Annotated in this window: 55 protein-coding genes and 1 tRNA gene (2 of these 56 running past the window's edge); 47 read left to right on the forward strand and 9 right to left on the reverse strand. The window is 62.3% G+C overall.

The annotated features are described in order from the left end of the window. The 40 genes from KVP70_RS21810 to ispF form a co-directional block, all read left to right on the forward strand. Positions 1-395, forward strand: partial view of a sugar MFS transporter gene (locus tag KVP70_RS21810; protein WP_217944305.1) — the end only. It extends 880 nt beyond the left edge of the window; 395 of the gene's 1,275 nt are visible here — the last part of the coding sequence; its start codon lies off the left edge, out of view; the stop codon is at positions 393-395. Positions 396-398: 3 nt separating this feature from the next. Continuing rightward, a complete protein-coding gene (locus tag KVP70_RS21815) occupies positions 399-1,757 on the forward strand; it encodes a glycoside hydrolase 5 family protein (protein WP_229225006.1) in 1,359 nt (452 codons plus the stop codon). A 232-nt stretch (positions 1,758-1,989) separates the two neighbouring features. After that, a complete protein-coding gene (locus KVP70_RS21820) occupies positions 1,990-3,246 on the forward strand; it encodes an ABC transporter substrate-binding protein (protein WP_217944306.1) in 1,257 nt (418 codons plus the stop codon). Positions 3,247-3,381: 135 nt separating this feature from the next. Further along, a complete protein-coding gene (locus KVP70_RS21825; protein ID WP_217944470.1) occupies positions 3,382-4,266 on the forward strand; it encodes a carbohydrate ABC transporter permease in 885 nt (294 codons plus the stop codon). A gap of 25 nt (positions 4,267-4,291) precedes the next feature. Then, positions 4,292-5,143, forward strand: coding sequence for a carbohydrate ABC transporter permease (locus KVP70_RS21830; protein WP_020702121.1), 852 nt, complete (start codon positions 4,292-4,294; stop codon positions 5,141-5,143). A gap of 24 nt (positions 5,144-5,167) precedes the next feature. Then, positions 5,168-6,307: an ABC transporter ATP-binding protein gene (locus KVP70_RS21835; protein ID WP_217944308.1), complete on the forward strand. Its 1,140-nt coding sequence runs from the start codon at positions 5,168-5,170 to the stop codon at positions 6,305-6,307. Between the two features lie 39 nt (positions 6,308-6,346). Next, positions 6,347-8,977: a TonB-dependent receptor gene (locus tag KVP70_RS21840; protein WP_217944309.1), complete on the forward strand. Its 2,631-nt coding sequence runs from the start codon at positions 6,347-6,349 to the stop codon at positions 8,975-8,977. 92 nt (positions 8,978-9,069) lie between these two features. Further along, positions 9,070-11,703 (forward strand): TonB-dependent receptor, encoded by a 2,634-nt coding sequence (locus tag KVP70_RS21845; RefSeq protein WP_229225007.1) that lies wholly within the window; start codon positions 9,070-9,072, stop codon positions 11,701-11,703. Positions 11,704-11,718: 15 nt separating this feature from the next. Then, positions 11,719-14,292, forward strand: coding sequence for a family 20 glycosylhydrolase (locus KVP70_RS21850; RefSeq protein ID WP_217944311.1), 2,574 nt, complete (start codon positions 11,719-11,721; stop codon positions 14,290-14,292). Between the two features lie 95 nt (positions 14,293-14,387). Further along, positions 14,388-15,749, forward strand: a complete 1,362-nt coding sequence (locus tag KVP70_RS21855) for an ABC transporter substrate-binding protein (RefSeq protein WP_262311736.1) — start codon at positions 14,388-14,390, stop codon at positions 15,747-15,749. After that, positions 15,721-16,428, forward strand: a complete 708-nt coding sequence (locus tag KVP70_RS21860; RefSeq protein WP_217944313.1) for a response regulator — start codon at positions 15,721-15,723, stop codon at positions 16,426-16,428. The genes KVP70_RS21855 and KVP70_RS21860 overlap by 29 nt, the downstream gene beginning before the upstream one ends. Next, positions 16,421-17,896: an ATP-binding protein gene (locus KVP70_RS21865; protein WP_217944314.1), complete on the forward strand. Its 1,476-nt coding sequence runs from the start codon at positions 16,421-16,423 to the stop codon at positions 17,894-17,896. Before KVP70_RS21860 ends, KVP70_RS21865 begins: the two co-directional genes overlap by 8 nt. A 219-nt stretch (positions 17,897-18,115) precedes the next feature. Further along, positions 18,116-19,228, forward strand: a complete 1,113-nt coding sequence (locus KVP70_RS21870; protein ID WP_217944315.1) for an acyltransferase family protein — start codon at positions 18,116-18,118, stop codon at positions 19,226-19,228. 15 nt (positions 19,229-19,243) lie between these two features. Beyond that, positions 19,244-20,407, forward strand: a complete 1,164-nt coding sequence (locus KVP70_RS21875) for a glycosyl hydrolase family 18 protein (RefSeq protein WP_217944316.1) — start codon at positions 19,244-19,246, stop codon at positions 20,405-20,407. A 161-nt stretch (positions 20,408-20,568) separates the two neighbouring features. Next, a complete protein-coding gene (locus tag KVP70_RS21880; protein WP_217944317.1) occupies positions 20,569-20,769 on the forward strand; it encodes a hypothetical protein in 201 nt (66 codons plus the stop codon). 99 nt (positions 20,770-20,868) lie between these two features. Then, the gene (locus KVP70_RS21885; RefSeq protein ID WP_217944318.1) at positions 20,869-21,636 is read left to right on the forward strand and encodes a GIN domain-containing protein; all 768 of its coding nucleotides are present in this window, start codon (positions 20,869-20,871) and stop codon (positions 21,634-21,636) included. A 20-nt stretch (positions 21,637-21,656) separates the two neighbouring features. After that, positions 21,657-22,265, forward strand: a complete 609-nt coding sequence (locus KVP70_RS21890) for a tetratricopeptide repeat protein (protein WP_217944319.1) — start codon at positions 21,657-21,659, stop codon at positions 22,263-22,265. Between the two features lie 46 nt (positions 22,266-22,311). Further along, positions 22,312-23,292, forward strand: coding sequence for an NAD(P)H-quinone oxidoreductase (locus tag KVP70_RS21895; protein WP_217944321.1), 981 nt, complete (start codon positions 22,312-22,314; stop codon positions 23,290-23,292). Between the two features lie 131 nt (positions 23,293-23,423). Beyond that, a complete protein-coding gene (gene tpiA, locus KVP70_RS21900; RefSeq protein WP_217944323.1) occupies positions 23,424-24,170 on the forward strand; it encodes a triose-phosphate isomerase in 747 nt (248 codons plus the stop codon). 49 nt (positions 24,171-24,219) lie between these two features. After that, complete coding sequence (secG, locus tag KVP70_RS21905) at positions 24,220-24,633, forward strand: preprotein translocase subunit SecG (RefSeq protein ID WP_217944325.1); 414 nt, start codon at positions 24,220-24,222, stop codon at positions 24,631-24,633. Between the two features lie 204 nt (positions 24,634-24,837). Beyond that, positions 24,838-24,922, forward strand: a tRNA-Leu gene (locus KVP70_RS21910). A 172-nt stretch (positions 24,923-25,094) separates the two neighbouring features. Continuing rightward, positions 25,095-25,454, forward strand: coding sequence for an NADH-quinone oxidoreductase subunit A (locus KVP70_RS21915; protein WP_116988038.1), 360 nt, complete (start codon positions 25,095-25,097; stop codon positions 25,452-25,454). A gap of 3 nt (positions 25,455-25,457) precedes the next feature. Beyond that, positions 25,458-25,934 (forward strand): NuoB/complex I 20 kDa subunit family protein, encoded by a 477-nt coding sequence (locus KVP70_RS21920; protein ID WP_008450353.1) that lies wholly within the window; start codon positions 25,458-25,460, stop codon positions 25,932-25,934. 18 nt (positions 25,935-25,952) lie between these two features. After that, the gene (locus tag KVP70_RS21925) at positions 25,953-26,543 is read left to right on the forward strand and encodes an NADH-quinone oxidoreductase subunit C (protein WP_116988039.1); all 591 of its coding nucleotides are present in this window, start codon (positions 25,953-25,955) and stop codon (positions 26,541-26,543) included. A gap of 4 nt (positions 26,544-26,547) precedes the next feature. Then, a complete protein-coding gene (locus KVP70_RS21930) occupies positions 26,548-27,801 on the forward strand; it encodes an NADH-quinone oxidoreductase subunit D (RefSeq protein WP_217944327.1) in 1,254 nt (417 codons plus the stop codon). 9 nt (positions 27,802-27,810) lie between these two features. Beyond that, the gene (gene nuoE, locus KVP70_RS21935) at positions 27,811-28,290 is read left to right on the forward strand and encodes an NADH-quinone oxidoreductase subunit NuoE (protein ID WP_217944328.1); all 480 of its coding nucleotides are present in this window, start codon (positions 27,811-27,813) and stop codon (positions 28,288-28,290) included. Continuing rightward, positions 28,287-29,582, forward strand: a complete 1,296-nt coding sequence (nuoF, locus tag KVP70_RS21940) for an NADH-quinone oxidoreductase subunit NuoF (RefSeq protein WP_217944330.1) — start codon at positions 28,287-28,289, stop codon at positions 29,580-29,582. The genes nuoE and nuoF overlap by 4 nt, the downstream gene beginning before the upstream one ends. A gap of 22 nt (positions 29,583-29,604) precedes the next feature. Continuing rightward, a complete protein-coding gene (gene nuoG / locus KVP70_RS21945) occupies positions 29,605-31,938 on the forward strand; it encodes an NADH-quinone oxidoreductase subunit NuoG (protein WP_217944332.1) in 2,334 nt (777 codons plus the stop codon). Continuing rightward, the gene (nuoH, locus tag KVP70_RS21950) at positions 31,938-33,020 is read left to right on the forward strand and encodes an NADH-quinone oxidoreductase subunit NuoH (protein WP_217944334.1); all 1,083 of its coding nucleotides are present in this window, start codon (positions 31,938-31,940) and stop codon (positions 33,018-33,020) included. Before nuoG ends, nuoH begins: the two co-directional genes overlap by 1 nt. Before the next feature lie 12 nt (positions 33,021-33,032). Next, complete coding sequence (gene nuoI, locus KVP70_RS21955) at positions 33,033-33,521, forward strand: NADH-quinone oxidoreductase subunit NuoI (RefSeq protein WP_020702142.1); 489 nt, start codon at positions 33,033-33,035, stop codon at positions 33,519-33,521. A 72-nt stretch (positions 33,522-33,593) separates the two neighbouring features. Then, complete coding sequence (locus KVP70_RS21960; protein WP_217944335.1) at positions 33,594-34,220, forward strand: NADH-quinone oxidoreductase subunit J; 627 nt, start codon at positions 33,594-33,596, stop codon at positions 34,218-34,220. Beyond that, positions 34,217-34,525, forward strand: a complete 309-nt coding sequence (gene nuoK, locus KVP70_RS21965) for an NADH-quinone oxidoreductase subunit NuoK (protein ID WP_008450334.1) — start codon at positions 34,217-34,219, stop codon at positions 34,523-34,525. Before KVP70_RS21960 ends, nuoK begins: the two co-directional genes overlap by 4 nt. Positions 34,526-34,573: 48 nt before the next feature. Beyond that, positions 34,574-36,652 (forward strand): NADH-quinone oxidoreductase subunit L, encoded by a 2,079-nt coding sequence (nuoL, locus tag KVP70_RS21970; RefSeq protein WP_217944337.1) that lies wholly within the window; start codon positions 34,574-34,576, stop codon positions 36,650-36,652. 31 nt (positions 36,653-36,683) lie between these two features. Next, entirely contained in the window at positions 36,684-38,186 is a 1,503-nt protein-coding gene (locus KVP70_RS21975) for an NADH-quinone oxidoreductase subunit M (protein ID WP_217944340.1), read from the forward strand. 16 nt (positions 38,187-38,202) lie between these two features. Beyond that, entirely contained in the window at positions 38,203-39,708 is a 1,506-nt protein-coding gene (nuoN, locus tag KVP70_RS21980) for an NADH-quinone oxidoreductase subunit NuoN (protein ID WP_217944341.1), read from the forward strand. Beyond that, positions 39,708-40,013 (forward strand): DUF2818 family protein, encoded by a 306-nt coding sequence (locus KVP70_RS21985; RefSeq protein WP_217944343.1) that lies wholly within the window; start codon positions 39,708-39,710, stop codon positions 40,011-40,013. The genes nuoN and KVP70_RS21985 overlap by 1 nt, the downstream gene beginning before the upstream one ends. 33 nt (positions 40,014-40,046) lie before the next feature. Beyond that, positions 40,047-40,601: an NUDIX domain-containing protein gene (locus KVP70_RS21990; RefSeq protein ID WP_217944344.1), complete on the forward strand. Its 555-nt coding sequence runs from the start codon at positions 40,047-40,049 to the stop codon at positions 40,599-40,601. Then, positions 40,598-41,290: a hypothetical protein gene (locus KVP70_RS21995; protein ID WP_217944345.1), complete on the forward strand. Its 693-nt coding sequence runs from the start codon at positions 40,598-40,600 to the stop codon at positions 41,288-41,290. Before KVP70_RS21990 ends, KVP70_RS21995 begins: the two co-directional genes overlap by 4 nt. A 9-nt stretch (positions 41,291-41,299) precedes the next feature. Then, on the forward strand, positions 41,300-42,013 hold the full coding sequence (gene ispD, locus KVP70_RS22000; RefSeq protein WP_217944346.1) for a 2-C-methyl-D-erythritol 4-phosphate cytidylyltransferase: 714 nt from the start codon (positions 41,300-41,302) through the stop codon (positions 42,011-42,013). 14 nt (positions 42,014-42,027) lie between these two features. After that, positions 42,028-42,516: a 2-C-methyl-D-erythritol 2,4-cyclodiphosphate synthase gene (ispF, locus tag KVP70_RS22005; protein WP_070268912.1), complete on the forward strand. Its 489-nt coding sequence runs from the start codon at positions 42,028-42,030 to the stop codon at positions 42,514-42,516. Here the strand turns inward: ispF and KVP70_RS22010 are convergent. The 3 genes from KVP70_RS22010 to KVP70_RS22020 all read right to left on the reverse strand — a co-directional run bounded on the left by KVP70_RS22010 (position 42,456) and on the right by KVP70_RS22020 (position 44,003). Then, positions 42,456-42,956: a DUF433 domain-containing protein gene (locus tag KVP70_RS22010; RefSeq protein ID WP_229225008.1), complete on the reverse strand. Its 501-nt coding sequence runs from the start codon at positions 42,954-42,956 to the stop codon at positions 42,456-42,458. The genes ispF and KVP70_RS22010 overlap by 61 nt on opposite strands. Then, positions 42,883-43,158, reverse strand: coding sequence for a BrnT family toxin (locus KVP70_RS35415; RefSeq protein ID WP_217944348.1), 276 nt, complete (start codon positions 43,156-43,158; stop codon positions 42,883-42,885). The genes KVP70_RS22010 and KVP70_RS35415 overlap by 74 nt, the downstream gene beginning before the upstream one ends. A gap of 107 nt (positions 43,159-43,265) precedes the next feature. After that, complete coding sequence (locus tag KVP70_RS22020; RefSeq protein ID WP_229225009.1) at positions 43,266-44,003, reverse strand: SDR family oxidoreductase; 738 nt, start codon at positions 44,001-44,003, stop codon at positions 43,266-43,268. A 108-nt stretch (positions 44,004-44,111) separates the two neighbouring features. Here KVP70_RS22020 and KVP70_RS22025 point away from each other — a divergent pair, with 108 nt between their 5' ends. Both KVP70_RS22025 and KVP70_RS22030 read left to right on the forward strand, forming a co-directional pair. Beyond that, positions 44,112-45,017 carry a LysR family transcriptional regulator gene (locus KVP70_RS22025; protein ID WP_217944349.1) on the forward strand — a complete coding sequence of 302 codons (906 nt, stop codon included), beginning with the start codon at positions 44,112-44,114 and terminating at the stop codon, positions 45,015-45,017. A 55-nt stretch (positions 45,018-45,072) separates the two neighbouring features. Next, positions 45,073-45,369, forward strand: coding sequence for a hypothetical protein (locus tag KVP70_RS22030; protein WP_217944350.1), 297 nt, complete (start codon positions 45,073-45,075; stop codon positions 45,367-45,369). Here the strand turns inward: KVP70_RS22030 and KVP70_RS22035 are convergent, their stop codons facing one another. Beyond that, positions 45,370-46,611, reverse strand: a complete 1,242-nt coding sequence (locus KVP70_RS22035; protein ID WP_217944352.1) for an MFS transporter — start codon at positions 46,609-46,611, stop codon at positions 45,370-45,372. A 103-nt stretch (positions 46,612-46,714) separates the two neighbouring features. On the opposite strand from KVP70_RS22035, the gene KVP70_RS22040 reads away from it, so the two are divergent. Then, a complete protein-coding gene (locus KVP70_RS22040) occupies positions 46,715-47,326 on the forward strand; it encodes a TetR/AcrR family transcriptional regulator (RefSeq protein ID WP_217944354.1) in 612 nt (203 codons plus the stop codon). A 124-nt stretch (positions 47,327-47,450) separates the two neighbouring features. After that, positions 47,451-48,059: a choice-of-anchor C family PEP-CTERM protein gene (locus KVP70_RS22045; RefSeq protein WP_217944356.1), complete on the forward strand. Its 609-nt coding sequence runs from the start codon at positions 47,451-47,453 to the stop codon at positions 48,057-48,059. Positions 48,060-48,650: 591 nt separating this feature from the next. Here the strand turns inward: KVP70_RS22045 and KVP70_RS22050 are convergent. The 5 genes from KVP70_RS22050 to KVP70_RS22070 form a co-directional block, all read right to left on the reverse strand. After that, complete coding sequence (locus KVP70_RS22050) at positions 48,651-49,304, reverse strand: glutathione S-transferase family protein (RefSeq protein WP_217944358.1); 654 nt, start codon at positions 49,302-49,304, stop codon at positions 48,651-48,653. A 121-nt stretch (positions 49,305-49,425) separates the two neighbouring features. Continuing rightward, complete coding sequence (locus tag KVP70_RS22055) at positions 49,426-50,415, reverse strand: FHA domain-containing protein (RefSeq protein ID WP_217944359.1); 990 nt, start codon at positions 50,413-50,415, stop codon at positions 49,426-49,428. After that, entirely contained in the window at positions 50,412-51,845 is a 1,434-nt protein-coding gene (locus tag KVP70_RS22060; RefSeq protein ID WP_217944361.1) for a S1 family peptidase, read from the reverse strand. The genes KVP70_RS22055 and KVP70_RS22060 overlap by 4 nt, the downstream gene beginning before the upstream one ends. Positions 51,846-51,879: 34 nt before the next feature. Further along, entirely contained in the window at positions 51,880-52,533 is a 654-nt protein-coding gene (gene ribA / locus KVP70_RS22065) for a GTP cyclohydrolase II (RefSeq protein WP_217944363.1), read from the reverse strand. Between the two features lie 125 nt (positions 52,534-52,658). Further along, a complete protein-coding gene (locus tag KVP70_RS22070) occupies positions 52,659-53,360 on the reverse strand; it encodes a pirin family protein (protein WP_217944365.1) in 702 nt (233 codons plus the stop codon). A 142-nt stretch (positions 53,361-53,502) separates the two neighbouring features. Here KVP70_RS22070 and KVP70_RS22075 point away from each other — a divergent pair, with 142 nt between their 5' ends. The 3 genes from KVP70_RS22075 to KVP70_RS22085 form a co-directional block, all read left to right on the forward strand. After that, positions 53,503-54,447, forward strand: a complete 945-nt coding sequence (locus KVP70_RS22075; RefSeq protein WP_217944367.1) for a LysR substrate-binding domain-containing protein — start codon at positions 53,503-53,505, stop codon at positions 54,445-54,447. Between the two features lie 69 nt (positions 54,448-54,516). Beyond that, positions 54,517-55,515 (forward strand): EAL and HDOD domain-containing protein, encoded by a 999-nt coding sequence (locus KVP70_RS22080; RefSeq protein ID WP_217944369.1) that lies wholly within the window; start codon positions 54,517-54,519, stop codon positions 55,513-55,515. Further along, positions 55,508-57,375, forward strand: the 5' portion of a protein-coding gene (locus KVP70_RS22085; protein ID WP_217944371.1) for a putative bifunctional diguanylate cyclase/phosphodiesterase. It continues 295 nt past the right edge of the window; the window shows 1,868 of its 2,163 coding nt (coding positions 1-1,868); the start codon lies at positions 55,508-55,510; its stop codon lies beyond the right edge, outside the window. The genes KVP70_RS22080 and KVP70_RS22085 overlap by 8 nt, the downstream gene beginning before the upstream one ends.

The following is a 57,375-nucleotide window of genomic DNA, read 5'->3' on the forward strand; positions in this document are numbered from 1 at the left end:
CCATGATCGGCCGCTTCATCGGTTTCGGCGTGATGCGTTATGTCAGTCCAGGCAAGGCGCTGGCCTTCAACTCGGCGGCGTCGATCGCGCTGATCTTGACCGCCATCTTCGGCAGCGGCGCGGTCGCCATGTGGAGCATCATCGCGGTTGGCCTGTTCAACTCCATCATGTTCCCGACCATCTTCAGCATGGCGCTGCACAAGCTGGGCAAGCAGACCGGCCAGGGCTCCGGCATCCTGTGCATGGCCATCGTCGGCGGCGCGGTCGTGCCGTTCGCGCAAGGCCTGCTGGCGGACTCCATCGGCCTGCAATGGTCGTTCTTCGTGCCGGCTGCCTGCTACACCTTTATTCTCTACTTCGGCGTGAAGTATGCCGGCATGTACTCGACAAAATAGATCATGAAAATACTATTCAAGTTCTGCGCCGCCGCCCTGATGTTGAGCGCCTGCGGCATGGTGGGCGCGGCCGATGCACGCGGCGATTTTGTCAGCGCCAAGAAGACGCACTTCAGCCGCAAGGGCCAGGCTTGCTACATCGTCGGCGCCAATTTCTGGTACGGCGGCTATCTTGGCGCGGCCAGTGGCGTGGGCGAGCGCGCCCGCCTGCTGAAGGAGTTGGACAATATGCGCGCGCTGGGCATCAACAACCTGCGCGTGTTGGCCGTGTCGGAAAAGACGGACATCAAGAGCGCGGTCAGCCCCGCATCGACGGCGGCGCCGGGTCAGTACGACGAGGAGCTGCTGGTCGGCCTGGACTTCCTGATGGCGGAAGTCGCCAAGCGCGATATGACGGTGGTGCTCTACCTGAACAATTTCTGGCAATGGTCCGGTGGCATGACGCAGTACCTGAACTGGTTCGAAGGCACGCCGGCGCTGGACCCCAATGTCACCAAGGACTTCGATGGCTTCCTGACCAGTACCGCCGCCTTCTATCGCAGCGCCGCCTCGCAAGCCGAGTATCGCAACGTGATCGCCAGGATCGTCAAGCGCGTCAACACCGTCACCGGCAAGCCATACTCCGAGGATGCCAGCATCATGGCGTGGCAGCTGGCGAACGAGCCGCGTCCGGGCACCAGCCAGGTCACGCCGAAGGAGCGGGCGCTCTACGTCAAATGGATAGACGAAACGGCGGGCTACATCCATAGCCTGGACAAGAACCACATGGTCAGCAGCGGCAGCGAAGGCGTGGTCGGTTCCGCACAGGACGCGCAGCTCTACCTGGACGCCCACCGCACCAGCAATATCGACTACCTGACCTATCACCTGTGGCCCAAGAACTGGGGCTGGTTCGATTCGAAGAACCCCACCGGCAGCTGGGACGGCGCCATTGCCAAGAGCCGCGACTACCTGAACACGCACATCGAACTGGCGAAGAAGCTGAACAAGCCTATCGTGCTGGAAGAGTTTGGGCTGGATCGCGATGGTCCATCGTTCAGCATCAAGGCCACCACCAAGATCCGCGACCGCTATTATCGCGAAGTCTTCGACGTGATTTACCAGCGCGCCAGCAAAGGCGATCCGATCGCTGGCTTCAATTTCTGGGCGTGGGGCGGCGCCGGCCGCGCCGCCAACGCGGAATATTGGTGGAAGCCGGGGAACGACTTCGTCGGCGATCCTCCGCAGGAAGAGCAGGGCCTGTACTCGGTCTTCGATTCCGACGTCGGCTCGCTGCTGCTCATTAAGGAGTACGCCGACCGTTTGCACAGCATCTGCCGCATTCCAACAACAAGCGCGCAGGCTTTTTGTAAAGTTATGTAAGCATTTCTTACGAAGTCTTGCAGGGCGGGGGCGCTGTCCCCGCCATATCCCCTTCGCATCCCCATCGGCAGTAAGGAAATGTAATGCGGTGATCCCTCGGTGAAAATTTATATCAATGAATTCAACGGCTTAGCTGGTTGGTTCTGTAAGGCAACTCACTCGCCTGTCACAGAAAAGCCGGTGCTAGAATAAATTCATCGTTGTAAATAAAGCCATGCAAAGGGACTCAACCATGCAAGTACGCCGGATTGTTCGCCACGCTCTGTTGATCGCCATGTTCTCCGCCCAGGCCTCCCAGGCCGGCACCCTGGTGATCGAAAGCTGGCGCGTCGACGATAAGACGCTGTGGGAAAAAGTACTGCTGCCGGCCTTCGAAAAGAGCAATCCCGGTATCGAGGTCAAATTCGCGCCGACCGCACCCACCGAATACGACTCCAGCCTGGCCGCGCGCCTGGCCGGCGGCACCGCCGGCGACCTGATAGCCTGCCGTCCGTTCGATGTCTCGCTGTCGCTTTACAAGAAGGGCCATCTGGAGAAGCTGGACGGCAAGCCGGGCATGCAGAACTTCGCGCCCACGTCGACGGTGGCCTGGCAGACCGACGACGGCAAGGACACCTTCTGCATGCCGGTGGCCTCGGTGATCCACGGCTTCTTATACAACAAGAAGATCTTCAAAAAACTCAACCTGCAACCGCCGAAGACCGTCGACGAATTCTTCGCCGTGCTGGAGGCGGTGAAGAAGGGCGGTGCGGGCATTGCGCCGCTGGCGTTGGGCACGGCCGACCAGTGGGAATCGAGCCAAATGGTTTATACCAATATCGGCCCGAACTTCTGGCGCGGCGAGGAAGGCCGCAAGGCGCTCATCTCAGGCAAAGCCAAGCTGACCGACGCACCGTTCGTCGAGGCCTTGCAGTTCGAGCAGAAGATGGGCACTTACCTCAGCAAGGGCGCCAGCGCCCAAACCTACGGCGACAGCCAGAACCAGTTCGCGCTGGGCCGCGCGGCGATCTATCCGACCGGCTCCTGGGATATCTCGTACTTCGGCCAGACGCCGGGCCTGGAGCTGGGCGCCTTTGCGCCGCCGGTGCGCAAGGCGGGCGACCCGTGCTTCATCTCCGACCACATGGACATCGGCCTTGGCGTCAACAAAAAATCCAGAAACAAGGAAGACGCCTACAAATTCCTGGCCTGGGTGGGCTCGCAGGAATTCGCCGACATCTATACCAACCGCGTGACCGGCTTCTTCTCGCTGTCCAATCACCTGATCGCGGTGCGCGATCCGGTGGCCAAGCAGATGGCGGAATGGCGCGGCAGCTGCGCTTCGACCATACGCTTCAACGCCCAGGTGCTCAATCGCGGGCAGCCCAGCATGGAAAGCGAGTTGTGGAACGTGAACGCGCAGGTATTGAACGGCAAGCTGGCGCCCAAGGATGCCGCGGCCAAGCTGCAAAACGGTTTTGCGAAGTGGTACAAGCCACAGCAAAAGTAGTATCACACCAATCCCTCCCCCTGATTGTGTGATTCCTTTGGCCGGCGCCGGGCGCGGCGCCGGCGCTTTTTTGCCCGAATTCTGGAGGCTTACTTGAAACACGTGGTTAATACGGTGCGGCCCTGGCAGTTGCTGATGTTCCTGGCGCCGGCGGTGATCGTCTACTCCCTGTTTAGCGCGCTGCCGCTGGTGCAGACGCTTGCGCAGGGCTTCTTCAGCGCCGACGACATTGGCACGACGGTCTTCGTCGGCCTGGATAACTTCCGCACCATCCTGCTCGATCCGGATTGGTCGGCGGGGTTCTGGAACGCGATGGCCAACAACGCCAAATTCTTCTGCATCCACATGCTGTTGCAGAATCCAATCGGCCTGCTGCTGGCGACGTTGTTTAGCCTGAAAGGGCTGCGCGGCGCCCGTACCTACCGCACGCTGATCTTCTTGCCGACGTTGCTGTCGGTGGTGATCATCGGCTTTATCTGGCAGTTGATTTTGTCGCCGCTGTGGGGCGTGGGCGAAAAGCTGCTGGGTTTTGCCGGCCTGGCCGAATGGTTCGCGCCGTGGATGGGGCAGGAGGAAACCGCGCTGGCGACGCTGTCGATGATCTCGGTGTGGCAGTACATCGGCATGCCGATGATGTTGATCTACGCCGCGCTGCTGGCGGTGCCTGAGGAAATCGTCGAAGCGGCCCACGTGGAAGGGGCCAGTGCGCTGCGCATCTTCTGGCAGATCAAGCTGCCGTTGATTTATCCGACGCTTGGCCTGGTGACCATATTGACCTTCGTCGCCAACTTCAACGCCTTCGATCTGATTTACTCGATCAAGGGGGCGCTGGCCGGACCGAATTATTCGACCGATATCCTGGGCACGCTGTTCTATCGTACCTTCTTCGGCTACCAGGCGCAGGTCGGCAACGCCTACCTGGGTTCCGCCGTCGCCACGCTGATGTTCCTGGTGATCCTGGCCGGCGTGGGCGTCTATTTTATCGGTGTCCAGCGCAGGCTGACCCGCTTTGCACTGTGAGGGCCGCGTCATGACCGCTATCGCCATGAATCCACCCGTACCATTGGCCAGCCGCTTCGACCTGGGGCGCCTGATGGTGCATGCGACCTTGATCGCTTACACCGTGCTGGCGCTGTTCCCGATCGCGCTGATCCTGATTAACTCGGTCAAGAGCCGCGCCGCCATCTTCGACGATCCGCTGGCGCTGCCGACGATGGAGTCGCTGACCTTCATCGGCTTCCAGAAGGTCCTGGCCAGCACCAACTTCCTGCTCTACTTCGGCAACAGCCTGTATGTGACGCTGGTGGCGTTATTGTGCATCGTGCTGTTTGGCGCGATGGCGGCGTGGGCGCTGTCGGAATACAGCTTCATGGGCAACCGTGTGCTGACGCTGTTCCTCGCCCTCGGCATCATGATCCCGATCCGACTCGGCACGGTGTCGATACTGGAGCTGATGGTCAAGCTGGACCTGGTCAACACGCTGGCCGCACTGATCCTGGTGTACACGGCGCAGGGCCTGCCGCTGGCGATCATGATCTTGTCCGAATTCATGCGCCAGGTGCCGTCGGAGTTGAAGGACGCGGCCCGCTGTGACGGCGTTGGCGAAGTCCGCATCTTCTTCCAGGTGGTGCTGCCGCTGATACGGCCGGCGATTGCGACAGTGGCGGTGTTCACCATGATCCCGGCCTGGAACGATTTGTGGTTCCCGCTGATTCTGGCGCCGTCCGACCGCACCAAGACCGTCACGCTGGGCGTGCAGCAGTTCATCGGCCAGTACGTCACCGACTGGAACTCCGTGCTGGCGGCGCTGTCGCTGGCGGTGATTCCGATGCTGATTTTGTACGCGGTCTTTTCGCGTCAATTGATCCGCGGCCTGACGGCCGGCGCGGTCAAGTAACCCAACAACAGAAGGAGGAATGTAATGGCAAGTGTCAGCCTGAAGCAGCTGCGTAAATCCTACGATGGCAAGACCGATGTCCTGGCCGGCATCGACCTGGATATCGCGCACGGCGAGTTCGTGGTGCTGGTCGGTCCCTCCGGCTGCGGCAAATCGACGCTGCTGCGGATGTTGTGCGGCCTGGAGAGCATCACCGGCGGCAGCATGTCGATCGGCGACGAGGTGGTCAACCACCTGCCGCCGGCCGAACGCGGCATCGCCATGGTGTTCCAGAGCTATGCGCTGTATCCGCACATGACGGTGTACCAGAACATGGCCTTCGGCCTGAAGGTGGCGGGGCAGGGCAAGGCGGCGATCAAGGAACGCATCACCCGCGCCGCCGCCACGCTGAAGATCGAGCACCTGCTGGAGCGCTTGCCGCGCGAGCTGTCCGGCGGCCAGCGGCAGCGGGTGGCCATCGGCCGCGCCATCGTGCGCGAACCGCGCCTGTTTCTGTTCGACGAGCCGCTATCCAACCTGGACGCCGCGCTGCGCGTGCAGACCCGCCTGGAGATCGCCAAGCTGCACCGCCAGCTGGACGCCACCATCGTCTACGTCACGCACGACCAGGTCGAGGCGATGACCCTGGGCGACAAGATCGTCGTCATGCATGAAGGGCAGATCCAGCAGGCCGGCACGCCGCTGGACTTGTACCAGCAGCCGCGCAACCTGTTCGTTGCCAGCTTTATCGGTTCGCCGAAGATGAACCTGATGGCCGGCACCGTGGCCGAAGCGGGCGCCGGCGGCGTGCTGGTGTTGCTGCCCAGCGGAGAAGCGGTGCGCGCCTATGTCGACGGCAGCGGCCTGCGCACCGGCATGAAGGTCACGCTCGGCCTGCGCGCTGAACATATCAACGAATCGCGCGCCGGTTCGGAAGTTTTCAAAGGCGAGGTCAGTGTGGTCGAACACCTGGGTGAAGCCAATTACATCTACGTCAGTCGTGAAGGTGCAGAAGACGTGGTGATACGCGGAGACGGCGAACGTCACGTCGAGATCGGACAGCCCATCGTCTTCTCGGCCGACAGCACCGCCTTCCACGTGTTTGACGAAGGGGGACAGGCGCTACGCCGCCTGCGTCCGGGGAATATGGTGTCGGCCGCGCGCAGCATGATGCGCAGCGTCTGAGATCAATGCGGTTCACATTTTTCAAACAAGGAGAATTGAATGACTAAGCCGGTACTTAAGAAAAAACTACTACCTCACTTGATCGCACTGGCGCTGAGCGGCGGCTTTGCGCACCAGGTCTATGCAGCGGACCCCGTTGCGGCCGAAGCGGCTCAAACCAGCGAGGCGGCACCCGTTGGCGACACCGCGACCGTCGAAGTGCGCGGCATCCGCGAACGCCTGAAGCGCAACCTGGCTGAGAAGCGCGATTCCGGCAACGTCATCGATACCGTCACCGCCGAGGAAGTCGGCAAATTCCCGGACAAGAACGTGGCCGACTCGCTGCAACGCGTGCCGGGCATCTCCGTCGACCGTACCTGGGGCGAGGGCCGCGACATCTTCGTGCGCGGCACCGACAAGAACCTGAACCTGACCCAGTTGAACGGCCAGGCCGTCGCTTCCGGCTACTGGTGGAAGAACGATTCGCAAAGCCGTGGCTTCAACTACGATATCCTGGCCTCCGAACTGGTGGCCAGCATCGACGTGTACAAAAGTCCGTCGGCGGACCTGGACGAGGGCAGCATCGGCGGCCTGGTGATCGTCAAGACCCGCAAGCCCCTGCAACTGAAGCCGCTGGTGGCGCAGGTGTCGGTCGAGGAGACCTACAGCAAGCTGCCGAAGAAAACCGATCCGCAGATCTCCGGTTTGCTGAGCTGGACCAATGAGCAGAAAACCTTCGGCGCGCTGGTCGCGGTCAGCCGCCAGCAGCGCACCATGCGCCGCGACGGCCTGGAAAACTTCACCGACTCGACCAAGTACAACATCGTCGACCAGAACGGCGTCGTCACGCCGGGCGCCTATGCATCGTGGGGCGGCGGCTCGGCTATCTTCCGCCAGGACCGCAAACGCACCACTGGCGACATTACCCTGCAGGCCCGCCCGAACGCGAACACCGATATCTCGCTGAACTACATGAACTCTGATATGAGCATGGACAACAGCAACCAGAACTACCTGTGGGAAGCGGGCGGCCTGGCGGACAAGAATGGCAATATCACTGTCACCAATCCAAAGTTCATCACCACCTCCAACGGCACCAAGGCGCTGGTTGGCGGCACCGTCGGCCCGACGGGCGGCGTGTCGTTCGAGCCGATCTTCCGTCAGTCCTACATCAAGTCGGAAGTGCTGGACCTGGAAGGCACCTATGACGCCGATAACTGGAAATTCCACGGCCAGGCCGGCACCACCAAGGGCTCGGGCGGCAGCGATCATGACCGCAATTTCTGGTTCGTCGGGAATACCCGTACCACCTTCAACATCGCGCCGGACACGTATGAGGTCAAGTACCAGGACATCAATCCTCTCGATCCGAGCAAGCTGACGCTGCAAAGCTCACGCGATTGGATCCGCCGCATGGAGACCAAGGAAAACTATGCGCAGGGCGACCTGACGCTGGACGTGAACAATGGCTTCTTCAAGTCGTTCAAGGTTGGCGCCAAGCTCCGTGACACCACGGTGCAGAACCACCGCACCATCGGCACCGACGGTCCTGGTAATCCTGGCTGGCAGTCGTTCTCGCTGGCCGACTTGTCGACTGGCGCTTCGCCGCTGCTGAGCCAAAAGGCCGCCAACCCAGGCTCGCTGACGCAGTACGCATGGGTGGATGACGGTCTGGCCTACTCCAAGGGCTTCCCGATGTACGACAAGGGCATGGTCTATGCGGAAGCGAAGGGCGAGTACTACAAGATCAAGGAAAAGATCTACGCCACTTATGCGCGCGCGGACTTCGCCACCGGCCAATGGCGCGGCGACTTCGGCGCCCGCATCGTCAAGACCGACCAGACCTCCGAGGCCTACCAGGACTTGACCGGCACCGGCAACTACACGCTCGCCAACGTCAGCCGCAGCTATACCGACGTGCTGCCCAACCTGAATGCGGTCTACACCGTCAACAAAGAGCTGCTGGTGCGCGGCGCCGTGGCGCGGGTAATGGCGCGTAACACCTACAGCGACTTGAGTGCCAGTACGGAAGTCAGCGGCACCACCAACGCGGCCACCTCCGGCAATCCGCTGCTCAAGCCTTACCACGCCAACCAGGCGGAACTCGGCGCGGAATGGTACTACGCCGATGCATCGCTGCTGTCGGCCACCGTGTTCGCTAAAAAGCTGGATACCTTCATCTACACGCAGACGGCGACAGAGAACGTAGGGGGCGTGATGCGTCCGGTGACCCGTCCGTACAACGCCAACAACGGCGAAACGGTCAACGGCCTGGAACTGCAATGGCAGCAAGCGTTCAGCAGCGGCTTCGGCGCCATCGTCAACTACACCTACACCGACGCCAAGACCGGCGCCAATGCGGGTGGCCTGAAGCTGAACGTGGTCGGCAACTCGCGCAACCAGGCCAATATCACCGGCTTCTTTGAAAAGGATGGTTACAGTGCGCGGCTGTCGTACAACTACCGCTCGAAGGCCTATGGCGCGCTGGATGAAGGCGGCCAGGACGTGACCAGTGCCTACGGCCAGTGGGATGCGTCGGCCAGTTGGGATATCACGCCGAAGATTAGCCTGTACCTGACGGCGGTGAACATCACCAATGAAGTTATCCGTACCAACACGACCGACGGCTTGCCGGTGGGAGTGTACGAAAACGGCGCGCGTTACAGCATCGGCTTGAAAGCCAAGTTCTAAAAAAGCTGGACGTAACACCTTGCTGGTGGCGAGATAAATAACGTTTGATCGGGAGAGCAATGATGTCGCATCATAGTATCAAGAGAAAATTTATGAGTCTCGCCATCGGCAGCATTTGTGCCGGCGCGGCCTACGCACAGCAGGAGTCCGATACGTCGGCCATCGCCACCAAGGACCAGGTGGCGGAGGTCAAGGTCACGGCGACCCGCCATTCCACCTCGCTGCTCAAGACGCCGGTGGCGGTAACGGCGGTGACGCAGGAAGCGCTCAGCCGCGATGGCATCACCGACGTGCGCGGATTGAGCGGCCAGATCCCCAATCTACAACTGGGCACCTCCAACGACGGCAGCGGCGGCGTGCAGATCGCGATTCGGGGCGTGAGCAGTTCCGACTTCACAGAGATTGGCAATCCGGCCGTCGGCCTGCATGTGGCCGGCCTTTACCAGCCGCGTCCCCAGGCCGCGCTGGCGTTGATGTTCGATCTCGATCAGGTCGAGGTGCTGCGCGGCCCGCAGGGGACGCTGTTCGGCCGTAACTCGACCGGCGGTAGCATCAACATCATTCCGGCCAAGCCGGAATTCGGCAGCAGCTACGGCACTGCCGAAGCGGATTTGAGCAATTACCGTGGACGCCAGATCTCGGCGGTACAGAACATCCCGGTCAACGACAATTTCGCGATGCGCGTCACGGCGATGAAGATCAAGCGTGACGGCTACATCAACCAGCAGCAGGACTTCTACGCGGCGAACTTCCCAGCGCTGGGCATCGTGCCGGCACGCGACGCCGCCGGCAACGTCATCCCGGACGTTGACCAGCGCTTCAACCAGAAGGTCGGCGCCGACAAGTTCTACACCAACAAAGATGAATACGCGGCGCGCTTGCAGGCGCGCTGGAAGATCCGTCCTGATCTCGACTGGCGGCTGACCTACGAGAAGTACCAGAACAACGGCGCCGGCGACTTGCCGATCAAGGACTGCGAGCAGGCGGCCGGCACGCCGTATGCCTGCACCGGCGGCCAGTGGGATGTGAAGGTCAACGTGCCCGGCGTGATGGACATGACCATCGACACCGTGCGCAGCGGCCTGGTATGGGATCTGAATCCCTCGACCACCATCGAGTACAACGCCTCATGGTCCAGCCAGAAACGGCGCGAGATCCAGGATAGCGATAGCGGCTACCAGCCTATCGAGAGCGAGCTGGCGACGCGGCCCGGCACGTCGCCGTTCAACGACTACGCCACCTACACCACGGCATCCAAATACGTCTCCACCGTCCACGAACTGCAACTGCGCGGCAAGTACGACCGCCTGCGCTATGTGGCGGGCCTGTTCTGGATGCATGAGAAGAACAGCATCGACTACGCGCAGGACTACCTGGGCGCGTCGTGGGGCACATACGGCTTCCCGGCAGAGTCGTACTTCTATCACCAGGCTGACCGTCAATCGGATTCCAAGGCCATCTTCGCGCAGGCCGACTGGGAGTTCGCGCCGAGCTGGAACCTGACCGTGGGCGGACGCATGACCCGCGACACCCGCAAGGACGTCGGTGGTCAATATTGGGACACGGCGTTCTCGGACGATCCGGCGATCTACTTCAAGGGACTGCATAATCCCGGCACACCGGGCACGCCGGGTTTCGTGCCGTTCAACAGCTCCGACCTGAAGCCGGGCATGGGCGGCTACTACGGCGCCGCCGGTTTCGATTCATCGATCCATCCGGTGATCAGCGACGATTCTGCCTCGTGGAAGAAGTTCACCTGGCGCCTGGGCCTGAGCCGTCAGCTGACGCCGCGCGACATGGTCTACACCTCTCTGTCGACCGGCTACAAGGCCGGGGGCTTTAGCGACAAGGAAGATATCTGCCGCACCGGCTTGAACGGCAATTGCGCCGGCCTGTCGCCGGGGCCGCACTACACCAACATGCCGTGGAATCCTGAAACGCTGACCAACTTTGAATTGGGCTACAAGGGCCGTCTGCTGAACAACAAGCTGAGTTTCTCGGCCACCGCGTTCTACAGCCGCTACAAGGACATGCAGCTGACTGGCGGTGTCACCGTCGGCAAGATTATTCCGAAGGTGCCGTGCACCGCCACCAACCCGTATTGCGACAGCGTGGTCATTTACGGCACGCAGAATGCGGCGCAGGCGAATATCTCCGGTCTGGAAATCGAGGGCGAGTACAAGCCGTGGCCTGGTTCGCACATCGGCTATTCGTATTCGCACCTGAAGGCGGTCATCAAGTCCTATCCGACCTACAGCGAGGATAGTTCGATCAGCTGCAACATCCGCGACAAGTACGGCGCGCCGCCTTGCGTGGCATATGAAGGAACAGATCCCCTGTTCGCCGGAAAATTCCCGTTGAATATCGCGGGTAACCGCCTGCCATATGCACCGGCCAATACGCTGAACCTGAACGTTTCGCAGGACTTCGAACTGGGCGACTACACGCTGACGCCGTGGATTTCCGCCCGCTGGCAGGACAAGATGTACTTCTCGCTGCGGAATCTGGATAATCCCCACATCTCCGATGCGCAGAAGGCCTACACCACGGTCGACGCGGCGATCAAGCTGGTTGCGCCGGGTGGCAAATGGCACGTTGAGGCTTATGTGAAAAACTGGGGCCAGACGCTGGCGAAGAACTACGCTAGCGTGGTCGATCCCGGCTATGTGACGGCGTCCTACAACGATCCGCGCATCTTCGGCATCCGCCTCGGCGCCACCTGGTAAATGAAAAGGAATCGAATGCGTAAGCAGATCAAGTACAGTGGTATCGCGCTGGCCTCGTGGCTGATGATGGCGATGGCTGGCGGCGCAGTTGCGCTGGCGGCGCCGGAAGCGAAGACGACGGCCGGGCAAGGCGTGCTGGCGGGCTATGCCAACGGCGCGCAGATCAGCTTGCGCTGGGAGCTGGTGCGTACTGTGTTCACGCCCGAGGCGCCGGGCGGTGGCACGCAGGCGCGCCTGATCCTGTCCAATCTTGGCCAGCGGCCCTTGCCCGCGCGCGGCTGGACGCTGTACTTCAACGTTATGGACGGCGTGGCCACCGGCCCGCTGGACGGCAATCTGCTGCTGGAACAGGTTGCGGGCAATCTGTATTGCATTCGTCCCGCGCCCGGCTTCGCTGGCGTGCCGGCGGGGCAGACGCTGAGCATCGCCTACTATCATCCCGACCTGGTCATCAAGCTGGCCAAGGCGCCTGCCGGACCTTATCTGGTCTACGACGCTGCGCCGGACGTCGGCCAGGCCATCGCCGACTACCAGCTGCTGCCTGTCACACGCCCCGAACAATTGGATAAGGGCAGCAGCGGCGCCAAGCCGGTCGTCACCGCGCAGGACATCTATCGCCGCAACGCCAAAGCGGACTGGATGCCGGCCGCCGCGCTGCCGCCGGTATTCCCTACGCCGCAGCATCTGCAAACGAGCGGCGGCAAACTGCAACTGGTCGCGCTGCCGAAGGTCGTCGCTCCCGTCGCGTTGAAGACGGAGGCCGCTATTGCGCGCTCGCTGTTCCCCGCCAGTTTGCCGGCGGCCGGCCCGAACGCGCCGACGCTGCGACTGAGCGTTGGCGCCGTGGCTGGCTCCACCTCGCCGGAAGCCTACACGTTGACGATCAAGAACGGCATCGACATCGTCGGCAACAGCGCCGCCGGCGTCGCCTATGGTTTGCAATCGCTGCGGGACCTGCTGCCGCTGCCGGGCGTCGCCAGCATCGAACTGCCGGAAGTGACGATCAGCGACGCGCCGCGTTTCGAGTATCGGGGCTTCCAGCTGGACGTGGGCCGTAACTTCCACACCAAGCAGACCGTCTTCAAGCTGCTGGATCTGATGGCGCGCTACAAGCTCAATAAATTCCACTTTCACCTGACGGAAGACGAAGGCTGGCGACTGGAAATCGCCGGCCTGCCGGAACTGACCAGCATTGGCGCGGTGCGCGGCCACAGCGCCAAACCTGGCGTGCGGATGCAGCCGGCCTACGGCTCCGGCCCCGATCCGCTCGACGCCAGCGGTAGCGGCTATTACACCCGCGCCGAGTACATCGAGATCCTGTGCTACGCCGCCGCGCGCCACATCGAAGTGATACCCGAAATCGAAATGCCTGGCCACGCCCGCGCCGCCGTCAAGTCGATGGAAGCGCGCTACCATCGCCTGAAGGCTGAAGGGAAGAGCGACGCCGCCAGATATTTGCTCAACGATCTCGCCGACAAGTCGGTCTACAAATCGGCGCAGCTGTACAACGATCACGTGATCAATCCCGGCCTGGAGTCCAGCTTCACCTTCATCGACCATGTGATAACGCAGGTCGCGGGGATGTACAAGGAAGCGGGCGTACCGCTGCATACCATCCACGTTGGCGGTGACGAACTGCCGGGCGGCGCATGGGAGCAGTCGCCCGCCAGCCGCACTGTCATGCAGAAGAAAAAACTGGAGAGCACCGCCGAACTGTGGGACTACTTCTACGATCGGGTTGACGCCATCCTGCGCAAGCACTGCCTGTACGCCTCCGGTTGGGAAGAACTGGCGGCCCGTGGCACCAAGGTCCATGGCGAGCACAAACTGATACCGAATCCGCACTTCACGCAACGCGGCTTCAGTGCCTATGTCTGGAACAACACCGAGGGCGCCGAGGACTTCGCCTACCGTCTCGCCAACGCCGGCTACGACGTCGTGCTCGCGCCGGTGACGAAGATGTACATGGACATGGCCTACAACGCCAATCCTGATGAGCCGGGCGTGAACTGGGGCGATTACGTCGAACTCGATACGGTCTACGACTTCATCCCGCTGGACTATCTGAAGAACGCCAATCCGCCGCTGGTCGGCAAGGACTCGCTGACCGACTACGGCAAGCGCCGCGTACGCGGCCTGGAAGCGACGCTGTTCACCGAAACCGTGCGCACGCCGGAGCGCATCGACTACCTCATCATGCCACGCCTGCTGGCGATGGCCGAGCGCTCGTGGGCCCCAGATCCCGATTGGGCAACCGAGCCCGATGCTGGCAAAGCCGCCGCACTGCACCGCAGCGCGTGGTCCGGCTTCGTCAACACGCTGAGCCAGCGCGTGCTGCCGCGCCTCGACCTGGAACACGCCGGCGTCGACTACCGCATCGCGCCACCGGGGCTGCTGCTGGACGGCGGCCGGGTGCTGGTCAACCACGTCCTGCCGGGCATCGCCATGCGCTACACCAGCGACGGCAGCGAGCCGAATACCAGTAGCAAACCAGTGAACGGGCCGATATCCGACAAGGGCCAAATCAAAGTGGCGGCGTTCGACCGCAACGGCAGGGTGGGCGCGGTGTCTCACATCGACAACCATTGAACGGGGAGTGCGCACGCGAAGCATACCAATTGATCCCGGCGGGCGGCTTCTCCGTTATAATCATGGCACTGTTTTGTACGGGATAGCGAGTGATTGTGTCGATAGAAAAAGCGTGGACCTTTGGCCTGCTGGCCGCGGCCTGCGCCTTCAATTGCGGCGGACTGTCGATGGCCTACGCAACGCAACAGCCGCAGCCTCCCGCAGCGGGCGCCGGCGCGCCGGCCGCCTCCCTCAATACGCTGCAGGTGCTGCATTGGTGGACTTCCAGCAGCGAACGCAAGGCGGCCAACGCGCTGGCCACCCGCATGGCCGACGAGGGCCTCGAATGGAAGGACGCCGCCATACCGGGCGGCGCCGGTTTGGGCGCCGGCAAGGTGCTGAAGAGCCGCGTGCTGGCCGGCGATGCGCCGGAAGTCACGCAGATCATCGGCGTCTCCGTGGCAGAATGGGCTGAACTGGGCCTGCTGCTGGAAATCGACAACGTCGCCAGCGCCGGCAACTGGAACGGCTTCCTGTTCCCCACCATTCAAACCCTGATCCAGCATCGCAAGCACGTGGTGGCGGCGCCGCTTGGCATCCACCGCGTCAACACGCTGTACTACAACCGCGCGTTGTTCGCCCAGCTGAAACTGTCGCCGCCACAGACGTGGGAGGAATTCCAGAACGTCGCGCTCAAGTTCAAGGCCGCCGGCATCATGCCGCTGGCGCAGAGCAGCGAATCCTGGCAGGTGGCCGCGCTGTTCGAAAACCTGGTGCTGGCCGAAAGCGGGCCTGAGTTCTACCGCGAGCTGTTCGTGCGCCGCAATCCGGCCGCCGCCGCCGACCGCCGCACCGCCGAAGCGCTGGAACGGCTGCGCGTGGTCAAGGGCTGGATCAGTGGTCAGCTTGACGAGCGTCCGTGGCCGGAAGTGGTGCGCCAGTTCGCGCGCCGTGAAGCCGCGATGATGATCATGGGCGACTGGGCCAAGCCGGAACTGGCCGAACGCGGCATGACGCTGGACGAGGACTACGCCTGCGGCACCGCGCCGGGCACCGCCAAGTACCACCTTTACAGCGTCGACACGCTGACCATGTTCGCCGGCGACTACCGCCACATGGCGTCGCAGGAAAAGATGGCGCGCCTGCTGGTATCGCCAACGGTGCAGGCGGAATACAACGCGTTGAAGGGCGCCGTGCCGGTGCGGCGCGACGCCGACCCGTCCAAAATGGACAGCTGCGCGCGCACGTCCTGGACTACCTTCGCGCAGGGCGCTGCGGTGCAGGCGCCTAGCCTGGTGCACCGCATGGCTACCGATGAAGCCAGCCGCGACGCCATCATCGCCGAAATCCACCGATATTTTCTAGACGACAGGGCCACGCCCGCCGAGGCGCAACGCCGCCTGGGCGCGTTGTTCCGACTGTTTAACCTCAGAAGCCAAGGAGCACCCGGTGCGCAAGATACTGATCGTAGACGATGACCAAAAGACCCGCGTCCTGCTCAAGACCTACCTGGAGAAGAACCAGTACGAGGTAATCCTGTCGCACAACGGCGAGAGCTTCATGGCCGAGCTGCATGCCCATTCCGAGCAGCTGTCGCTGGTGATCCTGGACGTGATGCTGCCCGATACCGACGGCTTCGCGCTGTGCAAGCAGGTGCGCCAGCGCTCGAATGTCCCCATCATCATGCTGACGGCCAGCTCCGACGAGACTGACCGCATCGTCGGCCTGGAACTGGGCGCGGACGACTATATCGCCAAGCCATACAGCCCGCGCGAGCTGCTGGCCCGCATCAAGGCCATCCTGCGCCGCACGGCGCTGGAGACGCCGTCGGCGCGCTATTACCGCTTCGTCGGTTTCACGCTCGACCTGATGGAGCGCAAGGTGCTGGACAGCGCCGGCGCCGTCGTCGCGCTGACGGGACTGGACTTCCAGCTGCTGAAGTACTTCGTCGAGCATCCGGGCGTGATCCTGGACCGCAGCGTGCTGTGCGAGGAAACCCGTGGCCGCGACGCCGGCCCACTGGATCGCTCGCTCGACGTGCAGATCAGCCGTTTGCGCCTGCGCCTCAACGACGACGGCAAGCAGCCGGCCTTGATCAAGACCGTGCGCGGCGCCGGCTACGTGTTCTCGGCCGATGTCAGCGTCTCGCATGCTTAAGCGTGTATCGAACCGGATGCTGGAGCGGCTGGGCAGGATCTGGCCGCAGTCGCTGCTGGGACGATTGATGCTGGTGATGGCGGCCGGGCTGCTGGTGACGCAGCTGGCCGCCAGCGTGATCTGGGCCAGCCAGCTGCGTGCCAAGGCGCAGGTGGAGGCGCAGTCGGCGTCGCAGTACATGGCGCACGGCGCATCCGGCGCGATCCGCTTCTTCCGCAGCCTGCCGGCGAATTACCGTTTGCTGCTGATCCAGCAGCTGCGCGAGATGGGCGGCACGCGCTTCTTCGTCAATCTCAATCACGCCTACGTGCCGGTCCAGCAGATCGCCGAGCATCCGCTGGCCAGCAGCGTGCTGGCCACGGTCGGCGCCACTCTGAAAAGCGACCTGCCGCATTCGCCCAGCTTCCGCCTGGCCTTCGCCTGGCCGGACCAGCTGGTGGTGTCGGAAGATGGCGTCCGCTTGAGCGACCTGCCGGACGCCTGGGTCCAGCACATCCTGCTGATCCAGCCGGACCCCGCGCCGATACTGGTGATCCAGACCGAGATCGAGCCTGGCAACTGGCTGTACATGGCGGCGCTGATGCCCAATCCGTATTTCTTGAGCAGTAACGATCCGCTGGCGTGGGACCGCCTGGCGCTGCAAGGCCTGTCGCTGGCCGTGGTGCTGCTGCTTTGCCTGCTGGTGGTGCGCTGGATCACGCGGCCGCTGGCCGCCTTGTCCGATGCGGCGGCCGCCTTCGGCCAGGGGCAGGACGACCGCGCGCCGCCGCTGCCGGAGACGGGCAGCCGTGAATTCATCAACACCGCGCGCGCCTTCAGCGCCATGCGCGAGCGCATCCAGCGCTACATCGAGGACCGCGAACGCTTGTTCATCTCGATCTCGCACGACCTGCGCACGCCGATCACTCGGCTCAAGCTGCGCTCCGAATTGCTGGACGACGAGGCGCTGCGCAATGAGTTCGAGGAAGACCTCGATGAACTGGACATGATGGTCAAAGGCGCGCTGCAATGCGTGAAGGACAGCGACATCCACGAGAACCCGGCCGAGGTCAAGCTCGACGCGCTGCTGGGACGCCTGGTGCGCAGCGCGCGGCTGGCGGGGCACGAGGTGGGATATCGCGACAGCGGCGTCACCGTGCGCGCCAAGCCGTTGGCCTTGAAGCGCGCCCTTGGCAACCTGCTGGACAACGCCTTGTACTACGGCGACCGCGCCGAGATCAGCGTCAGCTCCGAGCCTGGCGCGGTGGCGATCGCCGTGCGCGATCACGGTCCCGGCGTGCCGGAGGACGCCTTTGCCAGCTTGTTCGATTCCTATGTACGGCTGGCCCATGGCCGCGAGCAGAACGACGCCGGCATGGGACTGGGGCTGGGCATCGCCCGCAGCGTGATTGAGGCCCACGGCGGCCAGCTGCTGCTGGAAAACCATCCCGAGGGCGGCTTGAACGCCACCATCCGCTTGCCCGCCTGAGCGCCAAAGCAACAGCCGCGCAATACATTTTGTAAGGCTCTGTGAAGTTTTGTTGCAGCGGCGGACGCTCCGCCTCACAAACCGCGTCTGTACGCGTAAAGAACTGTAAGTGATGCCGACGTTAAGTCAATGGAATCAAGGTCTTGTCGGCATTCGCCTGGCGCTGGCGATGATGATAACGTTTGCAACAACCCAACACACACTGAAAGTCGACCATCAATGAAGACACAGCATCAACGCTCGCAAGCCATCGACGTGCTGCGCGGCCTGACGGTCGCGCTGATGATCATGGTGAACATGCCGGGCACGCCGGCCACCACCTACGCGCCTTTCCTGCACGCCGAATGGCACGGCCTGACGCTGACCGACCTGGTGTTCCCGACTTTTATGTTCGTGGTCGGCACGGCGCTCAGCTTCACGCTGGAGAAGTACGAGGGCATGGGCGAGGCGGCGGTGCTGAAGAAGATCTTCACCCGCACCGCGTTGATCTTCCTGTTCGGCTTCCTGATGTACTGGTATCCCTTCTTCAGTACCGAGGGAGGGTCGCTGACTGTGCTGCCGCTGTCCGGCACCCGTATCTTCGGTGTACTGCAACGCATCGCGCTGGGCTACTGCGCCGGCTCGCTGATCCTGCATTACTGGAAGGAGAAGGGCGCCATCGTGTTCGCGGTGCTGGCGTTGCTGGGCTACTGGGCGCTGATGTACTGGTTCGGCGACTACACGCTGGCCGGTAACGCGCAGCGCAAGCTGGATTTGCTGGTGCTGGGCGAAGCGCATATGTACCACGGCGAGGGCATCGCCTTCGATCCGGAAGGGATATTGAGCACGCTGCCGTCCATCGTCAATGTGCTGGCCGGTTACTTCGCCGGACGCCTGGTGCGCCGCCTGGGCGCCAGCTACGAAACCATCGCGAAGCTGACCATGTCCGCCGCTGTACTGGCCGTGCTGGCGCTGTGCTGGAGCAGCGTATTCCCGCTCAATAAAAAGCTGTGGACCAGTTCCTACACGCTGATGACCATCGCGATCGACCTGTTCACGCTGTCGCTGCTGCTGTACGTGATCGACATGCTGGGCAAGCGTGGCTGGACTTACTTCTTCGAAGTCTTCGGCCGCAACACCTTGTTCATCTATCTGTTCAGCGAAGTGGTGGCGTCCACCTTCTTCCTGTTCAAGGTCGGCGGCCTGAATATCTTCGACTGGATCTACCTGAACCTGTTCCAGCCGTGGGCCGGCGCCCGCAATGGAACGCTGCTGTGGGCTGTGGTGTACATGCTGGGCTGCTGGTTGGTTGGCTACGTGCTGGACCGGAAAAAAATCTACATCAAACTCTGACTGGAGAACTACGCAATGAAAAAATTATTGATATCGGCTTGCGTCGCGGCGGCGCTGGCGGGATGCGGCGGCTCGGCACCAACCGCGCAGCAATCGCCACGCGCAATGGCGCGCATGGGCAACCTGGCGGCCGCGCGCAGCGCGACGTCGCCGGACACGCCGGCCGATGCCGGCAGCGAGCGCGTAGCGCAGGGCGGTGCGCCGGGCAGCAAGGCGCTGGCCAACGGCAAGATGGTGCTGGCCTATTATTCGGGCTATACCAACAACTACAGTTCGCTGACCAAGTACTACGCCAACGTCAATGCGGTGGCCATCGATTTCTGGAACATCACCCCCGCCGGCGCGGTGGTTGGCAACGGCGATCCGACGCCGACCAACGCCATCACCTTCCTCAAGTCCAAGGGCATCGCCATTTACGGCTGCATCTCCAACGTGTCGGATACCTCGCCTGATGGCTGGGACCCGGCGGTGTCGCACGCCGTCACCGGCGCCAAGCGGGCGGCAACGGTGGCCAACCTGGTCAGCTTCGCCAAGACCAACGGTTTCGCCGGCATCAACATCGATTTCGAAGCGGTGGACCAGGCCGACCGCAAGAACCTCAGCGACTTCGCCGCCGCGCTGGCGACAGCACTGCACGCGCAGGGCATGAAGCTGATCATGACGGTGCCGGCCTTCTCCGCCACCGACGAAAACGACATCCACAACCTGGCGTTCGACCTGCAAGCGCTGGGCCAGGCGGCCGACTACATCCAGGTGATGACCTATGACGAAACCATCCCGGCATGGGATGCTGGCCCGGTGGCCGGTTCCGACTGGATGGAAAACGCGCTCGACTACGCCACCAGCAAGGCGCCGGCGGCCAAGGTCTTGAACGGCATCCCCGCCTACGGCTATGACTGGATCGGGGAAGGCGACGGCAGCCAACTGTACTGGCGCAACGTGCCGGCGCTGCTGACGAAGTACGGCGTCACGCCCAAGTATGACAACAACGTCAACGCCATCAGTTTCAGCTACACCGTCGGCGGCCGGAAGCACACGGTGTGGAACGAGAACGCCAGGAGCGTGACGCTGAAGACCTCTCTGGTCAGCGCTTATGGCCTGGCCGGCACGTCGATCTACGCCTTCGGCATGGAAGACGCCAGCTTCTGGAGCGCAGTCAACGCCGGCCTGAACAAATAGTCCCCTTCGCGCAGCGGCGCTCGCCGCTGCGCTTCTCAGCCTTATTCCCGGTTTTCTGTCGCCCAGTCCCCCATTTGTGCAGTTCGTCGCAATCCGCAGGATCGTTGAGCAAGTGATGGCTATAGTGATCACATACCGAAACGCATACAAGGAGAGCCAAAATGAACATCGCCAAAAACATGGAAGTCATCTTCGTCGTCGCCGCCGTCCTGCTGGGCGCTTCCGCCTACGCCAGCGCCGCCGCCCAGGCCACCGTCGCCCTGCAACCGTCGATCCAGGTCGCCGCCGCCCACGCTCCGATGCAAGTTGTCGTCATCAAGGCCAAGCGCCTGACGGCAGTGGAAAAAGCCAGCCTGTCGTAATTTGACAATTGGTCGTACTGCAAAGATTGCTAGAAAGCTTAGTGCACTGCTACATTAGCCGTTCGCAGCAACTAAGAACAACACCAGAGGAATCCGACAATGAATAAGCTTTTCCAACTTGGCCTGCTGTTTGCCGCTTTCTGTGCGCTGTTTGGCCGCGCCCAGGCCGCCGACGAGCCTACCGAGAAGCGCGTGATCCCGCTCGACGCCCGCGTGGTGCGCGTCAAGCTCGATGGCGTACTCGACCTCAAGCTGCGCCAGGGCGCCACGCCTTCGTTGACGCTCTATGCGGACAAGCGCACCATGGAAAAAGTGACGGCGTCGGCCACCGGCGACACGCTGCACCTGGAGACCGAGGGCCGTGGGCTGAAGATCGGCCGCTCCTCCACCCGCGCCGAGCTGGTGTTGCCGATGTTGCGGGAAGTGGTGTCGGAGGGCGTGGGCTCGACCGAGATCAGCGGCTTCAGCGGCGACGAACTGGAATTGACGATGGATGGCGCCGGCACGATGAAAGTGGTCTGTGACTACAAGGTCCTGAAGGCCAACCTGGGCGGCGTCGGCAGCATGCATCTGTGGGTCAGCGAGAACGACAGCGTGGAGCTGGATCTGCGCGGCGCCGGCTACATCACCCTGGGCGGCAACAGCAAGGCGCTGAAGGCGACCCTGGGCGGACTCGGCGGCCTGAATGCGCAGAAGCTGCAGGCCGACACGGTCAACATCGAATTGAGCGGCCTGGGCAACGCCACCGTCAACGCCAAGACCAATGCGACATTGAACTTGAGCGGCCTCGGATCGGTCACTGTCTATGGCAAGCCCCTGAACCGCAACGTGAGCGTTGACGGTCTGGGCAAGGTAAGTTGGAAGTAAAACATACACACCTACGCGACATGAAAAAATTCATACTAGCGATCGGTCTCGCACTGGGCCTGCAACAGGCTGCGATGGCCGGATTCGCCGAAGGCGCTACCGCCTACAACAACAAGAACTACGCGGCGGCCTTGAAAGAGATCACGCCGCTGGCCAAGGCCGGCAACGCGGACGCCCAGCACCTGCTGGGCTTGATGTATTACATGGGCCGCGGCGTGCCGCAGGATTACAAGCAGGCGCTGGAATGGCATCGCAAGGCCGCGCTGCAGGGCAAGGCCGACGCGCAGTATGTGGTCGGCGCCATGTACTACACCGGCAACGCGGTGATCCAGGACCACAAGCAGGCGGTCACCTGGTTCCGCAAGGCCGCCGAGCAAGGCCATCCGGACGCGCAACAGGCGCTGGGGCTGATGTACCGCTATCACATGGCTGGCATGCCGCAGGATAACGTGATCGCCTACATGCTGTGGAACCTGGCGGCGGCCAACGGCTCGATGAACGCGGCCGAGCAGCGTTCGGCCGTGGTCAAGGGCATGACGCCGGAGCAGATCGAGGAGGGGCAGGCGCTGTCGGCGTCCTGGAGGCCGAACACGCCGTTGCCCAAGCAATCGCGTACGGGCGGCGGCTAATCGGCGGCTGTCGTACAATCGCCCTTTCTTCACGAGAGGGCGAGCCATGCGCGCGATTGAAATCACCCATCCCGGCCCCGCCGATGTCCTGAAACTGTGCGAGCGGGCTATGCCGGTCGTCAAAGGCGGCGAAGTGCTGATCAAGGTCCACGCGGCCGGCGTCAACCGCCCCGACGTGTTCCAGCGCATGGGCAACTATGCGCCGCCTCCGGGCGCTTCCGACCTGCCGGGCCTGGAAGTGGCCGGCGAGATCGTCGACGGCGATCTCGACTACACCACCTTCGACATCGGCGACAAGGTCTGCGCGCTGGTGCAGGGCGGCGGCTATGCCGAATACGTGGTCGCGCCGCTGGAGCAGGTGCTGCCCATCCCCAAGGGCTGGAGCATGCTGGAAGCGGCCACCATTCCCGAAAACTACTTCACCGTGTGGAGCAATGTGTTCGACCGTGCCCATCTGGCGGCCGGCGAGACCTTGCTGGTGCAGGGCGGCAGCTCGGGCATCGGCGTGACGGCGATCCAGCTGGCCAGCGCATTGGGCCACCGCGTGTTCGCCACCGCCGGCAGCGACGACAAGGTGGCCGCCTGCATGCAGCTGGGCGCCGAGCGCGGCATCAACTACAAGACCGAGGATTTCGCCGTCATCGTCAAATCGCTGACCAACGACCGTGGCGCCGACGTCATCCTCGACATGGTGGGCGGCGACTACCTGCCGCGCGAAATCTCCTGCCTGGCCGACGACGGCCGCATCGCGCTGATCGCCACGCTGGGCGGCGGCAAGGCCACGGTGGACCTGGGCCAGGTGCTGCGCCGCCGGCTGACCATCACCGGCTCGACCTTGCGGCCCCGTTCGGCCGCCTTCAAGGGCGCGATCGCCAAGCAGCTGCTGGACAAGGTGTGGCCGTTGATGGCGGCCAAAAAACTCAAGCCGGTGATTTACCAGGTGTTTCCGCTGGAGCAGGCCGCAGCGGCGCATGCGCTGATGGAGACCAGCAATCATGTCGGTAAGATCATGTTGCAAGTAATCTAGATCAATTTAGTGTTGGGATGGACGCGGGATCGTAGCATTTTTGCCATTTTAGAGGCGACATGGCCAAGCGCTGGTTTGACCGGGCTTCCAGCCTCGCGTTAAAATAGCGGGTTATTGAATTTTAGGCTACTATGCGTCGCAAACTCGTCATCGGCAATTGGAAAATGAACGGCAACCGCGCCGGCAATACGGCACTGTTGTCGGGAATATTGGCCGGGCTGAACGACTTTGGCGCCGATTGCGCCGTGTGCGTGCCGGCCCCATACCTGGCCCAGTGCCAGGCTGAACTGCAAGACAGCCCGCTCGCATGGGGTGGGCAGGATCTGTCGGTCCACGCCAGCGGCGCCTACACGGGCGAAGTCTCGGCCGGCATGCTGGTCGATTTCGGCTCCCGCTATGTGCTGTGCGGCCACTCCGAGCGCCGCGCCTACCACAAGGAAGGCAGCGAACTGGTGGCGCAAAAGACCGTCGCCGCGCTGGCCGCCGGCCTGACGCCGGTAGTCTGCGTGGGCGAAACGCTGGAGCAGCGCGAAGCAGGGGAGACCGAGGCGGTCATCTGTGGACAGCTGCAGGCGGTGTTGGATGTGATAGTCGCCGACGACCTGGCCAAGATTGTGGTGGCTTATGAGCCGGTCTGGGCTATCGGTACCGGCAAGACGGCGACGCCGCAAATCGCCCAGGACGCGCACGCTTTCCTGCGCGCGCGCATGGCGCAAAAGAATGCGCCGGTCGCGGCCGGTGTGCAGATTTTGTACGGCGGCAGCATGAAGCCGGATAATGCAAAAGAATTGATGGCCCAGCAGGACATCGACGGCGGCCTGATAGGCGGCGCCGCATTAAAGGCGGTGGATTTCCTCGGGATTATCCAGGCCATTTAAAGCTGTAGAAACAAAACGATACAAATCTCTTATTTTTGAATGGAATAACATGAACTCCTTGTTCAATCTGGTTATCGTAGTGCAGGTCATTTCCGCAATTAGCATTATTGGCCTGGTATTGTTGCAGCATGGTAAGGGCGCGGACATGGGCGCGGCCTTCGGTTCGGGCGCTTCGGGCAGCCTGTTCGGCGCGACCGGTTCGTCGAACTTCATGTCCAAGTCGACCGGCGTTGCCGCCGCGATCTTCTTCAGTGCCACGCTGGCCCTGTCCTACATCTCGACCCAGCACGGCAGCGGCGCCGTCAGCGGCGGCGTGATGGACAAGGCCCTGCCAGCGGCGCCAGCTCCAGTCCCGGCGACCGGCGCGGCAGCGATCCCGACCGCACCGGCAGCTCCTGCGGTGGCGCCAGTGGCTCCAGCCGCTCCGGCAGCGACGGGTCCTGCAGCTTCGATCCCAAAGTAATATAATAATGAACTAGTTGTGAAGTTCAGCAGTTTCCTTAGCAACTTTTTAAGTTGTTTGCTCATTGTTTTGGCAGTACATTGGCGTTGCAAGCTAGAAAAACAATTCAGAGTGAAAAGAAGCAAAGATTTATCGTTTTTCTTCTTGTTTTGGCGCAATACGGATTAACAACCGCGTGAAAACACAGTAGAATAGCGGCCTTACGCCGACGTGGTGAAATTGGTAGACACGCTATCTTGAGGGGGTAGTGGCGCAAGCTGTACGAGTTCGAGTCTCGTCGTCGGCACCAGAAATCTAAGGCCAGCAAGGGAGCACCGAAGTGTACCTGAGCTGGCTTTTTTACGAGGATGTGTCGTTCGATCCTGGTCTAAGCAGTTTTACGATTGGGACGAACGTTAAGAGCACCGCAGAGCACCGCAGTGTGTCCTTTTAACCGACCGTTCAATATAAGCTCATCAATCGTGAACCTCGAAAATTATCTCCCCGTCCTGTTGTTCATCCTCGTCGGTCTCGGCGTAGGCATCGCTCCCCAAGTTCTGGGCCACATCCTTGGGCCTAACAAGCCAGATGCGGCCAAGCTCTCCCCGTATGAATGCGGCTTCGAAGCGTTCGAAGACGCGCGCATGAAATTCGACGTGCGTTACTACCTCGTCGCAATCCTCTTTATTTTGTTCGATCTGGAAACGGCATTCTTCTTCCCGTGGGGCGTATCCATGCGCGAACTGGGCTGGAACGGATTCCTGGTGATGATGAGCTTCATCGCTGAATTCGTCGTCGGTTTTTGGTATATCTGGAAGAAAGGTGCCCTTGATTGGGAATAAGCCATGGCTATTGAAGGCGTATTAAACGAAGGTTTCATCACCACCTCGGCCGACAAGCTGATCAACTGGGCGCGCACGGGTTCGATGTTCCCGATGACGTTCGGTCTGGCATGCTGTGCGGTCGAAATGATGCACGTGGGCGCAGCCCGTTACGACATGGACCGCTTCGGCGTGGTGTTCCGTCCATCGCCACGTCAGTCCGACGTGATGATCGTGGCCGGCACGCTGTGCAACAAGATGGCGCCTGCGCTGCGCAAGGTCTACGACCAGATGCCGGAACCGCGCTGGGTCATCTCGATGGGCTCCTGCGCCAACGGCGGCGGCTACTATCACTACTCCTACTCCGTGGTGCGCGGTTGCGACCGCATCGTACCTGTGGACGTCTATGTGCCGGGCTGCCCGCCGACGGCTGAGGCTCTGCTGTACGGCATCATGCAGCTGCAAAACAAGATCAAGCGCACCAATACGATCGCACGCTAACGGGGTCGCTTCCAGAATATGACTACACATTTAGAACAACTGCAAACCGCCCTCGGCACTGCCTTGGGCGATCGCGTTTCCACCACCGTGGCGTTGGGCGAAATCACGCTGGTCGTGAAAGCCGCCGACTACTACGGCGTGATGCAAACGCTGCGCGACGACAAGTCGCTGGGCTTCGATCAGATGATCGACCTGGCCGGTGTCGACTACCTGAACTACGGTGAAGGCGCCTGGGACGGCCTGCGATTCGCAGTGGTCGTCCATCTGCTGTCGGTCAAGCACAACTGGCGCGTGCGCGTGCGCGCGTTCTGCGCCGACGACGAGATGCCGCTGCTGCCGTCGCTGATCCCGCTGTGGCGCGCCGTCAACTGGTACGAGCGCGAAGCGTTCGACATGTTCGGCATCCTGTTCGAGGGCCACAACGACCTGCGCCGCATCCTGACCGACTACGGTTTCATCGGCCATCCGTTCCGCAAGGACTTCCCGGTGTCGGGCTATGTCGAAATGCGTTACGACCCCGAGCAGAAGCGCGTGATCTACCAGCCGGTCACCATCGAGCCGCGTGAAAACGTGCCTCGCGTGATCCGCGAAGAAAACTACGGGAAGTAAAACAATGGCTGAAATTAAGAACTACACCCTGAACTTCGGTCCGCAACACCCGGCCGCGCACGGCGTGCTGCGCCTGGTGCTGGAGCTGGACGGCGAAGTCATCCAGCGTGCCGACCCGCACATCGGCCTGCTGCACCGCGGCACCGAGAAGCTGGCTGAACAGAAGACCTACCTGCAGTCCGTGCCCTACATGGACCGCCTCGACTACGTCTCGATGATGTGCAACGAGCACGCCTACGTGATGGCGATCGAGAAGCTACTGGGCCTGGAAGTGCCGTTGCGCGCGCAATACATCCGCGTGATGTTCGACGAGATCACCCGCATCCTGAACCACCTGATGTGGCTGGGCGCGCACGCGCTCGACGTCGGCGCCATGGGCCCGTTCCTGTACTGTTTCCGCGACCGCGAAGACCTGTTCGACTGCTACGAGGCGGTGTCGGGCGCGCGCATGCACGCGGCCTACTACCGTCCGGGCGGCGTCTACCGCGACCTGCCGGACGCGATGCCGCAGCACAAGCCGTCGATCATCCGCTCGGCCAAGGCCGTCGCCGGCCTGAACGAACACCGCCAGGGTTCGCTGCTGGACTTCATCGAAGCGTTCACCGGCCGTTTCCCGACCTATGTCGACGAATACGAAACGCTGTTGACCGATAATCGAATCTGGAAACAGCGTACCGTCGGCATCGGCGTGGTGGCGCCGGAAGATGCGCTGGCGATGGGCTTCACCGGCGCCATGCTGCGCGGTTCCGGCATCGAATGGGATCTGCGCAAGCACCAGCCCTACGAAGTGTACGACCTGATGGACTTCGACGTGCCGATCGGCACCAACGGCGACTGCTACGACCGCTACCTGGTGCGCGTGGAAGAACTGCGCCAGTCGAACAAGATCATCAAGCAGTGCGTCGAATGGCTGCGCAACAATCCGGGTCCGGTCATGAGCGACAACCGCAAGGTGGCGCCTCCGGGCCGCGTCGACATGAAGACCAATATGGAATCGCTGATTCACCACTTCAAGCTGTTCACCGAGGGCTTCCACGTGCCGCCGGGCGAAGCGTACAGCGCGGTGGAACATCCGAAGGGCGAGTTCGGCATCTATCTGATTTCCGATGGCGCCAACAAGCCGTACCGCATGAAGCTGCGCGCTCCCGATTACGCGCACTTGCAATCGCTGGATGAAATGGCGCGCGGCCACATGATTGCCGACGCCGTGACCATCATCGGTACGCAAGATATCGTGTTCGGCAGTATCGACCGCTAAGGAAAAAGTATGTTGTTATCAGAACAGTGCTACAAAAAAATCGACCGCGAGTTGGCCAAATATCCGGCCGACCAGCGTCAGTCGGCCGTGATGGCCTCGTTGGCCCACGCCCAGGTTGAACTGGGTTGGATCTCGTCGGACGTGATGGCGGAATTGGCCGACTACATCCGCATGCCGGCCATCGCCGTGCAGGAAGTCGCGACTTTCTACAATATGTACAACCTGAAGCCGGTCGGCAAGCACAAGATTTCGGTGTGCACCAACCTGCCATGCGCCTTGTCGGGCGGCGTGGCCGCTGCCAACCGCCTGAAGGAAAAGCTGGGCATCGACTTCCGTGGCACCACGGACGACGGCGCTTTCACGCTGGTGGAAGGCGAGTGCATGGGCGCCTGCGGCGACGCGCCGGTAATGCTGGTGAACGACCAGCGCATGTGCAGCTTCATGTCCAATGACAAAATCGACGCACTGGTGGAGGAATTGAAGAAATGACGTCCATCCACAACCGTCACATCGACCCAGTCATACTCGCCGGCCTCGACGGCAAGAACTGGCACCTGGAAGATTACGTCAAGCGCGGTGGCTACAGCGCCCTGCGCAAGATCCTCGAAGAGAAGATCACCCCGGAACAAATCATCGCCGACCTGAAGGCGTCGTCGTTGCGCGGCCGTGGCGGCGCGGGCTTCCCGACCGGCCTGAAGTGGAGCTTCATGCCACGCCAGTTCCCGGGCCAGAAGTACCTGGTATGCAACTCAGATGAGGGCGAGCCGGGCACTTTCAAGGACCGCGACATCATGCGCTACAACCCGCATGCGCTGATCGAGGGCATGGCCATTGGCGCCTACGCCATGGGCATCACCGTGGGCTACAACTACATCCACGGCGAGATCTTCGAGGTCTACACCCAGTTTGAAGATGCGCTGGAAGAGGCGCGCGCCGCCGGCTTCTTGGGCGACAAGATCATGGGCAGCGAGTTCAGCTTCCAGCTGCACGCGCACCATGGCTACGGCGCCTACATCTGCGGCGAGGAAACCGCGCTGCTGGAATCGCTGGAGGGCAAAAAAGGCCAGCCGCGCTTCAAGCCGCCTTTCCCTGCGTCGTTCGGCCTGTACGGCAAGCCGACCACCATCAACAACACCGAGACGTTCGCGGCGGTGCCGTTCATCCTGAACATGGGTCCTGAAAAGTACCTGGGCATGGGACGTCCGAACAACGGCGGCTCGAAGATCTTCTCGATCTCCGGCGACGTTGAACTGCCGGGCAACTACGAGGTCCCGCTGGGCACCCCGTTCGCCAAACTGCTGGAACTGGCAGGCGGCATGCGCGGCGGCAAAAAGATCAAGGCTGTGATCCCTGGCGGCTCGTCCGCTCCGGTGATCCGCGGCGAACTGATGATGAACACCGACCTGGACTACGACTCGATCGCCAAGGCTGGCTCGATGCTCGGTTCGGGCGCCGTCATCGTCATGGATGAAACGCGTTGCATGGTCAAGGCAATGGAGCGTCTGGCTTACTTCTACTTTGAAGAGTCTTGCGGCCAGTGCACCCCATGCCGTGAAGGCACGGGTTGGATGTACCGCATGATCCACCGCATCGAAAACGGCCAGGGACGTCCTTCGGACTTGGACGTGCTGAACTCGATCTGCGACAACATCCAGGGCCGCACCATTTGCGCACTGGGCGATGCCGCGGCGATGCCGATGCGCGCGTTCATCAAGCAATTCCGCGAAGAATTTGAATATCACGTCGAGCACAAGCATTGCTTAGTGCCCGCTTACATCTAAGCTGCGTCAGGTAACGATCACCATGGTTGAAATCGAAATAGACGGCAAAAAAGTCGAAGTCCCTGCTGGTAGCATGGTGATGGACGCCGCCAACAAATTGGGAACCTACATTCCGCACTTCTGCTATCACAAGAAATTGTCGATCGCTGCGAACTGCCGTATGTGCCTCGTCGAAGTGGAAAAGGCCCCCAAGCCTTTGCCAGCATGCGCAACGCCGGTCTCGGCAGGCATGATTGTGCGCTCCGCTTCGGACAAGGCCGTACAGGCACAGAAGTCGGTGATGGAATTCCTGCTGATTAACCACCCGCTGGACTGCCCGATCTGCGATCAGGGCGGCGAGTGCCAGTTGCAAGACTTGGCAGTCGGCTACGGCAAGGGCGAATCGCGCTACGAAGAAGACAAGCGCGTCGTCGTGCCTAAGGATGCCGGCCCGCTGGTGTCCATGCAGGAGATGGCGCGCTGCATCCAGTGCACCCGTTGCGTACGTTTCGGCCAGGAAGTGGCCGGCGTGATGGAACTGGGCATGATCGGCCGCGGCGAACACTCGGAAATCACCGCCTTCGTCGGCCAGACCGTCAACTCTGAGATGTCCGGCAACATGATCGACCTGTGCCCGGTCGGCGCGCTGACGTCGAAGCCGTTCCGCTACAGCGCCCGTTCGTGGGAACTGTCGCGTCGCAAATCGGTCTCGCCGCACGACGGCCTGGGCGCCAACCTGATCGTTCAGGTCAAGGGCGGCAAGGTCAAGCGCGTGCTGCCGCTGGAAAACGACGCTGTCAACGAGTGCTGGATTTCCGACAAGGACCGCTTCTCCTACGAAGGTTTGGAGAGCGCCGAGCGTCTGACTCAGCCGATGCTGAAGCAGGGCGGCGAGTGGAAAGAAGTAGACTGGCAGACCGCGCTGGAATACGTCGCGCACGGCCTGAAGAACATCAAGCACGAACACGGCGCCAACGCGCTGGCCTCGCTGGCCACGCCGCACTCGACGCTGGAGGAACTGCACCTGCTGCAAAAGCTGACCCGCGCCATGGGCTCGGACAGCGTCGACACGCGCCTGCGTCACAGCGATTTCTCGCTGAGCGATGTGACCCCTTGGTTGGGCATGTCGATCACCGAGTTCGGCCAGCTGAACCGCGCCTTCGTCATCGGCTCGTTCCTGCGCAAGGATCACCCGCTGCTGGCTACCCGTCTGCGCACGGCAGTGAAGGGCGGCGCCAAGCTGTCGATCCTGCACGCGACCGACGACGACCAGCTGATGAACATCGCGAACAAGATGATCGTGGCTCCGTCGGAGTGGCTGTCGGCGCTGTCGCAAGTTGTCGTGGCCGTGGCTAAAGCTAAAGAAGTTTCGGCTCCTGCCGGCTTCGAAGGCGTACCAGCCTCCGACGTCGCCAACGCGATCGCCGCCTCGCTGATCTCCGGCGAAAACAAGGGCGTCTTCCTGGGTAACGCGGCAACGCAGCACCCACAGGCCGCCGCGCTGCACGCCGCCGCGCAATGGATCGCCGAACAGACCGGCGCCAAGCTGGGCTACCTGACCGAAGCCGCCAACACCGTCGGCGCCTACCTGGTCAACGCCAACGGCGCCAAGGCTCCTGCCTTCTCCGAGCAGAAGCAAGCCTACGTGCTGCTGAACGCCGAGCCTGAGCTGGACGCACACAATCCGCAAGCCGCCGCCGCCGCACTGAAACACGCGGAAATGGTCGTGGTCCTGTCGGCCTACAAGCACGGCATGGAATATGCCGACGTGCTGCTGCCGGTCTCGCCATTCAGCGAAACCTCGGGCACCTTCGTCAACTGCGAAGGCCGCGCGCAAAGCTTCAACGGCACCGTCAAGCCGCTGCTGGAAACCCGCCCTGCATGGAAAGTCCTGCGCGTGCTGGGTAACATCCTCGGCCTGTCCGGTTTCGACTACGACACTTCCGAAGCGATCCGCGACGAAGTGCTGGGCGCCGGCGTGACCGACCTGTCGGCCAAGCTGAACAACACCACCAAGCAAGCCCTGGTTGCCGCTTCCGCTGGTAATGGCAACGGCGCCACCGGTACGGAACGTATCACCGACGTGCCTATCTACTTCGCCGACGCCGTTGTGCGTCGCGCCGAGTCGCTGCAGAAGATGGCCGACGCGGCTGCGCCTAAAGCGCACCTGTCGACTGCCCTGGCGCAGCAATTGGGTGTCGCCGCCGGCGACAAGGTCAAAGTAACGCAAGGTTCCGGCAGCGCGATCCTGGTCGCCGCTGTTGATGCCAAACTGCCAGCGAACGCAGTTCGTGTCGCCGCCGCTCACGCGTCGACCGCTGCACTGGGTGGCATGTTCGGTTCCATCACCGTTGAAAAAGCAGGGGAGGGTAAATAATGGCTCTGCCTGAATTCGTCAATACCATCAATGCCACCGGCGCGCAAACGCTGGGGCAGCTCTGGCCGCTGGCCTGGGCGCTGATCCGCGTTATCGTCGTGCTGCTGCCGCTGATGGGCCTGGTTGCCTATCTGACGCTGTGGGAACGTAAGTTCATCGGCTGGATCCAGATCCGCGTCGGTCCCAACCGCGTAGGCCCGATGGGCCTGCTGCAGCCGATCGCCGATGCGCTCAAGCTGCTGTTCAAGGAAATCATCACCCCGGCCAAGGCCAACCGCGGCCTGTTCGTGATCGGACCTATCATGACCATCATGCCGGCGCTGGCCGCCTGGGCGGTGGTGCCGTTCGGCGCCGAAGCCGTGCTGGCCAACGTCAACGCCGGCCTGCTGCTGCTGATGGCGATCACCTCGATGGAAGTCTACGGCATCATCATCGCCGGCTGGGCCTCGAACTCGAAGTACTCCTTCATGGGCGCGATGCGCGCCTCGGCCCAGATGATCTCCTACGAAATCCCGATGGGCTTCGTGCTGGTGGTGGTGCTGATGGTGTCCGGTTCGCTGAACTTCGGCGACATCGTCGCTGGCCAGCAGAAGGGCATGTTCGCGGAACACGGCCTGAACCTGCTGTCGTGGAACTGGCTGCCGCTGCTGCCGCTGTTCGTGGTCTACCTGACCTCGGGCCTGGCGGAGTGCAACCGTCACCCGTTCGACGTGGTCGAGGGCGAGTCCGAGATCGTTGCCGGCCACATGGTCGAGTACTCGGGCATGGCCTACGCCATGTTCATGCTGGCCGAATACGCCAACATGATTTTGATCGCAACCCTGGGTTCGATCATGTTCCTGGGCGGTTGGTCCGCACCGTTTGCCTTCCTCGAATTCTGGGGCGGTTTCGGCGGCTTCTTCTGGTTGTTCGCCAAGGCGTTCTTCCTGGTGTCCGTCTTCATCTGGGTGCGCGGTACTTTCCCACGCTACCGTTATGACCAGATCATGCGTCTGGGCTGGAAAGTGTTTATCCCTCTGACGCTGGTGTACCTGGTGTTCGTGGCCGGCTGGATGCAGACATCCTGGAATATCTGGAAGTAAGGACTGGAAAAAATGGAACGTTTAAAAGACTTTATCGGCAGCTTCATGCTGACCGAATTGATCAAAGGGATGGCGCTGACGGGCAAGTATATGTTCTCGCGCAAGATCACCGTGCAGTACCCGGAAGAGAAGACGCCGATGTCGCCACGCTTCCGCGGCCTGCACGCCCTGCGCCGCTATCCGAATGGTGAAGAGCGCTGCATCGCCTGCAAACTGTGCGAAGCAGTGTGCCCGGCGATGGCGATCACCATCGAATCGGAGCAGCGCGACGACGGTTCGCGCCGCACCACGCGTTACGACATCGATCTGACCAAGTGCATCTTCTGCGGTTTCTGCGAAGAGTCGTGCCCGGTTGATTCGATCGTTGAAACGCACGTGCTGGAATACCACGGCGAGAAACGCGGCGATCTGTACTACACGAAAGAGATGCTGCTGGCCGTTGGCGATCGCTATGAAAACGAGATCGCCGCAGCCCGCGCAGCGGACGCTCCTTACCGCTGATAGTTGAACATTTGCCGGCTTCGGCCGGCGTATCAGCGTGTCGATCAATAATGTACGTCTCTTGGGTTAGTTATGGAAAAAACTATTTTGTTCTACGCATTCGCGGCCATCATGATATTGGCTGCGACACGCGTAATTACGGCACGCAATCCGGTGCACGCGGCACTGTTCCTGGTGCTGGCGTTCTTCTCGGCTGCCGGCATCTGGATGCTGCTGGAGGCTGAGTTCCTCGCCATCGTGCTGGTACTGGTCTATGTCGGCGCCGTCATGGTGCTGTTCCTGTTTGTGGTCATGATGCTCGACATCGATACGGACAAGATGCGCGAAGGCTTCTGGGGCTACCTGCCGCTGGCGTCTTTCGTCGGCGTCATCATCGTGCTGGAAATGGCCGCCGTGCTGTGGCGCTCCTTCCTGTCGTTCGACCAGCAGGCGGTCAACGCCGGCAACATCGGCGGCACCAAGGAACTGGGCATCCTGATCTACACCAAATACGTCTACGCCTTTGAAGTCGCCGGCGTCATCCTGCTGGTCGCGATCATCGCCGCCGTGGCGCTGACCCTGCGCAAGCGCAAGGACACCAAACATTTCGACCCGGCCGACGCAGTGCGCGTCAAGCGTAACGACCGCCTGAAGATCGTCAAGATCGCTCCGGTCACCACGCGTGGCCAGGCCGAAGCAGAAGTTAAGGAGGCACCATGACGTTATCGCTCGCTCACTACCTCGTTCTTGGCGCGATCCTGTTCGCGATCTCGATCGTCGGTATTTTCCTGAACCGCAAGAACATCATCGTTCTGCTGATGGCCATCGAATTGATGCTGCTGGCAGTGAACATGAACTTCATCGCGTTCTCGCACTACCTGGGCGATGCGGCCGGGCAGATCTTTGTGTTCTTCATCTTGACCGTGGCGGCTGCTGAATCGGCAATCGGCCTCGCGATCCTGGTGGTGATGTTCCGTAACCTGGACACCATCAACGTTGAAGACCTCGATAGCCTGAAGGGTTGATCCCGTGGCTAAAGTTCAAACCTCGAAAAATAACGATTAAGGTTCATCATGGCGGTTACACTTAACCCTAATCTCCTGCTAGCCGTACCCTTGGCGCCGCTGGCCGGCGCCGCGATTGCGGGCTTGTTAGGAACTCAATTCTTCGGCAACGTCGTAGGTCGCAAGACCTCGCACACCGCGACCATTTTGGGCGTGCTGGTTGCCTTCATCCTGTCGGCGCTGACGCTGAACGACGTGGTCAACGGCGCCTACTACAACGGCACCGTCTACAACTGGATGACTGTGGCCGGCCTGAAGCTGGAAGTCGGCTTCCAGATCGACGCGCTGTCGGCGATGATGATGTGCGTAGTGACGTTCGTGTCGCTGATGGTGCACATCTACACCATCGGCTACATGGCGGAAGACGAAGGCTACAACCGCTTCTTCGCCTACATCTCGCTGTTCACGTTCTCGATGCTGATGCTGGTCATGGCGAACAACTTCCTGCAGCTGTTCTTCGGCTGGGAAGCGGTGGGCCTGGTTTCCTACCTGCTGATCGGTTTCTGGTACACCCGCCCAACGGCGATCGTGGCCAACATGAAGGCCTTCCTGGTCAACCGCGTCGGCGACTTCGGCTTCATCCTGGGTATCGGCCTGCTGCTGGCCTACGCCGGTTCGATGGACTACCAGGAAGTCTTCGCCAAGAAGGAACAACTGATGTCGATGACCCTGCCGGGCACCGACTGGGCGCTGCTGACCGTCGCCTGTATCTGCCTGTTCATCGGCGCGATGGGCAAGTCGGCGCAGTTCCCGCTGCACGTCTGGCTGCCTGACTCGATGGAAGGCCCAACCCCGATCTCGGCACTGATCCACGCCGCGACCATGGTTACCGCCGGTATCTTCATGGTGACCCGCATGTCGCCGCTGTTCGAACTGTCGGACACCGCACTGTCGTTCATCCTGGTCATCGGCTCGATCACCGCGCTGTTCATGGGCTTCCTGGGCATCATCCAGAACGATATCAAGCGCGTGGTCGCTTACTCGACCCTGTCGCAGCTGGGCTACATGACCGTGGCGCTGGGTTCGTCCGCTTACTCGGTGGCTGTGTTCCACCTGATGACCCACGCATTCTTCAAAGCGCTGCTGTTCCTGGGCGCCGGTTCGGTCATCATCGGCATGCACCACGACCAGGACATCCGCAACATGGGTGGCCTGCGCAAGTACATGCCCATCACCTGGATCACTTCCTTGCTGGGTTCCCTGGCGCTGATCGGCACGCCGTTCTTCTCGGGCTTCTACTCGAAGGATTCGATCATCGAAGCCGTCGCCGCGACCCACATCTGGGGCGCAGGCTTCGCCAACTTCGCCGTGCTGGCTGGCGTGTTCGTGACCGCGTTCTACTCGTTCCGCATGTACTTCCTGGTGTTCCATGGCGAAGAGCGTTTCGGCAAGGCCCATGCGCATGACGATCACCATCATGCTCCGTCTGCTGCCGCGCACGACGACGACCATGGCCACGACGACGAAGAAGAAGACCACGGTCACCACGGCCTGGCCCCAGGCCAGAAGCCGCATGAATCGCCATTCGTGGTCTGGTTCCCGCTGGCGATGCTGGCCATCCCTTCGGTCATCATCGGCTACCTGACCATCGGTCCTATGCTGTTCGGCGACTTCTTCAAAGGCGTGATCGCCTTCGGCGAAAACCATCCTGCGATGGAAGAACTGGCGCATGAGTTCCACGGCCCGATGGCGATGGCGATCCACTCGCTGACGACGCTGCCACTGTGGCTGGCCATCTCCGGTGTCGCATCGGCATACTACTGCTACATGATCAATCCGCGCGTACCGGCCTGGTTCTACGACAAGTTCAAGTTCCTGCACACGCTGCTGGAGAACAAGTACTACATGGACAAGTTCAACGAGGTGGTATTTGCCGGCGGCGCGCGCCTGCTGGGCAATGGCTTGTGGAACATCGGCGACAAGACCCTGATCGACGGCTTGCTGGTCAACGGCAGCGCCAAAGTAGTGGCTTGGTTCTCGTCGCTGACCCGCCTGGCGCAGACTGGTTACATCTACCACTATGCGTTCGTCATGATCCTCGGCATTCTGGGGTTCCTGGTCTACTTCCTGCCGTTTTGGCACGCTTAATTAGCTGATACGCAAAGAGATAACGATAACCATGATGCAGTCAATTACATCCTATCCTCCGTTCCTGAGCCTGGCGATCTGGCTCCCGATCCTGTTCGGCCTGATCGTGCTGGCCCTGGGCCGCGACTCCAATGCAGGCCTGGTCCGCGTTGGTTCGCTGATCGCTTCCATCATCAGCTTCGTGGCCACGCTGCCGCTGATCGTCCACTTCAACAATGCCGCCCACGGCATGCAGTTCGTCGAGAAGTCGCCGTGGATCGAGCGCTTCAACATCTACTACTCGCTGGGCATCGACGGCCTGTCGCTGTGGTTCGTGCCGCTGACCGCCTTCATCACCGTGATCGTCGTGATCTCGGCCTGGCAGGTGATCCAGAAGCGCGTCGCGCAGTACATGGGCGCCTTCCTGATCCTGTCCGGCCTGATGATCGGCGTGTTCTGCGCCATGGACGGCCTGCTGTTCTACTTCTTCTTCGAAGCCACGCTGATCCCGATGTACATCATCATCGGTATCTGGGGCGGCGATAACCGCGTGTATGCGTCGTTCAAGTTCTTCCTGTACACCTTCTTCGGTTCGCTGCTGACGCTGGTCGCCATCATCTACCTGTACAAAGCATCGGGCGGCAGCTTCGACATCCTGATGTGGCACAAGATCGCCCTGACGATGAAAGAGCAGATCTTCATCTTCATCGCCTTCTTCATGGCCTTCGCCGTCAAGGTGCCGATGTTCCCGGTCCACACCTGGCTGCCGGACGTCCACGTGGAAGCGCCTACCGGCGGTTCCGCCGTGCTGGCCGCGATCATGCTGAAGCTGGGTGCTTACGGCTTCCTGCGTTTCTCGCTGCCTATCGTGCCCGATGCGTCGCACTACATGGCGCCGTTCGTCATCACCCTGTCGCTGATCGCCGTGATCTACATCGGTCTGGTCGCACTGGTCCAGAAGGACATGAAAAAACTGGTCGCCTATTCGTCGATCGCGCACATGGGCTTCGTTACCCTGGGCTTCTTCATCTTCAATAACATGGGCATCCAGGGCGCGATCGCACAAATGATCTCGCACGGCTTCATCTCTGGCGCGATGTTCCTGTGCATCGGCGTACTGTACGACCAGGCGCACTCGCGCCAGATCGCCGACTACGGTGGTGTCGTCAACAAGATGCCGAAGTTCGCCGCGCTGTTCATCTTCTTCTCGATGGCCAACTGCGGTCTGCCAGCGACTTCCGGCTTCGTCGGCGAGTTCATGGTGATCCTGGGCGCCACCCAGTTCAACTTCTGGATCGGCCTGCTGGCCGCGACCGCGCTGATCCTGGGCGCAGCCTACTCGCTGTGGATGGCCAAGCGCGTCATCTTCGGCAAGGTCGCCAACCACCATGTGGCTGAACTGGTCGACATCAACGGCCGCGAATTCCTGATGCTGGGCATGCTGGCGATCGCTGTGCTGTTCATGGGCCTGTACCCAGCGCCATTCACCGACACGATGCAAACCTCGGTTGCAGACCTGCTGGCGCACGTCGCACACAGCAAGCTGCCTTACTGAAAACGGAAACACATAAATGACTACTCCACTTCCACAAACAGTTATCGACATGGTGCCGGTGTCCGCGGAAATCGCTCTGCTGGTCGGCACCTGCGCGATCCTGTTGATCGATATGTTCCTGTCGCAGGGTAAGCGCTCGGTGACCTACGCGCTGTCGCTGCTGACGCTACTGGTCTGCGCCGCCCTGAGCTACCACGACTTCGTGGCCGGCACCACGGTCTACACCTTCAACGGCATGTTCGTGTCCGACCCGATGTCGAACCTGCTCAAGCTGTTCACCTACCTGGCCGTTGGCCTGACGCTGGTCTACTCGCGCCAATACGCCGACGACCGCGGCATGTTGAGCGGTAACCTGGGCGGCGAGTTCTACGTGCTGGCGCTGTTCGCCACGCTGGGCCAGATGGTCATGATCTCCGGCTCCAACTTCCTGTCCGTGTACCTGGGCGTGGAACTGATGTCGCTGTCGCTGTACGCGCTGGTGGCGATCCGCCGCGACAACCACAAGGCCACCGAAGCCGCGATGAAGTACTTCATCCTGGGCGCGCTGGCATCCGGTTTCCTGTTGTACGGTATCTCGATGCTGTACGGCGCGACCGGCACGCTGGACATCGCCCACGTGGCGACCGCTGTCGCAGCCGGCACCATCAAGCCGACCATCCTGGTCTTCGGCCTGGTGTTCCTGGTCGCCGGCCTGGCCTTCAAGCTGGGCGCGGTACCGTTCCACATGTGGGTACCGGACGTGTATGAGGGTTCGCCAACCGCGGTGACCCTGCTGCTGGGCGGCGCGCCGAAGATCGCCACCTTCGCGATCTGCATCCGCCTGCTGGTGGAAGGCCTGCTGCCGATGGCAGTCGATTGGCAGCAGATGCTGATGGTGCTGGCGGTTATGTCGCTGGCCATCGGTAACCTGACCGCGATCGCGCAGACCAACTTGAAGCGCATGCTGGCTTACTCCACCATCGCGCAAATGGGCTTCGTGCTGCTTGGCCTGTTGGCTGGCGTTGCAGGCACCACCGACCGTACCGGCGCCGCCGCTGCCTACAGCGCCGCGATGTACTACACCATCACCTATGTGCTGACCACCATCGGCAGCTTCGGCGTGTTGATGCTGTTGTCGCGCGCCGGCTTCGAAGCGGAGAACCTGGCCGACTTCAAGGGCCTGAGCAAGCGTAACGGCTGGTTCGCGGCTGTGATGTCGATCCTGCTGTTCTCGCTGGCCGGCGTGCCGCCGATGATGGGCTTCGCCGCCAAGTTCTCGGTGCTGACCGCCGTGCTGGGCACCGGCCAGATCTGGCTGACCGTCGTGGCGGTGATGTTCTCGCTGATCGGAGCGTTCTACTACCTGCGCGTCGTCAAGATGATGTGGTTCGATGAGCCGACCGACACTGCGCCGATCGTGGTCAAGGGCGACATGAGCTTCGCACTGAGCCTGAACGGTGTCGCCATCCTGGCACTGGGCTTGCTGCCAGGTCCGCTGCTGGCGGCCTGCCTGAAAGCCATCACCCTGACGCTGAACACCTGATGGATGTTTCCGTCGCAAGCTGGTTGGTGATCGCCGCTGCACTGGTGGCCGCCAACCTGCCGTTTTTTAATGACAAAGTATTCGCACTGGTGGCCATCAAGTGGCCCCGCAAGCCGCTGTACGTGCGGCTGGCGGAAATGGCGGTGCTGTACTTTGTCGTTGGCGGCATCGGCTTCGCCCTCGAAGCGCAGATCGGCAACCGCTTCCCGCAGACGTGGGAATTCTACGCAATCGCCGCCTGCATCTTCCTCGTCCTGGGCTTCCCGGGATTCATTGTCCGCTACCTGCGCAAGCGTCACGGCTGATACACTATCGTTCTTCAACGACGTGGAGCAGGCATGGACAAGCATCTCAAAGAAACCCGTATCGACGGTGAACTGGTCTACAACGGCCACTTCCTCAAAGTCCAACGCGACACGATCGCTCTCCCTGACGGCAAACACACCGCGCGCGAATTCGTGCTGCACCCTGGCGCGGTGGTGATCCTGCCGCTGCTGGACGACGGCACCGTGCTGATGGAGCGCCAGTACCGCTATCCGCTGCATCAAGTGTTCATCGAATTCCCGGCCGGTAAAATCGACCACAACGAGGACCCGCTGGCTAGCGCCAAGCGTGAACTGGAAGAAGAAACCGGCTATACCGCCAGCGAGTGGCAGTTCGTCACCAAGATCCACAACGCTATCGCCTATTCGGACGAGCACCTGGACCTGTACCTGGCGCGCGGCCTCAAAGCCGGCCCGCAGAAGCTGGACGAAGGCGAGTTCCTCGAAACCTTCACCGCCACCATCGACGAGCTGCTGCAATGGGTGCGCGAAGGGAAAATCACCGACGTCAAAACCGTCATCGGCATTTTCTGGCTGGACAAGCTGCGCGCGGGCGACTGGACGCTATGAAGCTCGTCATCCTCCTCGGTCTGGGCCTGCTGGCTGGCGGCACGGCAAGCGCCGACGCGCAGCGCACGCCGTTCCAGATCCGCTGCGAGGATACGATTGCGAAGACAGTATCGGTGCTGTCGGCCAGGCAGAACGGCTACACCATCAACAACCAGCTGCCATACCGCGCATTGACGGCGAAGTACGGCAGCATCGACAACAAGATGGTGACGCTCGGCCTGACCGTAACCAAAGGCCAGTACACGGTCGACCTGGGCGGCCAGATTTTGCAGGACCCGGTCAGCGGCTACGAGTGCATCGCGCCGCGCGTGGAATTGAAGCTGAATTATTCGCCGGTGCTGATCTATGTCGGCAACGAGTTCGCGGCGGGCAGCTGCGGGTACACGGCGATCCTCGAACACGAACAGCGTCATATGCAGGCGTATATGGAAAACCTGGCGCGCGTGGAGCAGGTGGTGCGCGACGCCTTGAACAAGCGCTTCGAAGCCAAACCGCTGTACGCGCCATCCGGCACTGCGATGTCGGCGCTGGAGCACGAGATCAACGGCAGCTGGTTCCCGTTCATCCGGGATGAATTTGACAAGGGCAAAGCGAAGCAGGCGGAGATCGATTCGCCGGAAGAATACGCCCGACTGGGCAAGGTCTGCGACGGCGAGATCGGCGCCGTCCTGCTGCGTCGCCATAAATAATTGAACACTATGACAGCATCCCAACACACACCGCGCTACTTTGCGCTGCTGCCCGCCGCCGGCGTCGGCGCGCGCATGGCGGCGGACGGCCCCAAACAATACCTGATGGTGGGCGGTAAGCCGATGCTGCGCCACGCGGTGGACGCCTTCCGCGCCAGCGAGCTGGTGGCGCACACCTATGTGGTGGTCAGCGCGGCCGACGGCCAGATCGACGGCGTGCTGCCGGCGGACCTGGACGGCGTGACGGTGCTGCGCTGCGGCGGCGCCACCCGCATGGACACAGTGCTCAACGCGCTGCGCGAGTTGCAAGGCGTGGTCGCCGACGGCGACATGATCATGGTCCACGACGCCGCGCGTCCCGGCCTGACGCCGGCCCTGATCGCCAAGCTGATAAACGGCGTGGGCGACGATGCCGCAGGCGGCCTGCTGGCGCTGCCGGTAGTGGACACGGTCAAGCGCGCGACCGGCGTGGCGCCGGTGGCCGCGACGACGGTGTCGCGCAACGGCCTGTGGCTGGCGCAGACGCCGCAGATGTTCAGCTACGCGCTGCTGCTGCGCGCCCTGGGCAGCGCACCGGACGCCAACGCCATCACCGACGACGCCAGCGCCGTCGAGATGCTGGGCCTGTCGCCGCGGCTGATCGAAGGCCATCCACGTAATTTGAAAGTCACGCTGCCGGCCGATATCCGCATCGCGGAAATGTACCTGGCCTCCGGCGAATAACACAGGATAGAAAAATGACCAAACTCCCATTCCGCATCGGCCAGGGCTACGATTGCCACGCATTGGTGGAAGGCCGCAAGCTGATTATCGGCGGCGTCGACATCCCGCATCATGTGGGCTTGCTGGGCCACTCGGACGCGGACGTGCTGCTGCACGCGATCACCGATTCGATACTGGGCGCTGCGGCGCTGGGCGACATCGGCAAGCACTTTCCGGATACCGATCCGCAGTTCAAGGGCGCCGATTCGCGCACCTTGCTGAAGGAAGCCGCGCGGCGTGTGGTGGCCACCGGCTACAGCATCGGCAACATCGACGCGACCATCATCGCGCAGCGGCCGAAGATGGCGCCGCACATCGCCAGCATGTGCGCCAACATCGCGGAGGATCTGGGCGTGGCGGTCGGCCAGGTCAACATCAAGGCCAAGACCAACGAGAAGCTGGGTTACCTGGGCAGGGAAGAGGGCATTGCGGCGGAATCCATTGCCTTGCTGATTGCTTCGTAAAACAAGGTCGCGTCATTTTCCAGCACACCGATCGCGGTGGCGCGGGAAACCGACGGGTTATCGGCCAGGAAATCGTCCATAGGTTTTCCGGCCAGCAGATAGTCGAACATACGCTTGATGGGTACCACAGTATTCTTGAATACCGGCATGCCGCCCAAGATTTCGGGTTCCATCTGCACCAGCGGCGTGATGGACTTCATATAGGCCAACACTTCAGGGTCAACTGGGTCGGCCGGAGATTTTCGCGGCGGTACGATCCGGCCATGAATGCGGTGAACGGCATTGTTAAAGAATTCTGAATCAAGCTCTGGACTATCCTCGTCAAATTCTATCTCGTCGTCGTAATTGGGCATGGCGCTAATCCAGTCATCTGGCTTCCCCACGTTGTCCGACTCTTTCTCTCCTGCTGGCTTTTCTAAATGAAATAATTCGGATGACATCTTCTTCCTCCGTATAGGTTACAACGACAGATTTCCCTTGCAGATACCCAAGGGTGTTGAAGCGGCGCTCTGGATAGTTGAAGCGAGTATCCTCCTTCGTTGCGGAGTCGCCGTCAAGTATAGTCGCCGCGTCTGCGAAATCCAGGCCGTGCTTGCGCAGGTTGCTCAGGCGCTTGGCTTCATCCCACGCATAGGTTGTCATTTCAGTGTAGTGGCTTGAAGATATCCTTCAAGCAGCACTGGAAAAAATGCCAGGTCGCCAGGACATCGTTTCGATATCCTGTGCTTGGCATTCTCAAGCGTACTCGATTAGATCAAGAGTGCGCCGCCGTCGACGACGTGGATCTGGCCGGTGGCGTAGCCGCTGCTCATCAGGAACAGGTAGGCGGCGGCAACATCTTCCGCCGAGCCCACACGTCCCACCAGCAGCGCCTCGCTGACGTCGGCAAACAATTGCTCGCGCTGCGCTTGCGGCATGTCCGCCCACAGATTCGTCGCGAGCACTCCCGGCGATACGGCGTTGACCCGCAGCGGCGCCAGCTCCACCGCCAGCGCCCGCGTCAGGGCCTCCACCGCACCGCACACGCTGGACATCAGCGACCATCCGGTCTGCGGCCGCGCCGACGCGATACCGGTCGTGAAGGTGATCGAGCCACCGGGCCGGATATGGCGCGCGCCGTATTTGGCCGCCGCCAGCGCGCCCCAGTAGCGCAAGTCAAACACCGAGCGCGCCGCCGTCAGGTCGAAGCCGGTCAAGGCGCCGGTCGTGAGCGCGTCGCCCGCCGTATAAACCAGATGATCGAATTCACCGGCGGTGGCGAAGAAACGCTCGATGGCCCGTTCATCGTGCAGATCCAGCGCGCAGCCCTGCGCCTTGTTGCCGAGGTACTCCAGCGCTTTCTCGACGCGCGAAATCTGGCTCGACACCACTAGTACCTCCGCCTGTTCGCGCAAGGCTTCGCGCGCCACCGCCAGTCCGATGCCCGAAGAAGCGCCGAGCACTATCACACGTTGTCCAAGCAGGCGGCCGTTTGTTGCATGCATCATGTTCTCCTTGAATGAGGCGGTAAGTCCGCATGCAAGAATTTTGATGCAAAACCACCGATACTCCGATAGCATGAGACTCATATCATTCATGACAAATCGGCATACATCATGGCGTTCGACGAACGGGTAGTAAACGGCATGCGGGTGCTGGCGGCGATCGTCGATGCCGGCAGTTTCGTGCGCGCAGGCGAGGCGTTGGAGATGTCGCAGTCCGGCGTCAGCCGCGCCATCGCCAAGCTGGAGGCGCGGCTCAACATCCGGCTGTTCGACCGCACCACGCGCAAGGTGTCGCTGACCGACGAGGGCCGCCGCTTCTACGCGCAAATCGGGCCGCTGCTGGCGGGATTGGAGGAGGCTGTGGCATCGGCGGGCGAGGGCGCGGTGGTGGTGCGCGGCCGGCTGCGCGTCAACATCGAGCCGTTGCTGGCGCGGCTGCTGCTGGGCCCCAAACTTGGCGCCTTCCTGAAGCGCCATCCGGAACTGGATCTGGACCTGGTGGCGCGCGACCAGCTGGGCGATATGGTGGGCGACGGCTTCGACCTGGCGATACGATTCGGTGAACCACAAACGTCATCGCTGATCGCCCGCAAGTTGATGGATACGCGCGTGCTGACCGTCGCCACGCCGGCCTACCTGCGCCGACGCGGCGTGCCGAAGAAGCCGTCCGACCTGGAAAGCGAAGACCACACCTGCATCCACTTCCGCAATCCGGCGACGGGCCGGCCCTACGAATGGGAGTTCCATCGCGGCGGCAAAACCACGGTGGTCAACCCGCGTGGCCAACTGACGCTGAACGACGCCGGCACCATGGAAAGCGTGCTGCTGGCCGGCTACGGCCTGGCGCAGGTGATCGACCTGGCGGTGGAGCCGCTGCTGCGCTCAGGCGCGCTGACACCGGTGCTGACGGCATGGCCGGACGAACGTTTCCCGATGTATGCCTACTACCCGTCGCGCTATCACCCGCCGGCGAAAACGCTGGCCTTCCTGGAGTTCGTCAGTTCGCTGCTGGGATAGCCGGTATCGATAAACGATCTGCTACCATGGCGCCTTTGACGGTGAAGGAGGGACGATGGCGCGTGATATCTACGCTTATCGGCAGGTGGCGGTGCATTCGGTGGAGCGCGCGGGCAGGGTGGAGATCCATCCGGTGCCGGGGCAGGCGTTTTCGCCGGAACTGCATGTGCAGTGTTCGCGCCGCATGAGCGACGACTACCCGCCTGGCACCTGCTTCCTGCTCGACGCCAAGCTGACCGACCGCCTGGGCGGCACGCCATATTTGTACGCCTGGCACGGCGATGAAATCAAGGTGCTCTCAGCCAGGGAGACCAAGGCCTTCCTGGCTGAATTCAAACGTGGCCGGATTTGATCAGTGAACGGCGTGCAGCTTGGCCAAGGGCTTGCCATCGTCCCGCGCCCACGCCGTAATGACGGCGGCCATCGCCAGCGCAAACACGCCGCCGACCACCATCGCGCTCGACACGCCCAGATAGTCGACCGACACGCCGCCCACCAACGCGCCGCTGGCCAGCGAGATCTGTGCGGTGGCGACGAACACCGCACCGCCGCTCTCCATCGCATCCGGCGCCGCCTTGAACATCCAGGTCTGGACCGAGATCGGCATCATGCCGAAGGCCAGGCCCCAGACCACGATCAACACCGTGGCGCCGGCAGCGGTGGCGCCGAACAGCGGCATCGCCGCGGCGGACAGGCCCATGATCACGCCGGTGGCGATCAATGAGTTCTTCACGCTCCGGGCCACCGCCCAACCGCCGATCAGATTGCCGGCGAAACCTGCCGCGCCATAAATCAGCAGCAACACGCTGATGGTCTTGGCGCTCAAGCCGGCGACCTGGCTCAGGAACGGCGTCACATAAGTGTAGGCGGCGAACTGACCGATGAAGATCAGCAGCGTGGCCAGCATGCCGAGCCGCGCCTTCTGCACGCGCAGCAGCGCCGGCAGCTGGGCGAAGGTCAGGGCGCTCGTGGTCGGCAGCCGTGGCAGCAGCCACATTTGCGCCGCCAGCACCAGCACCGACACCGCGCTGGCGGTGAAGAAGGCCATGCGCCAGCCCATCATCTCGCCGATCATGGCGCCGGCCGGCACGCCGGCCACGGTGCCCAGCGAGATGCCGGCAAAGATGATCGAGGTGGCGCGCGCGGCCGACGCTTCCGGCACCAGCCGGTTGCCCAGCGCGCCGCCGATGGCCCAGAAACCGCCGACGCCTATGCCCAGCAGCGCGCGGCCGGCCAGCACCAGCGGATAGCTATGCGACAGCGCGACGATCAGGTTGGAGGCGATCAGCGTGGCGGTCAAACCCCAGATGACATAACGGCGGTCGGTCTTGCCGACGCCGATGGTGACCAGGATGGCGGCAAATGCGGCAACGATGCCGGGGACCGTGACCATCATGCCGGCGATGCCTTCGGTCACGCCCAGTTCGGCGGCGATGGACGGCAGCAGGCCGACCGGCAGGAACTCCGTGGTCACCAGCGCGAATGAGCCGACGGCGACCGACAGCACGGCCAGCCAGGCAGCGCGGGTGGGTGTGGCGATGGGCGAGGGCGCGTCGTCGGTTAGGACGGCCTGGGCGTTGGTGTGGTTTTGCATGTGAGTTATTCCCTATGAGCTGTAAAAATACTTGAGTTTTTTACTGATCGGTTCATAATGAGGTCCGCGCAGAACTTTGTCAACGAATTTTTAACCGATCGGTATGAAATATATTTCCGCTACAGCTCGCAAGTCCGGCCGTCCGCGCACCTTTGACGCGGAGACGGCCTTGGACAAGGCCATGAAAGTGTTCTGGGAAAAGGGTTACGAAGGCAGTTCGCTGCCGGAACTGACCGAGGCGATGGGCATGAACCGTCCCAGCCTGTATGCCGTGTTCGGCAACAAGGAAAATCTGTTCCGCATGGCGCTGGAACGCTATGCCGCATCCCACGATCCGCTGTTCAACGCGGCGCTGGCGCAGCCGACCGCGCGCGCCGTGGTCGAGTATTTTTTGCGCGGCAATGCCGACGCCCAGACCGAGTCCGAGAACCCGCACGGTTGCCTGGTGATCAACGGCGCGCTCGCCTGCAGCGACGATGCGTTGCCGATTCGCGACACTTTGATCGAACGCCGCGCCGCCAGCGAAGGCAAATTGCGTGCGCGGCTGGAACGCGCCAAGGCCGATGGCGACCTGCCGGCGGACAGTTGCTCGGGTCAGATGGCGCGCTATGTGATGACGGTTTCCAATGGGATGGCGGTGCAGGCGGCGGCCGGCGCCACCCGCAAACAGCTGCAGGAAGTGGTGGACCAAGTGCTGCGTGGATGGCCTTCTTGATGCCGTCGAAATATTGTATTTAAAACATATTCAGTAACAAAATGAAATTTTAGTTGTGTCTTTGAAATTAATCGGTAGAATAGCGTCATTGAGTCGCCGTTCCCACCTTTTTGAAAGTCACAACATGAAAATGTCTAAACTGATCCTGGCCGCAGCCATCGCCGCAGCAAGCGTTTCGGGCGCCGCATCGGCCGCCAACCTGATCCAGAACGGCGACTTTGAGATCGCCAGCGGCGTCAATCTGAACAACTACGTCGTGGTGGGTGCTGGCGACGGCGCGATCGCCAACTGGACCGTCGGTGGTAACTCGGTCGACATCATCAACAACAGCTACAACGCGATTTCGGGCAACAGCATCGACATGCTGGGTTCGCCAGGTCCTGGCGTCCTGTCGCAATCGTTCAATACCGTCGCCGGCACCACCTACACGCTGTCGTTCGACCTGACCCACAACCCATACTCGCACGGCGCCGGCCTGGACGTGTTCGTCGGCGGCAACCACTACGCGTTCGACGGCAGCACTCCTGTCACCAACCACACCTTCAACTTCACCACCACCGGTGGTTCGCAAGCGCTGGTGTTCAGCAGCGTCGGTGGCGACGGCTGGTCGGGCGCTGTGCTGGACAATGTGTCCGTCACCGCCGCTGTACCTGAGCCGGAAACCTACGCCATGATGCTGGCAGGCCTGGGCCTGGTTGGCTTCATCGCCCGCCGCCGCAAAGCAGCCAAGTAACAGACAGCACATAAAAAAGCCCGCCGGCACTGAGCGCGATGTTAAGCGCGTTCAGGCCGGCGGGTTTTTTTACGTCGATCGCTTAGGGTAAATGAGCTAATGCCAAGTACAAAACAGCAAACAGGCAAAAGAGAAAAGGCGATGCCATGATGAATATCACAATCGCGCGCGCGATTGACGAGTATCGGCTTCCTATTGTTTGTCTATCCTTCGAGAGGCGGTAGGACCAGAGCGCTGCGGGAAACGCACATGACAGCGTCAAAACGTATGTAATGCCGTAGCCAATGGCAGCGGCGAAAACCGCTCCCAGTGCATCGTCTCCCTTTGAGCCGGCATTCATGGCTAAGAAACTTATCACAACAAGGAAAGGAGCTATGCCAGCTAGCATTAGCAGATCGGAGGTAAGTTTTTGAGCGCGCATATCAGGACCCGGGTGGAAGCCATGCCAGCCCGCTGGAGGCCAGCATCGTCACGTACAAGGCGCTTTTCATTGCAAAACCTCCTTTTGGATAAAGAGCCTTAGTTTAGCTTCGACCAGCACAGAAAAAACTCGCGAAGCGTAACGGCGCCAAGAAAAGTGAATTGCCTCAGTCAGCGGGCCGGTGGCGCGCCAGTGTTAAACGCCAATTGGTCGGCGAAAGCGCGTTTGTACGCAGGGCGCGCTTCGCTGCGGGCGACATAGTCGGCAAGTCGGGGAAATTCATTGAGCAGGCCCGATGGCCTAAGCCTGAGCAGTACCGACGCCATGGTCAGGTCGCCCGCGCTGAACTCGCCATCCAGCCAATTTGCATCACCCAGGCGGGCGGACAGCAGCCTCAGCCGTTCGCGGATGCGGTCCGCAATCAGGGGCAGGCGTTCTTTGGTCCAGGGCTTGTCGCCCTCCAGAAATTTTGCGGTGACCAGTTCAAGGATGGCCGGTTCCACCGTGTTGAGTGCGGCAAATATCCAGGTGATCGCGCGAGCACGGGCGTTGGCGTCGTTGGGCAGCAATCCAGGATAGTGCGAAGCGATATGGAAAATGATCGCGCCCGACTCGAACAGCACTAGATCGCCGTCCTCATAGGTTGGAATCTGGCCGAATGGATGAATGGCCAGATGCGCGGGCTCCTTCATCGCCGCGAACGAAACAGGGCGCACCTCATACGGTTGGCCCGTTTCTTCAAGCGCCCAGCGTACGCGCGTATCGCGCGCCAGCCCCATGCCGCCATCGGGCGACCGTTCAAAAGCAGTAATGGTGATTGTCATCGAAGTCTCCTTGTGATGGTGGCCGGACGGCGCCATCCTCTGAAACCACGGCGCCGATGCCTGATTTCAAAGTGACGACGAACGAGCCACCGTCATATCGACACGATAACTTCAAGGCGGCTTATTCGTCGCCGTCGTCGTCGTCGGTTTCCGGCGCGCCATCCTTGACCGCGCGGACGCGGGCGGCGTCGGCGCCGGTTTTCAGCTTGGCGGCGTCGGCCATGAACTGGTTGACGCTGCGGTCGGGACTGTGGCGCACTTCCGGCGGCAGCAGCACCGACATGTACAGCTCGTCCGAGGCGCGCCCCGTGCTTTGCAGATTGGTCATCAGCATCAGGCCGGCGCCGCCGACCAGCATCACCCAGCAGCTGACGGCGAAGCGTCGTGGATGGTGGGGCTTGATGGTGATCAGGTGGAAGAACACCATGCCGCAGGCGATCGCCAGCGTGACCAGGTTGCCGTAGCGGGTGAACGCCTCGGCCGACCACGCATATGCCAGCGCCGCGCCGCCAACCCGCCATATGCCCAGCACGGCCAGGCCGCTGCCGAGAATGAACAAGTGCCGGCCCAGCCGCGCGTGGCTGCCGAACAAACGGTTGGCCAGCGCCCACACGCTGCTCCACAGCAGGCCTGCGGCCAGGCTGCTTGCCAGCACCAGCAGGTAGCGTATCAGTGCGAACGGTTCGACGTCGGACAGCCAGGTTTCCGCGCAGGTAAAGATGGCGATCAGCGCCAGGCCGATGGTGGCCGGCGCCGCGCCTTCCCAGCCGTGCATGGTGGTGTCGGCCCGTTCGTCGGCGACCGGGAAATCGGCCGCGCGCACCCGCAGCCGTGTGTGGCCCAGGCGCACCATAGTGTCGCCGGCCAGCACCACGCTGGTCTGGCGCTTGCCGTTCAGGTAAGTGCCGTTATTGCTGCCCAGGTCGCGCAGCACCAGTTCGCCTTCCTCGTTGGCGTCGACCACGGCGTGGGTGGCGGCGCTGTGGGCGTCGTCGAGGATGACGTCGTTATCGTAGCCGCGGCCCAGGCGGATCGGCAGCCCGGCGACTTTGTGACGGTGCAGCACGTCGCCGTTGCGGGCCAGGATTTCGATGAAGTAGGGGGCTTTCATTGCTTGCCTCCCTTGGCCGGCACGGCCGCCACGGCGGGCTTCCTGGCCACCGGCGCCAGGCCCAGCGATTCGATGAACACGCGCGACAGGCGCAGGCCGTTTTCATACGAGACGCCGCGCGCGTCGAGCCGGCTTTGCAGGCTCATCAAGCCCTGGTCGGTGCTGGCGGTCAGCAGCGCGAAATCGTACAGGCCGGCGAACTTGCGGTAGGCGCGCACGCACAGCACGGCGCGCAGCGGCAAGTCCTTGTTCTTGACGAAGTCCTCGGTGCATTGCGGGCCGGTCAGGCGGGTGTCCTTGTGGCTGCCGAAATTCTCGTTCTTGAACGAGGCGCTGGCCAGTTGCGCGAAGCGCAGCTGGTCCAGGCCGGTGCTGCGCAGATACTGGTGGCGTATGCTCAGCTGGCCAGTTTGCAGCGAGCCGCTGACGAAGATCGCCGACTCCATCGCGCAACTGGCGTCGTCCACCGTGAACGGCTTGTCGGCCTTGACGTTGGAGCGGCCCCAGCAGCGCATCTGCTCGGACTCGCGCACCGGCACTTGATACGGGCCCATCGGTTTTAGGGTCAGCGGACTGGCCAGCAACTGGTCGACCATGGCGCGCTGATGGTTCAGCAACTGGGCGGCGACCACGGCGGTGAAGTCGGTCGGTGGTTTCGTTTGCTGCGCCACGCGCTTGAGCAAGTCCTGCGCAAAGCGGGCCGGCACCAGGAAGCTGACCAGTTCGCCATCGAGGCGCTTGGAGACGTTGACGCCGGCCACCGCGCCGTCCACCGTCACGCTGGGGCCGCCGCTCATGCCGGCGTTGATCGGGCCGGTGAACATCAGCTGGTCGTAGAAGCTGCGCGCGATCACGCCGTTGTAGGCGCCTTCGGAAATGGCGAAGCCCAGGTCGAGCGGATTGCCCAGCGAGTACAGGTACTGGCCCTGGGTCAGCTTGGCCAGCTGCTCGGGGATCTTGAAGAAGCCGGTGCCGTTGCGGCTCACGCGCAACACGGCCAGGTCGTGCAGCACGTCCACCGCCAGCAGTTCGACATTGCCGCGCTGGCCGCTGGTGTCCACCCATTCGCCGACGTAGGTGTCGGGATCGAGCGCGAACTGTGAGACCACGTGGTAATTGGTGACCACCAGGTTGCTGGTGCCGATTAAAAAGCCGGAGCCGACCGACGATTGCGTGCGGCCGCTCTTGAGCAGCGAGCGCACTTGCAGGATATCGTTCTTGGCGGAACCGTAGAGATGCTGGGCCGCGCTGGAGGGCGGCGGCAGCGGGGCGGCGTCGGCGTTGTCGGCGGCGGGCGCCGAGGCCTTGGCGGAAGGCTGGGCGGCGGCCAGTTGCGGTGGCGCGGCCGCCGTGTTCGCGCCCGATGCCGCCAGCGCGGCGGCGTTGGCCCAGGTCAGGGCGATGGCAAGGGCAAGCTTGTTGAATTTCATGCAGTCCTTAAAGTTCAACCTTTAAAAATCAACCTTACAGCGCGCCATCCTCCACCGGCGCCGGGGTCAGCGGCGTCATCATGTGGCCCAGCTTGGCTGCCTTGGTGTTCAGGTAGTGCTGGTTAAAGGCGTTGCGGTTGACCAGCAGCGGAACGCGCTCGGCCACCTCGATGCCCAGTTTGGTCATGGCATCGATCTTACGCGGATTATTGGTCATCAGGCGTAAGCTTTTGACACCGAACTGCGCCAGCATCGGCTGCACCAGGCCATAGGTGCGCTGGTCCGGCTTGAAGCCCAGCTGCTCGTTGGCCTGCACCGTGTCGGCGCCGGCTTCCTGCAGCCGGTAGGCGCGGATCTTGTTGATCAGGCCGATGCCGCGGCCTTCCTGGCGCAGGTACAGCAGCACGCCGCGGCCTTCGGCGGCGATCTTTTTGAGCGCGCCTTCGAGCTGGGCGCCGCAGTCGCAGCGCTGCGAGAACAGCACGTCGCCGGTCAGGCACTCGGAATGCACGCGCGCCAGCACCGGCTCGCCGTTGCCGATGTCGCCCAGCACCATCGCCAGGTGTTCCTTGCCGTTGGCCTTTTCGACAAAGGCGTGCAGCGTGAACTGGGCCCAGGGGGTCGGCAGGGCGCAGGAAGTCATGTAATCCAGTTCGTCTGTTGCCGGGGTTGCTGCGCTCTGCGACATAGCTATGCTCTTCAATTGATTGAGATTCAAGGTAAAAAAGGCGCGCCGGGCTGTTCGAACAGACCCGGCGCGCCCTTCATGATACCAAAACTGGCGGAAAGTTTTTTTAGGCCGCCCTCTACCTGTTATGCGGGCAGGTCGAAGACCAACACTTCCGCCGCTTTGGCGTCCTGCAAGGTCACCAGCGTTTCCCCGGTGATTTTCAGCGCATCGCCGCCTTTGAGCGCCGTGCCGTTGACCGTCAGCTCGCCACGGATCACGTGGACATAGGACTGGCGCCCCGCGGCCAGCTCGTGTTTCAGGCTGTCGCCCGCCGTCATGATGGTGGCGTAGATCGCCGCATCCTGGTGGATCAGCACCGAGCCGTCGCGGCCGTCGCTGGAGGCGATCAGGCGCAGCTGGCCCAGCTTGCTCTCCGGCGTGAAGTGCTTTTCCTCGTAGCTCGGCGCTATGCCGGTCTGGTTGGGCTGGACCCAGATTTGCAGGAAATGCACCTGTTCGTTCGGCGAGTGGTTAAACTCGCTGTGACGCACGCCGTTGCCGGCGCTCATGCGCTGGACGTCGCCGTAATGCAGCACCGAACCGGTGCCCATGCTGTCCTTGTGCTCCAGCGCGCCGCTGAGCACGTAGGAGATGATTTCCATGTCGCGGTGGCCGTGGGTGCCGAACCCCTGGCCGCCCTGGACCTGGTCTTCGTTGATGACCAGCAGCGGGCCGAAACCGGTATGTTTCGGATCGTGATAGCTGCCGAACGAGAAGGTGTGGCGCGATTGCAGCCAGCCGTGGTTGGCGACGCCGCGTTCTTCACTTTTACGAATTTGCAACATGGTAGGGCTCCGTTTCTTTTAAGTTAATGTGCGATAATTTTGAAAGCTGTTTTCTGCTCGCTGCATCCATGAATCACAGTATAAACGGGTGCTTGGGATTAAAAAAACGGAAAATTTACCGCTTTACTATCGAAAAAATCGAATGCTCAGACTCAGCCTCGAAGCCCTGCAAATCGTCGACGCCATCGACCGGCGCGGCTCGTTCTCCGCCGCCGGCAAGGAGCTGCACCGCGTGCCCTCGACCATTTCCTACACCGTCGGCAAGCTGGAGGACGACCTCGGCGTGCAGGTGTTCGAGCGCAACGGCCCGCGCGTGGTGCTGACGGCGGCCGGCGTCGAGCTGCTGAAAGAAGGCCGCTACCTGCTGAAAGCCGCGCAGGACCTGGAGCACCGCGTGCGCCGGGTGGCCTCCGGCTGGGAGACCGAGCTGGCGGTCGGCATGGATTCGATGTTCTCGGCCTGCATGTTCCATGACGATATCAAAGCCTTCTACCAAGTCGCCCAGCAGACCCGGCTGCGCATCGTGCAGGAAGCCCTGTCCGGCGCCTGGGAAGCGCTGCTGGACCGCCGCGCCGACCTGCTGGTGGGCGTGGCGGGCGACGGCCCGGCCGGCGGCGGCTACGTCTCCCTGCCGATCGGCAAGATCGGCTTCGTGTTCGCGGTGGCGCCGTCGCACCCGCTGGCGGCGGTGCCGGGCCGGCTGGACCGCGTGCATTTGCAGCAACATCGCGCCGTCAGCGTGGCCGACGGTGCGCGCCAGATGCCGCCGCGCACCGTCGGTCTGCTGCTGGGCCAGGATACCTTGACCGTGCCCGACATGGCCGCCAAGTTCCAGTTCCAGCTGGCCGGCATGGGCTTCGGCTTCCTGCCGGAGCCGTGCGCGCGCGCCGCCATCGCCGCCGGCCTGCTGGTCGAGAAGGAGGTGGAGGAGCCCAAGCCGGCCGAAACCTTCTACCTGGCCTGGCGCAGCGGCGAGCACGGCGCCGCGCTGCAGTGGTGGCTGGACCGCATGAAACAGCCGGGACTGTTCGAGCGGCTGCTCGGGCACTTGCCACACCGTTTGATATTGCCCGGTTCGCCAGCATAATGTTGGCCGACGCCAATAATTTCGGAGTACCATAGCAAGATCACCGACCGCTTTCGCTGGACACCTTCAATGACCGCTACGACTGCCATGCCGCCTGTGTTTTTGCATCCTTTGGCCGACCGCAACGGCGTGCCGACGGCGTTGCTGCTCGATGCCAGTGGCTTGCAGGTCGATACGGTGCCGGCTGGCGTCTTGCAGGAACTGGCCTCCGGCAGCATGAGTTGCTACTACCGCTGCCGCCATGGCGCCGGCCAGGCCGATGCCCAGGCCGTCCATCAAATGCTGGACGAGGCCGGCTGGAAAGCGCTGCCGGCCGACAAAGTCCTGCACAGCGACAGCCCGCTGGCCGCCGAGCTGCCCACCAATGTGGCGTGGATCGAGGGCGACTGGTTTTTGGCGCCGCCGCCCAAGCCGGTCGGCAGCCAGGCCGCCTCGCGCGCGCTGGCGCTCAAGCTGGTGCAGCTGGTCTCGGCCGACGCCGACACCCACGAAATCGAAGCGCTGCTGCGCCAGGACCCGACGCTGTCCTACCACCTGCTGCGGTTGGTCAATTCGCTGGGCATGGGCACCGGCCGCCGCGTCACCAGTTTTTCGCAAGCCATTCTGATCCTGGGCCGCTCGCAGCTGCGCCGCTGGCTCAACCTGATGCTGTTCTCGTCGCGCGAGGCCGACCAGCGCTCGGCCATGCTGCTGGCGCGGGTGTCGGTGCGGGCGCGGGCGATGGAGCTGCTGGCCAAGGCCGCCGGCCACGACAAGCCGCACCAGGAGCAGGCCTTCATGGCCGGCATGTTCTCGCTGCTGGGCGTGTTGTTCGGCATGCCGCTGGCCGAGGTGCTGAAACCGCTGACCATCAGCGAAGCCGTGCAGCAGGCGCTGCTGTCGCGTGAAGGCGAGCTGGGCCAGTTGCTCAGCGTGGTCGAGGCCGCCGAACACGACGATGTCGCGGCGCTGACGCAAGGCTTGCAGGCGCTGCAGATCGACAACGCCGGCTTCAACCAGATCCTGGCCGACGCCTACTTATGGATGCAGGGCGTTTCGGCGGGCAAGGCAGGTGCTCCCCATGCATGACGCGATCGAGCGTTGCCTTGCGCTGAGCCGGCAGGCGCGCAGCGAATCGGGCGAGGCGCTGGCGGCGACGCTGGCCAGGCTCGACGCCGCGCTGGCCGAAGCGGGCCTTGGCGTGCCCGCCAAGGCGGCGCTTCCGGCGGACGCCGAACTGGAACTGGACCTGACCGGCTACCTGACCGGCTGGAACCCCGGCGCCCAGCAGATGTTCGGCTACAGCGCCGCGGAAGCGCTGGGCCAGCACGTGCTGTTCCTGTACGCCGAGGGCGACGACGACGGCAACATCGCCGAGCTGTTCTTCGAGACCGACGGCAACCCCGCCGACGGCGCCCATACCGAGGTGCGTCGACGCAAGAAGAATGGCGAACTGATCTGGGTGAACCTGCACATCCTGCTGCGCCACGACGAAGGCGGCGATCCGGTCGGCATGCTGATCAAGCTCACCAAGGTCAACGAAGCCTTGTCGGAAGAGGACAAGCTCAACCTGCACGCCCGCATCATCGAGGACAGCGACCAGGGCGTGCTGATCACCGACGCCCACGAGCGCATCGTCTCGATCAATTCCTCGTTCACCCGCATCACCGGCTACACGCCGGAGGAATCGATAGGCAAGACGCCCGACCTGCTGCGCTCTGGCGTGCACGACGCCGAGTTCCGCGCCAAGGTGCGCTCGGCCATGCAGGGCCAGGGCCCGTGGCGCGGCGAGATCATCGGCAAGCGCAAGAACGGCGAGCTGTTTCCGCAATCGGTGACCATCAGCGTGGTGCGCGACGAGCAGGGCAAGATCAGCCACACCTTCTCGCTGTTTTCCGACATCAGCGTGCACAAGGACGCCGAGGCGCGCATGCAGCGCATGGCCAACTACGACACGCTGACCGGCCTGCCCAACCTGTGTCTGCTGAACCAGCTGGTCGGCCAGGCGCTGACCGAGACCAAGCGCTCGCAGGAGCACGGCGCGCTGCTGGTGATCGAGATCACCCGCATCGGCGCCATCAGCGACACCTTGGGCCACGACATCGGCAACGGCCTGCTGTGCGAGATCGGCCGCCTGTTCCGGCTGTCGCTGCGCGAGGCCGACGTGCTGGCGCGGCTGGACGGCCACAAGTTCGCGGTCGCGCTGCTGCACGTGGAAAAGCGCGAACACGCGGCCATCGTCGCGCAAAAGCTGCTGGCCGCGCTGGCCGCGCCCATCGTCATCGAGAACCACCGGCTGCAGGTGGGCGCCCACATCGGCATCACCGTCTACACCGAGGACGGCACCGACGTCCCGACACTGATACGCTACGCCGACGTGGCGATGAACAAGGCGGCGCAGAACATCGAATCGGCCTTTTTGTTCTACAGCGAGGAGATGAACCAACGCGCCAAGGAACACCTGCGCATCGAGAGCGAGCTGCGCCAGGCGCTCAGCAACAACGAGCTGATGCTGTACTACCAGCCCAAGGTCAGCCTGCGCAGCGGCCGCATCGTCGGCGCCGAGGCGCTGCTGCGCTGGCGCCATCCGGTGCGCGGGCTGGTGTCGCCGGGCGTGTTCATCCCGGTGGCGGAAGAGACGGGACTGATCCTCGACCTCGGCACCTGGGTGCTGGAGGAAGCCTGCCGCCAGGTGCGCGAGTGGAAGGACGCCAACCTCATCATGCCGCCGATTGCCGTCAACCTGTCGGCGCGCCAGTTCGACAACCAGCTGCCCAAGCGCATCGCGGCGGTGCTGGAACGGCACGGCGTGCAGCCCGACCAGATCAACCTGGAAATCACCGAGAGCCTGCTGGTGCGCGGCACCGACAACGTGATCGCCATCATGAACGAGCTGGTGGCGATGGGCATGGCGCTGGCGCTGGACGACTTCGGCACCGGCTATTCCAG

Source organism: Duganella violaceipulchra, assembly GCF_019166075.1.
Lineage (GTDB): Bacteria > Pseudomonadota > Gammaproteobacteria > Burkholderiales > Burkholderiaceae_D > Rugamonas > Rugamonas violaceipulchra.

Bases quoted from the DNA above. Each gene is read 5' to 3' on its own strand.
- KVP70_RS21825 (WP_217944470.1), top strand. From the start codon at position 3,382: ATGTTCCTGGCGCCGGCGGTGATCGTCTACTCCCTGTTTAGCGCGCTG.
- KVP70_RS22055 (WP_217944359.1), bottom strand. From the start codon at position 50,415: ATGAAAGCCCCCTACTTCATCGAAATCCTGGCCCGCAACGGCGACGTG.
- KVP70_RS21840 (WP_217944309.1), top strand. From the start codon at position 6,347: ATGACTAAGCCGGTACTTAAGAAAAAACTACTACCTCACTTGATCGCA.
- ribA (WP_217944363.1), bottom strand. From the start codon at position 52,533: ATGTCGCAGAGCGCAGCAACCCCGGCAACAGACGAACTGGATTACATG.
- KVP70_RS22075 (WP_217944367.1), top strand. From the start codon at position 53,503: ATGCTCAGACTCAGCCTCGAAGCCCTGCAAATCGTCGACGCCATCGAC.
- KVP70_RS21870 (WP_217944315.1), top strand. From the start codon at position 18,116: ATGAAGACACAGCATCAACGCTCGCAAGCCATCGACGTGCTGCGCGGC.
- KVP70_RS21875 (WP_217944316.1), top strand. From the start codon at position 19,244: ATGAAAAAATTATTGATATCGGCTTGCGTCGCGGCGGCGCTGGCGGGA.
- KVP70_RS21850 (WP_217944311.1), top strand. From the start codon at position 11,719: ATGCGTAAGCAGATCAAGTACAGTGGTATCGCGCTGGCCTCGTGGCTG.
- KVP70_RS22070 (WP_217944365.1), bottom strand. From the start codon at position 53,360: ATGTTGCAAATTCGTAAAAGTGAAGAACGCGGCGTCGCCAACCACGGC.
- KVP70_RS22035 (WP_217944352.1), bottom strand. From the start codon at position 46,611: ATGCAAAACCACACCAACGCCCAGGCCGTCCTAACCGACGACGCGCCC.
- KVP70_RS22060 (WP_217944361.1), bottom strand. From the start codon at position 51,845: ATGAAATTCAACAAGCTTGCCCTTGCCATCGCCCTGACCTGGGCCAAC.
- KVP70_RS21830 (WP_020702121.1), top strand. From the start codon at position 4,292: ATGAATCCACCCGTACCATTGGCCAGCCGCTTCGACCTGGGGCGCCTG.
- KVP70_RS22040 (WP_217944354.1), top strand. From the start codon at position 46,715: ATGAAATATATTTCCGCTACAGCTCGCAAGTCCGGCCGTCCGCGCACC.
- KVP70_RS21975 (WP_217944340.1), top strand. From the start codon at position 36,684: ATGATGCAGTCAATTACATCCTATCCTCCGTTCCTGAGCCTGGCGATC.
- KVP70_RS21925 (WP_116988039.1), top strand. From the start codon at position 25,953: ATGACTACACATTTAGAACAACTGCAAACCGCCCTCGGCACTGCCTTG.
- KVP70_RS21895 (WP_217944321.1), top strand. From the start codon at position 22,312: ATGCGCGCGATTGAAATCACCCATCCCGGCCCCGCCGATGTCCTGAAA.
- nuoL (WP_217944337.1), top strand. From the start codon at position 34,574: ATGGCGGTTACACTTAACCCTAATCTCCTGCTAGCCGTACCCTTGGCG.
- nuoK (WP_008450334.1), top strand. From the start codon at position 34,217: ATGACGTTATCGCTCGCTCACTACCTCGTTCTTGGCGCGATCCTGTTC.
- KVP70_RS22025 (WP_217944349.1), top strand. From the start codon at position 44,112: ATGGCGTTCGACGAACGGGTAGTAAACGGCATGCGGGTGCTGGCGGCG.
- KVP70_RS22050 (WP_217944358.1), bottom strand. From the start codon at position 49,304: ATGACAATCACCATTACTGCTTTTGAACGGTCGCCCGATGGCGGCATG.
- nuoH (WP_217944334.1), top strand. From the start codon at position 31,938: ATGGCTCTGCCTGAATTCGTCAATACCATCAATGCCACCGGCGCGCAA.
- KVP70_RS22010 (WP_229225008.1), bottom strand. From the start codon at position 42,956: ATGTCATCCGAATTATTTCATTTAGAAAAGCCAGCAGGAGAGAAAGAG.
- KVP70_RS21995 (WP_217944345.1), top strand. From the start codon at position 40,598: ATGAAGCTCGTCATCCTCCTCGGTCTGGGCCTGCTGGCTGGCGGCACG.
- KVP70_RS22020 (WP_229225009.1), bottom strand. From the start codon at position 44,003: ATGATGCATGCAACAAACGGCCGCCTGCTTGGACAACGTGTGATAGTG.
- ispF (WP_070268912.1), top strand. From the start codon at position 42,028: ATGACCAAACTCCCATTCCGCATCGGCCAGGGCTACGATTGCCACGCA.
- KVP70_RS21960 (WP_217944335.1), top strand. From the start codon at position 33,594: ATGGAAAAAACTATTTTGTTCTACGCATTCGCGGCCATCATGATATTG.
- KVP70_RS21930 (WP_217944327.1), top strand. From the start codon at position 26,548: ATGGCTGAAATTAAGAACTACACCCTGAACTTCGGTCCGCAACACCCG.
- nuoN (WP_217944341.1), top strand. From the start codon at position 38,203: ATGACTACTCCACTTCCACAAACAGTTATCGACATGGTGCCGGTGTCC.
- nuoG (WP_217944332.1), top strand. From the start codon at position 29,605: ATGGTTGAAATCGAAATAGACGGCAAAAAAGTCGAAGTCCCTGCTGGT.
- KVP70_RS21845 (WP_229225007.1), top strand. From the start codon at position 9,070: ATGAGTCTCGCCATCGGCAGCATTTGTGCCGGCGCGGCCTACGCACAG.
- KVP70_RS21880 (WP_217944317.1), top strand. From the start codon at position 20,569: ATGAACATCGCCAAAAACATGGAAGTCATCTTCGTCGTCGCCGCCGTC.
- nuoI (WP_020702142.1), top strand. From the start codon at position 33,033: ATGGAACGTTTAAAAGACTTTATCGGCAGCTTCATGCTGACCGAATTG.
- secG (WP_217944325.1), top strand. From the start codon at position 24,220: ATGAACTCCTTGTTCAATCTGGTTATCGTAGTGCAGGTCATTTCCGCA.
- KVP70_RS21890 (WP_217944319.1), top strand. From the start codon at position 21,657: ATGAAAAAATTCATACTAGCGATCGGTCTCGCACTGGGCCTGCAACAG.
- KVP70_RS22030 (WP_217944350.1), top strand. From the start codon at position 45,073: ATGGCGCGTGATATCTACGCTTATCGGCAGGTGGCGGTGCATTCGGTG.
- nuoE (WP_217944328.1), top strand. From the start codon at position 27,811: ATGTTGTTATCAGAACAGTGCTACAAAAAAATCGACCGCGAGTTGGCC.
- KVP70_RS21835 (WP_217944308.1), top strand. From the start codon at position 5,168: ATGGCAAGTGTCAGCCTGAAGCAGCTGCGTAAATCCTACGATGGCAAG.
- ispD (WP_217944346.1), top strand. From the start codon at position 41,300: ATGACAGCATCCCAACACACACCGCGCTACTTTGCGCTGCTGCCCGCC.
- KVP70_RS21985 (WP_217944343.1), top strand. From the start codon at position 39,708: ATGGATGTTTCCGTCGCAAGCTGGTTGGTGATCGCCGCTGCACTGGTG.
- KVP70_RS21865 (WP_217944314.1), top strand. From the start codon at position 16,421: ATGCTTAAGCGTGTATCGAACCGGATGCTGGAGCGGCTGGGCAGGATC.
- tpiA (WP_217944323.1), top strand. From the start codon at position 23,424: ATGCGTCGCAAACTCGTCATCGGCAATTGGAAAATGAACGGCAACCGC.
- KVP70_RS21885 (WP_217944318.1), top strand. From the start codon at position 20,869: ATGAATAAGCTTTTCCAACTTGGCCTGCTGTTTGCCGCTTTCTGTGCG.
- KVP70_RS21990 (WP_217944344.1), top strand. From the start codon at position 40,047: ATGGACAAGCATCTCAAAGAAACCCGTATCGACGGTGAACTGGTCTAC.
- KVP70_RS22080 (WP_217944369.1), top strand. From the start codon at position 54,517: ATGACCGCTACGACTGCCATGCCGCCTGTGTTTTTGCATCCTTTGGCC.
- nuoF (WP_217944330.1), top strand. From the start codon at position 28,287: ATGACGTCCATCCACAACCGTCACATCGACCCAGTCATACTCGCCGGC.
- KVP70_RS21920 (WP_008450353.1), top strand. From the start codon at position 25,458: ATGGCTATTGAAGGCGTATTAAACGAAGGTTTCATCACCACCTCGGCC.
- KVP70_RS21820 (WP_217944306.1), top strand. From the start codon at position 1,990: ATGCAAGTACGCCGGATTGTTCGCCACGCTCTGTTGATCGCCATGTTC.
- KVP70_RS35415 (WP_217944348.1), bottom strand. From the start codon at position 43,158: ATGACAACCTATGCGTGGGATGAAGCCAAGCGCCTGAGCAACCTGCGC.
- KVP70_RS21815 (WP_229225006.1), top strand. From the start codon at position 399: ATGAAAATACTATTCAAGTTCTGCGCCGCCGCCCTGATGTTGAGCGCC.
- KVP70_RS22045 (WP_217944356.1), top strand. From the start codon at position 47,451: ATGAAAATGTCTAAACTGATCCTGGCCGCAGCCATCGCCGCAGCAAGC.